Consider the following 57,671-nt stretch of genomic DNA (forward strand, 5'->3'; position numbering starts at 1 on the left):
CAACAGCAACTGCCTGTGCAATGTTCGGGATAGATTGCACCATTTATATGGGATTAGAGGATACAAAACGTCAAGCACTAAACGTCTTCCGTATGGAGCTTCTTGGTGCCAAGGTAGTAGCTGTTGATAAAGGTCAAGGACGACTAAAAGATGCAGTGGATGAAGCATTTGCTGATTTAGTTGAAAACTATGAAACGACTTTCTATTTACTAGGTTCCGCTGTTGGGCCTCATCCATTCCCTTCAATGGTCAAACATTTTCAATCGGTCATTAGCCGTGAAAGTCGCGAACAAATTTTAGAAAAAGAAGGCAAGCTACCAGCAGCAGTACTCGCTTGTGTTGGCGGTGGTAGTAATGCGATTGGTGCGTTTGCAGAATATATTGCAGATGAAAATGTTCGCCTCATCGGTATTGAACCTGATAAAGCTGCCACATTAAATAAAGGCACACCGGGTGAATTACACGGCTTCAAATGTTTAGTACTGCAAGATGCAGAGGGCAATCCACTACCTACCTATTCGATTGCCGCTGGACTAGATTATCCTGGAGCTGGCCCAGAGCATAGCTATTTAAAAACAATTGGTCGTGGAGAATATGTAACCGTGACGAATGAAGAGGTGCTCGAAGCATTCCAAGTGCTGTCAAAAGTTGAAGGGATCATTCCTGCACTTGAAAGCTCCCACGCAGTTGCCCATGCCCTTAAGCTTGCACCAACATTATCTTCGGAAGAAAGCATTATTATCAATATTTCTGGCCGCGGAGACAAAGACGTGGAACAAGTATTCCAAATGTTAAGTAGATAAAAAATGAAAGAGCGACTTCCTTTTGTGGAAATCGCTCTTTTAACTATACGAATGAAGCTAATTTCGGATAAATTTCTGCTACATTATCTCGAAGCTTAGCTTTCAAAAACTTCCCAACTGATGTTTTTGGAATTTCATCTAAAAATACTACATCATCCGGTACCCACCATTTTGCAAATTGACTTCCTAAAAATGCAAGAAGCTCCTCTCCACTTACTGACATTCCTTCCTTCAACACTACGCAAGCTAGCGGGCGTTCTTGCCATTTGACATGTGGAATTGCAATAACTGCCGCTTCCAAAACCGCATCATGTGTCATTAACGCATTTTCTAAATCAACGGAGGATATCCACTCCCCACCCGATTTAATTAAATCCTTTGTACGATCCATTATTTTGATAAAGCCATCCTCTGTACGTACCGCAATGTCTCCTGTATATAACCAACCATCTCGATACGCATCAGTTGTACGTTCATCACGATAATATTCGTGTGAAATCCACGGACCCCGCAAGCGTAACTCTCCCATGGTCTCACCATCCCATGGCACTTCTCCATTGTCATTTATAATACTCGATTCAATACCGGCCATTGTCATTCCTTGCATTGCTCGCGATTCAATACGCTTTTCAATTGGCCATTCTTCCATCCAAGATATATAATTTGATAGCGCTACTATCGGCGTTGTTTCAGTCATTCCGTACACGACGATATACGGAATACCATACTGCTCTTCAAATGTACGAATAAGTCGAGTAGGTGAAGCAGAGCCACCACAACAAATAGCTCGTAGCGAACTTATATCTCGCTCACGCTTCTCCTGTTCCTGTAACGCTCCCATCCATATTGTCGGCACTCCAGCAGTTAATGTAACTTTCTCCTGCTCCACTAAATCCAAAATGATTGCCGATGTGAATTGCGGGCCAGGTAAAACTTGTGTAGCACCTACATTGACACTAGCAAATGGTAAACCCCATGCATTTGCATGAAACATCGGTACAATTGGCATCACAACATCACGCTCAGAAATGCCCATTGAATCAGACATACTCAGCATCATACTATGTAGTACTAAACCTCGATGTGAATAAACAACCCCTTTAGGATTTCCCGTTGTAGCACTCGTATAGCACATGCCAGCAGGTTCTTCTTCCCCTATATCCTCTGGGAATTCAAAGTTTTCATCTGCTGCTGCTAATAAATCCTCATAGGATAAGGCATTCGGTAATGTCGTTTCTGGCAAAGTATCCTCATCCGTCATAATAATATAATGTTTCACTGTCTTAAGCTCCGACGCAATGTTTTCAATAACTGGTAGCATATCCACATCAATCATTAAAATCTCTTCTTCTGCATGATTAATAATATAAGTTAAATGCTCTTCTGATAAACGAATATTCACCATGTGCAAAACAGCGCCAGAACACGGTACTGCAAAATAAGCTTCTAAGTGGCGATGCTGATTCCAGGCAAAGGAGCCGATCTTCGTCCCTCTTGTCATCCCTAGTTTTGTAAGCCCATCTGCTAAGCGACGTGTCCTTTTCGCCCATTCCCCATAGGTTAAACGATGAATCTTTTGTGGGCTTGTCCGAGAAATGATCGTCTTTCTCGCAAAATAGGTTTCTGCCCGTTTAAAAAAGCTTGTTAATACTAACGGCGTTTGCATCATAAAAATCATCCATCCCCTCTTCTTGTGAACTCCCTTTTTTACCTTTGTGAAATATTAATAGTATTTTAATAGAATACTATTAATATTCTGAATACGATTATATTTTAAAATCGCAAATTAAGCTATATATTCCAGTATTTTTCTTTTTATTGTTAACTTTTTCTAAAATAACTTATTCGCATAACTGGGGGTGATTTCCGTTCCGACTGAGCGCTTTGCCGCTGACGCTTCGCTTTCGCACAGATAAAACATTTGTAAGGCGTTATCATAGGATGTGATGCTCTTAGCCTTCGTTCCCCTATCGCTGATCCCCGAGGAGTTGCCCTATCTCCACTCCAATCAACCTTTTACATAGATACGTTTAACAAATGTCATCCTAATCTTGATTACCCTACAAAATAAAAAAAGACGAAGAACACTAAATTCTTCGTCCGATTGTTGGGAATATTTATTTATGAACAAGCTTTTGTTTGTAGCTTGATTTTTAATTTTTCTAGCATATCAACTGTCATTTTTGCTAAATCATACTGTGCTTTAAAGCCCCATTCTTTTTGCGCTGCTTCTATATTTAAAGAATTTGGCCAGCTATCTGCTATCGCTTGACGTACTGGATCTACATGATAATCCATACGGAAATGTGGTACATGCTTTTTAATTTCCGCTGCAATTTCAGATGGCTCAAAGCTCATTGCAGTGATATTAAAGGCGTTGCGATGTATTAGTTTGTTACTATCGGCTTCCATTACATCTACAATAGCCTGCAATGCATCTGGCATGTACATCATGTCCATGTACGTACCTTCTTGGATATAGGAAGTATATTTACCTTGTTTGATCGCCTCATAAAAGATTTCTACTGCATAATCTGTCGTACCACCCCCCGGAGGAGTTACGTAGGAAATTAACCCTGGGAAGCGCACACCACGAGTATCTACACCAAAACGGTCGAAATAATAATCGCATAATAGCTCACCCGCAACTTTATTTACCCCATACATTGTTGTTGGTCGCTGTAATGTATCCTGTGGCGTATTATCCTTCGGTGTCGATGGGCCGAACGCGCCTATTGAGCTTGGTGTGAAAAATTGTAAGTTTAACTCACGCGAAACCTCTAACGCATTCATTAAGCCACCCATATTTAAATTCCACGCCAGTAACGGATTTCTTTCCGCTGTTGCTGATAATAACGCCGCTAAATGCATCATTGTATCTGCACCAAAATCCTTCGCCAGATCATGCATTCTTTGTCCATCTGTCACATCCAACACTGCAAATGGACCCTTAGAATGCTCAAGCTTCCGAATATCCGTCGCTAATACATTGTCCTCTCCATAAATACTACGAAGTTTTTCTACAAGCTCAGAACCTATTTGACCTAGTGCTCCTGTAACCATTATCTTTTTCATTTCTCCAAACCTCCACCTGTGAACAATTGTACTTTCAGAAAGTACAATAATATATAAACAAACATTGATTTACTAACACTTCCGATGAATATCATTATAATTTGTTCACATTAAAAATACAACCATAATATTTTCAATTTTTAAAAACAGAATAAAAAATCCTTTATCATCAGTATATGGGGCCTCCGAAATATTGTGCTTATAAAATAAACAAAATACATATGTACATCCCAAGAATACACCTATTTATTTATTTCTCTTGTTCGATAACATGAAACGCTCACCTACTTGTCAAAAAAAGAACCTTCTTTGTAAACAAAGAAAGGTCCCGGACTTTAGGAAACATAAAATTAAATGGAGAAACGGTTTACGGCTATTTGTAAAACTTTTGATACTTTATGTAGTTCTTTAATATAATCATGGAATTGCTGCTGAGCAGTTAATTGATCGGCTGTTAGAACAGCTACATGTTTAGTTGATGCCGCATTCGTATCAGAAAATGCTGTTAGCATCACCGCATCTTCACTAACCTTTTTCGTATGGTTGGCAATTTCTTGAACGGTTGCTGATACTTCCATTATATATGGCTTCATTGTATGTACTTTTTCTAAAATTTGATCAAAGCTTGTTGCCGTATCCCCTGTAACTTGCACACCCTTTTCTGTTGCCACTAACACCCCCTCCATCATCTGCACAGCATAGCTAGAATCTAAATGAATGTTTTGTACAATGGACGTGATCGTTTGCGTTGCATGAACAGTTTGCTCCGCAAGCTTGCGAACTTCATTGGCCACAACCGCAAAACCTTTACCATGCTCCCCTGCTCTTGCAGCCTCAATAGATGCATTTAAGGCTAGGAGGTTTGTTTGAGCGGTGATTTTTTCAATCTCTTCCACCATTTGATCGATTGTAGCTGCTCTTTCTACAAGATTAAAAATAGCTGTATTCGATTTTTCAACTGCACGCTTTATAGCCTGTATTTGTGTTAAATTTGCCTGTACAATTTCCGTACCACTTTCTGCATTACGTGCCGTTTTATGAGCAAAATTTTCTACTACCTGTACTTTTTCCAATATTACTTGCACACCATTTAGCACTTCCTCTAGAGATGCTGTATTGGAAGCTAATTTTTCCGTAGAAGCAGCCGTTGAATGAGAAATAGACTTTACATCCTTTGCAATTTTGTGCGTCGTATTAGACGACTGTTCGGACGATTCGTGCAGTTTCCCGGTCATTTCTTCAACCTCATGTGCACTATTTGATACTGTATGAAGGAGTCTTTTCACCTCTGTTACCATTTGATTGTAAGACAATACTACCTCGCCAAGCTCATCCTGCGCCACATAGCTAGCATTCGCTGTGAAATCCCCTTGCTCTGCACGCTTTAATAATGATTTCAATTGACGAGTTGGTATATTCACAGCTTTTGTGGCGATGAGCCCTATACAGATGACTAATAAAACAACAAATAAACATACTCCGCCTAATAACCAATAACCAAATTGCACATCTTTCTGGTAGGCTTGTTGCTGTTCCTTAGCCCTCTGAACTAAATAGCTTTGCGTTTCTTCTAATAATGAATGACTTTGTTTACTTACAGGCAAATAAGACTGAACATAAAATTGTCGTTGTTCATTTTGACCCAATTGCTTATAGTTATCGATCAATGCTACCTGCTGTGCTAATAATGCCTTAAATTTATTCAACTGATGGGTCATTTTTTTATCGATTTCTAGACTATCTAAATGATGTAAAGGCTGCTCAGCATTTTTTAAAATGACCGTCATTTCTTGATAAGCTCCAGCTGAATCCACTAAATAATCTACTTGTCGTTGTGATTCTTCAAGTTCATTTAACCATCCAATCGGTACAAGTCCTTCTGAATAGCTTTCACTTGCATGCCATGACATTTTTCGTAAATAATCAATACTAAAAATACCTAACAAAATATTCGATAGTACACAAACAAACATCAATATAAGTAATTTGTCCTTCACCATTATGTATCGAAAAAAATGCATCTCCCTCGGCTCCTTCTCCAACTCTTACCAATAATAATAGTATGAAGATATAAAGCTAGTGTTATGTTTTTGTAAAGATTGCACGAAAAGTAGATCTTATCCTCAGCATTCGCGAGCAACCTCCCAATACTTTACTCCCACAAACGAATCTATCAAATGTCATATTAAAAATCCTACAAACACACACGTAGAGACTTAGATGGTAAATGAACAAAATAGTAAAATCGATTTAAACCCTACAATAATCACAATAATCATTTAACTCGCAACCTTCCGCATTTTCTATCGTTGTCTATTAATAGTATGGTTTATCTTCATTCAACAAAGTGTTAATGTAGCGGCAGCTACGAATGTTTTCATTGATCAAAAGAGAGGTGTTTGCGTGTTACAAATCAATAAATTAGATAAAGGTTTAGTCATTAGCTTGACATTGCTCGGTATCATTAGTTGTCTCTTTGTTCATTCCAGTAGTACGGTATTTGAGCAGTATACAAGCTCGTTTATTAAAAAGCAGTTTATTTATTACCTAATCGGATTTTTAGTTATGTATGGAGTAGCTACGCTTGATATTGAGCAACTAAAAAAGATTGGCTGGCCATTTTATTGGGCGATGGTCTTGTTAACATTTGGCTTGTTTATTGCACCCGAGAGTATAGCTAGAACTGTAAATGAAGCGAAGCGTTGGTACCAAGTTCCAGTGTTAGGATCATTCCAGCCTTCAGAGTTTTTAAAGTTCGCGCTTCTAATCGTTGTTAGTAAGGTCATTGTTGCCCATCGAGAAAAATATGAGCGCCCTACCTTTTTAACCGATATGCGACTCCTCTTCATAATTGCTGCTCTCATTCTTCCGCCTATGCTTGCTGTTTATAAGCAGCCTGATACGGGCATGGTAATGATTTATATGTCGATGATTGTACCAATGCTTTTCTTTTCAGGTATGCAAAAAAAATTACTGATCATCTTTACAGCTATCCCAGTATCAATTCTTAGCGTTGTGGTTATTCTTTATGTAAAATTCAATGATTTTTTTACAGATAAAATTTTAAATAAATTATCAGGACATCAAATTTCTCGAATTTATGGCTGGTTGCAACCTCATGAATATCCAGACTCATCTTTTCAAACAAGGCAGGGATTTTCGGCAATTGGTACAGGACAGTTTACTGGAAAAGGTTACATGAAAAATGATGTATATGTCGTGGAAAAGCATACAGATTTCATTTTTGCAAACATTGCTGAAGAGATCGGATTCATCGGAGGTGCATTTGTCATTACGCTTTTATTTTTTGTCATTTACCGTATTGTTCTCATTACAGTAGAAGCAAAGGATCCATTTATGACGCTGATGGGAGCAGGGATTTCTAGTTTATTAGCCTTCCAAATTACACAGAATATCGGTATGACAATTGGCCTTTTACCTGTAACTGGTATGACATTGCCATTTTTAAGCTATGGCGGAAGTTCACTCATATCAAATTTCATGTTAATAGGCATTGTGATGATTATTTACAAATCATATAGTGGCTACATGTTTAAAACAACAAAAGAGTAAGGTGAATTGTGTATGAACGATACTTTAAAAAAGAGAATTTTATCTTCATTCAGTAGAAGACTCATACCTTTGAAGGTGATTAGATGAACACTGATATGATTCCTTTTTAGCGAACGTCTAACACCTACTGAATGAAGATAATGCCTCCGCGGATGTCACGGATTTTGAAAGGAATGAATTGCGCAGGCACAATTCAAAATCCAGACGCATTGTTTATCTGTAGCGAAAGCAAAGCGACAGCTACAATTACGCCAAGGCGAAATTGATTATTACTTGCTCTAACAGGAGGAGTTTTATTCATACTCATATTACGCTTAGCCTTTCTTATGCTATAAAACACTAAAAAAGCTGTCTCAAAAGTTTTACTACAACTTTTGAGACAGCTTAACTTTTATATTTTATACACTAATTAAAGCTCCACTTTACGGATATTATCAATGACAACTTTTAATATTGTATCGAGATCCTCTTGTACAATATTTAGTGGCGGAGATAATGTTAATACGTTATTAAAGCCTGCAACAGTTGCTCCATTTTTACCTATAATAACCCCCTGCTCCTTACATGCAGCAATAACAGCATTTACTTTATCTACTGGTAAAGGCTCCTTCGATGTTTTATCTGTCACTAACTCGATGCCTATTAATAAACCTTTGCCTCGAACATCCCCAACATTCGGGTGAGTGCCCAATGCTTTCTGAAGTGCTTGAAGGGTAGTTGCTCCAACCTCAGTAGATCTTTCAAACAATGCTTCTTGTTGGAGAATCTCAATATTTTTTAATGCGACCGCACATGCGACTGGTGATCCTCCAAATGTATTGACGTGACGGAAATAACCGTATGCATCAGACCCAGTGAATGCCTCATAAATTTCCCGTTTAACCGCTGTAGCTGATAATGGTAAATAGGCACTTGTAATCCCTTTTGCCATCGTAATAATATCTGGTTTCACACCGTAGTTCATAAATCCAAATGGCTTACCTGTTCGACCGAAGCCACAAATAACTTCGTCTACAATCATTAAAGCCCCATGTTTTTTACATACTTCTTCAATGCCCTTTAAATAGTTCTCCGGCGGCATAATAACGCCCCCACCTGTAATAATTGGCTCTAAAATCATTGCGGCTATTGTTTCACTTAGCTCCCATGTCATCGTCTTATCGACAGCCTTTACGCTTGCTAAATCTGTCGGAGCTAGTGTTTCACTTTCATGTTCTCGATATTGATCAGGTGGTGCTACATGCACAAAGCCAGGTGCTAATGGTTCATATTTATATTTTCGTTCCGCTTGCCCTGTCGCAGCCAATGCTCCAAAAGAATTGCCATGATAGGCACGGTAGCGAGAAACTATTTTATAGCGAGAGCTTTCTCCTTTTTGTTGATGATACTGACGTGCAATTTTAAACGCAGTTTCATTCGCCTCTGAACCACTATTAGAGAAGAAAATAACATAATCTCCACCAAGCATTTCATTAATCTTTTCAGCAAGTTCAACCGCTGGTAAATGCCCCTGTGATAAAGGCGCATAGGCGTTTTTCATCATCTGCTCGTGTGCGACATCTGCTAATTCCTTACGTCCATAGCCTACATTTACACACCACAATCCTGCCATAGCATCGATATATTCAACGCCATCTGTATCAACAATCCTTGCACCGTTTGATTTTTCTACTACATAGGTTGCTTGTGGATTGTAAGGTTTCATTGAATGCCATACATATTGTTCATCTTTCTTTAAAATATCATTTTTAAGATTTACTTGAACCATATCTATACACCCCTTTAGTTAGTTTCACTTATTCACATCGTTATTGCTTGGGAACGCGAATGAACTTGTCGTATCCTCTGTTTCATCTGGCCAGCGTTCAGAAATTGTTTTTGCTTTCGTAAAGAAACGTGCTTGGTCAGGTCCAAACATGTGCCCTTCGCCAAACTTAGAACGCTTCCATCCGCCAAAGTTGTGATAGCCAACCGGAATCGGAATCGGGACATTAACGCCTACCATACCTACTTCAATTTCTTCTTGGAATTTACGTGCTGCCGATCCGCTACTCGTAAACATCGTGACACCATTCCCAAGTTCGTGATCATTAACCAAATCAATCGCTTCTTGTAAGGTTTCAATGCCTACAACGATCCGTGCAGGACCAAAAACCTCCTCTTTAAAAATAGTCATCTGTGGCGTTACATTATTCAACAATGTCGGACCAAGGTAAAAGCCGTTAGACGTTTCGCATATTTTCGGATTTCGACCGTCCGTTACAAGATTAGCTCCCTCCTCGATAGCATCATCGATATATCGAAGAATGGTATCTTTTGATTGCTGTGTAATAACTGGGCCAAAGTCTACCTCAACATCTGTATATGGGCCAACCTTTAATTGCAAGATTTTCTCCTTTAATATCTCTGTAAAGCGTTGTTCAGTATCTTTCCCAACGACGATTGCTCCTGAAATGGCCATACAACGCTGTGACGCCGCTCCATATGCTGCACCTAAAAAGGCATTTGCTGTTTGCTCTAGATTTGCATCTGGCATAACAATCATAAAGTTCTTCCCGCCACCAAATGCAGCAACACGCTTATTGTGCTTTGTTCCTGTTTGATAAATGTACTCTGCAACAGGCGTCGATCCAACAAATGAAATTGCCTGAATCTCTTTATTTTCTAGCAGTTCATTAACCGCCTCTTTATCACCATTAATGACTGTCCAAATCCCATCTGGCAGTCCTGCTTCTTTCCATAACTTACTTATATATAATGCCGAAATTGGCACACGCTCAGACGGCTTTAAAATAACGGCATTCCCTACCGCAACTGCCATACTTGTAATCGCCAGTGGCACCATAACAGGGAAATTAAATGGAGCAATTGTTGCAACAACTCCAAGTGGGGCTTTTGCAGAAAAGGCATTAATATTGCCACCTACATTAACCGAGTACTCCCCCTTCAGCAATTGCGGGGCACTTATTGCCATATCTACAGATTCAATGCCACGAACAATTTCGCCTTTAGCATCTTCCTTCGTTTTCCCACTTTCCTCACAAATGAGTTCAATGAGCTCATCCTGTCTTTCTACTAATAACTGACGGAAACGATGCAATACTTCGACCCGTTTACCAATCGATGTCTTTTTCCATGATGGGAAGGCTGCCTTCGCTAGCTGGATAGCCTGTTTTACCTCATCACTAGTCGCTAATGGAACTTGTGCAATAACTTCTCCTGTTGTTGGATTAAAAACTTCCGAGTAACGACCACTAGTACCTGCTGTTTCAACACCATTGATAAAATGTGATAGCGTTTTCACTTTTTGCTGAACTGTCATAATTTCCCCACTCCTCAATTATGTTATTCAAAATCTAATTCTTCCTTTTGGAAAATAGAACTCGCTTCATCTACTGGGTCTGACGCCTTTTTCTTTTGTGTAACTAAATAGAAAATCATCACGACTGTCACTACTACACATGTAAATAAAATTTGTGAACGCATCGATTCAATAAAGAACATAGCGATTAGTAATGCTGTTGTAGCCAGTATTGTGAAATACGTTAAATACGGGAACAACCACATTTTCACTTTTAATAGCTCCGGGTTTTCTTTCTCAAATTTCCGGCGCATTTTTAATTGTGAAAAAGCAATGATTAAGTAAAGAATCAGCGTAATTGCACTACATGAACTAAGTAAAAACATAAATACTTTGTCTGGAGAAACATAGTTCATAATAACGGCGATATAAGAGAAGAATGTCGCTGTTAAAATGGCATTAACAGGTGCACCTTTTTTATTTAATTTCAAAAATGCTTTTGGGGCCTCCCCCTTTTCCGCTAAAGAAAATACCATTCTCGATGTCGCATAAAGCGCGGAGTTTAAGCACGATAAAACCGCCGTTAAGACAACAAAATTCAGATTTGCGCAGCTGCCGGAATGCCGATGTAATCCAACACTGCTACATAGGGACTTGTTAAAATATCAGAGGAATGCCAAGGTAATAATGTGACAACTACTGTGATCGATCCAACGTAGAAGATCAAAATACGCCAAGTAATTGAATTTGTAGCTTTTGTCACTGCTGCTAACGGTTCGTCAGATTCCCCTGCCGCAATCGCAACAATCTCTGTGCCCATAAAGGAGAAAATAACAATGACTACTCCCATCAAGACAGAGCCGAAACCATTCGGTAAAAAGCCTCCCTCGCCGATTAAATTGGAAGTACCCACCGCATCAAAATTAGGCGCGATCCCAAAGATAATAAATGCACCAAGTGCCAGAAACGCTATAATACTTGCAACCTTAATAAGAGAGAACCAATATTCAAATTCACCAAAAGCTTTTACGGAAAGGACATTTGTTAAAGTAAGTGCAACTGTTAATAAAAGACTTAGTAGCCATAATGGAATCCCATCATACCAATATTGAATAATCGCAGCAGCTGCCGTTGCCTCTAAAGCAATCGCAACAACCCAGAAAAACCAATATAACCAACCAATCATAAAGCCAGCCCACGGACCAATTGCTTCATGTGCATAATGCGCAAAAGACCCACTTGTTGGATTGACGGCTGCCATTTCTCCAAGCATTCGCATGACAAGAATAACGATAATACCTGCAAAGATATAAGATAAAATTGCGCCAGGTCCTGCTAAGTTAATTACGGAGCCACTCCCCATAAAAAGACCGGCTCCGATAACCCCGGCAATAGCGATCATCGTCATATGCCTTTTCTTTAACCCTCTCTGTAATTGCGTCTGTTGCTCCATACACATCCACCTCTTTTATTAGATTGGATTAACGTTTACAAAAATTTTACATGTTATACAGAAACGAAGGTATAGACAAACTGTAAAATTCTATACATTTGTTTTAAACATAATGTAAAATAGACTAAACATTCTTAAGACATGATATTCACGTTTATTTAAGCAAAAATCACACGTAATAAAGAAAATCGAATAACGATCTATGTTAAAAGGAAGGAGGATAAAATGAGTCAATTTAAGCTTCAAGTAAAGGATGTATTAGAAAACACATACTTTCAAAGTGCCGAGGTCGTAGCTGGTGAAGATGGATTATTACGAATTGTTAAGTGGGCCCATGTCATTGAAAATATACAAGTAGATAATTTTTTAGCTGGTGATGAATTAGTTTTAACAACAGGGATTACCCTTCAACAACGCATAGAGGATTTTATCTTTTTTGTAGAATCCTTAATCAATAAAAATTGCGCCGCATTGTGCATTGAATACGGCAGCTACATCCGGAATATCCCCGAAGTAATTGTAGCTCTTGCTAACCGTCACAACTTCCCTATTATCGTTTTTCACGATACTGTTCCTTTTGTCCGCATTACACAGGATTTACATAGTCAAATTATGAATCAGCAATATTTAATGATCTCTACTTTAGAATCTTACTCTCAAACATTAAATAAAAATGCTCTACTCGGGCAAAACGCAGAAGACATTTTACAAAATATGTATAGTGAATTAAAGACACAAATTATCTTTTCTATTAAAGGTCGCGAGCCTATCTTGTTCCCGAATATGCCGCATAATAAGCGCCAACAACTTTTAACGGTGAAAAAATCAGCACCTGTATTTAAAAATGAACCAATTTTTATTTTTGACCAGCTTTACGCAGATTTAACGCTTTATAGAGAGGATGGTCTATTCTCAGAGTTCGAATTACTTATTTTAGACCGTACAGCGACTGCGCTAGCACAGCTGTTAATGAGAGAATTTTATATTGAAGAGAAAAGGGACATTGAGGATGCCTCCATTTTAGCGGATTGGATCGATCAAAAACTATCAAAAGAGGAAATTTATAAATTTATCGTCACGCATCATTCTAACTATAAACTTTCTAGCAGTGCCGTTTTTATTTTAGCCACTCCTAATGCCGTCTCTAAAGTGCAAGAAGATATTGTCTATAGTAAGCTCTACTATCGAAACCTTTTCGAGCAAAATGGATTTATTCCATTTTTATTCGAAAGAAAAAGCTATGTCATTTTTATTTTACTCCATACGAAGGATAGTAAATCGAGTCGCGAATTATTAAATACATTAGTTTCTTCCCTTCAAAAAACCGATTTTTATAAGAAGCAAATGGTCCAAGGTTATCAAGTCGCAATTGGCAAAGTTGTGGCAGATGTAGAAGAAATCCCAAAGAGCTATCAAACGGCACTCGAAACATTGTATATTTGCAGTAAAGTACAAACAACATCTTATTTTTACGATGATTTACATTTATATCACCTCATCTATAAATTACAGATGCAAGTAAACCTACAGGAAGTAATTCAAGATTATTTGCAGCCCGTTATTGAATACGACAAAAAGTATAATAGTAAGCTATTAGAAACGCTGCAGGTATACTTGCAAACGAATGGCTCCAAACAACAAACAGCCAACCAACTGTTCATCGTACGCCAAACACTCTACCATCGTTTAAAAAAGCTTGAAAGTCTCCTAGGGGAAAATTTTATGAAGGGCCATAATCGCATTACACTTGAATTTATGTTGCTTGCTAATTCTTTAATTGAGGAAAAAAACTAATTTTATAGTTGTTGATTGGGTTACCGGCGATGTTCGCAGGTTTATCAGCGTTGTTCATCGGTTTATCAGCGATATTCATCAGTTTAGCGGCGATATTCATCGGTTTATCAGCGATATTCATCAGTTTAGCGGCGATATTCATCGGTTTAGCGGCGATATTCATCAGTTTAGCGGCGATATTCATCAGTTTAGCGGCGATATTCATCGGTTAGCACGCTCAAGATTGCTTTGCTTCTTGAGCGTGCTACCAGATTTTATTTTTCAGTAACTACTCCGTTGTATAATCCAGGTCTGCGGTCGTCATAAACAGGAATTCGGCCGCGTACTTCATCGACAATCGAAAAGTCCACGTCGATGACAGCTACTTCTTCGTCCTCTGCGCCAACCCAAAGTACTTCGCCCCACGGTTGAATAATCATTGATTGACCATTGAAGTTTTCTACCTTTCTAGAAATTCGATTAACAGCGATGACGAAGCATTGATTTTCAATGGCACGTGCTTGCAGCAACGTTTTCCAATGATCGATACGTGGTGTCGGCCATTGTGCCGGTACAAATAATACTTTTGCACCCTCTAAGGCGTGAGCGCGTAGCCATTCCGGGAAGCGGATATCATAGCAAATTACGCCTGCAGCCTCAATATCTCCTAGGGCAAAGCGATTCATTTCATCCCCAGCTTCTAAATATAAATGCTCGTCCATTAAGCGGAAAAGATGTGCCTTGCTATATTCACCTACTAACTCGCCATTCTTATCAAACGTATACATTGTGTTGTAAAATTTATCGCCCTTCTTCGTTGAAACAGAGCCACCAACAATATGTACGCTAAGCTCTTTTGCCAAAGCTGATAAAAATGCTTTCGAACGCTCTCCATCCACATCTGCAAGCTCAGATAATCTTTCAAGTGCATAGCCTGAATTCCACATTTCCGGTAGCACAATAATTTCTGCACCTTGTTTTGCCGCTTCACGAATTTTGTCCTCTGCACGAGCAAAATTTTCTTCTACTTTGCCAAAGCCTACGTTTAATTGGATACAACCTATTTTCATTGTTATGCCTCCTCAAGACAGTACTTTTTATATTTTATACTACAACGATTTTAGATGAATATTTCACCACTTAATACTTGAATCGCCGAACCCGCAATTGCAACATCTTTTATTTTGGGTGTAACGTACAATACGCCACCGCGTTTTGAAAGCTGTTTGCTCACGATGCTTTCTTTTGATAATTTTTCACACCAGTACGGTCCTAACGCACCATGAGTGGAACCATTTACATGGTCTTCATCAATGCCTTGTGCTGGAGAAAAAAATCTTGAGACAATATCAATCCCTTCATTCTTAGAACGACTCGTTATACAAACACCACGCACAGGGAACTGTTTCATCGCATCAAAATCAGCTTTAAAATCTGCAATATCCTCTTCGTGACGCAGCTCCACTATATAATCCAATTCTGTTTTCCCCACATATGTCGGTTTCACACCTAGCCATTCTTCAAGCTCCAAAGGACATTCAATCTCTTCTAATCGATACTTTTGAATTGTTATTTCAACTAGTTCATTCAACCAATTTGCTTGCAAAGGGCCGCTTACAGTCTGGAATGTAATCGAAGAATTGACGGGTACAATCCCTTGTTTCCAGAGCAAAAAAGCGCTAGCGATTGTTCCATGTCCACAAATCGGTATTTCCTTCGCTGGCGTAAACCATCTAAGAAAAATTTCACTATCATTCTTTTGAACAAAAGCTGTTATTGGTACGGGAATCTCCTGAGCAATTTTCTGCATGGTTGAATCAGGTATTGCTGAATCTAGTAAACAGACTGCCGCGGGATTTCCCTTGTAAAGCTCTGTAGTAAAAGCATTGACGATGAAATACGAGACTTTGTTCAATTTCCCTCACCTCATATACTATTAGGCTCTAGACAATTACTAAAAAAAGTAATATTATGTGCATCATATCTTTAATAATTATTATATTCTGAAAAAGGTGGTCGTGCATGGAATTCTCAAAAAAACTACAGCAACTCCCAACTCAATTTTTTGCAGCACTTGTGCAAAAAGTAAACGCTGCTCTTGCTGAAGGGCGTGATGTTATCAATCTTGGTCAAGGAAATCCAGATCAACCCACTCCTTCACACATTATTCAAGCATTACAGGAGGCGGCAGAAAATCCTCAAAATCATAAATACTCTCCATTTCGTGGCATAGCAGAATTACGAGTGGCCGCAGCAGACTTCTACAAACGTCAATACAATGTGGATATTGACCCTGAAACAGAGGTTGCTATTCTCGGTGGTACGAAAATTGGCCTTGTTGAGCTACCGTTAGCCGTTTTAAATCCCGGTGATACAATGCTATTACCTGATCCCGGATATCCAGATTACTTATCTGGTGTCGTATTGGGTGATGTTAATTTTGAAGTCATGCCACTTTTTGCAGAAAACAATTTCCTGCCTGATTATAATGCTTTATCCGATGAAGTTAAAGAAAAGGCAAAGCTTCTTTACTTGAATTACCCAAACAACCCAACTGGAGGTACTGCAACACTAGAATTTTTCGAGGAAACAGTACGCTTTGCAAAAAAGCATAACATCATCGTATCACATGATTTTGCCTACGGGGCGATTGGATTTGACGGCAATCAACCTATCAGCTTCCTGCAGGCTGATGGTGCTAAAGATGTCGGTATCGAAATGTATACATTATCCAAAACGTATAATATGGCAGGCTGGCGCATAGGTTTTGCAGTTGGTAATCCTGATATTGTTGCAGCCATTAACCTTATTCAAGATCATCTATTTTGTAGTCAATTCCCTGCAGTGCAACAAGCCGCGGCAGTTGCACTTACTGCTTCCCAGAGTTGTGCTGATCAGCTAAGAACGACTTATGAGCGCCGGCGAAACGTCCTGATCGAAGAAGCTAAGCGAATTGGTTGGCAAGTCACAGCACCAAAAGGCTCTTTCTTTGCATGGCTCCCTGTTCCACTTGGTTTTACGAGTGAACAATTTACCGATATATTGCTAGACAAAGCTGATATTGCAGTAGCTGCAGGCAATGGCTTCGGTCAATACGGCGAAGGCTATGTACGGGTTGGTTTACTTGTTAGCGAAGACCGCTTACGCGAAGCAATCAGCAGAATTGAAAAATTAAACTTATTTTAGCTCATGAGCATTGCAATCCCCTACTTTCGAAAAACTGTTTCAAACTTGCTATGGGACAGTTTTAGCAATTCTTTCGCGGCTAAATATTATAATAAAATAAAAAATTTTAAAAATTCAATTGACTTACAATATCCTATAATTTATATTAGTTCTATCGGATTTACAAAAAAATATTATAAATCTCTTATCAAGAGTAGCTGAGGGACTGGCCCTATGAAGCTCGGCAACCTCCTTTTTTAAGGAAGGTGCTAAATCCTGCAAACGATCATCGTTTGAAAGATAAGAGAGGACAATTTTTCATGAGCCTCTCTTAGTTTATAAGAAGGTTTTTTTTATTTTTACAAACCGATAATACAACTTTGGAGGTATGTTTCATGAAAAAGAAAAACAAAATTTTATTAGGTTTAGCGAGTCTCACACTGGTAGCTGCATTAGTAGGCTGTGGTTCTAAAGAAGATAGTAAAGAAAGTAAGGCTATTAATGAGAATAAGATTGTAGTAGGTGTAACTTCTGGACCACACGAACAAATTACAGAGGTTGCCGCAAAAGTTGCTAAAAAAAATGGCTTAGAGGTAGAACTAAAAACTTTCTCTGATTATGTGTTACCAAATACATCGTTAGCCGAAGGTGATCTTGATGTAAATAATTATCAACACAAGCCATTCCTCGATGCATTTAACAAAGATCACAATACAGATTTAGTGCCAGTAGCAAAAACAATTTTAAATCCTATGGGCATATACTCTGAGAAATATAAATCATTAGATGCAGTTCCTGATGGTGCAACATTCGGATTACCAAACGACCCAACAAACGGAGCCCGTGCCCTATTCGTCCTTCAAGAGGCAGGCTATATTAAATTAAAAGACGGTGCAGACTTAACAGCATCTATTCGCGATGTGGAAGAAAACAAAAAGAATTTGAAATTCATTGAATTAGAGGCTGCACAAATTCCAAAGCAGCTTAGTGAAGTAGATCTAGCAGCAATTAATACGAACTTCGCTCTTGATGCAGGCATTAATCCTAAAAAAGACTCCATTCTTTTAGAATCTACTGACTCTCCATATGTTAATTACATTGTGGTACGTGCAGAAAACAAGAATGATCCAACAATAAAGAAATTTGTTGAAGCTTATCAATCGGATGAAGTACGCAAATTTATTGAAGAAGAATTCAAAGGTTCTGTTATTCCAGGCTGGTAGTAACTATTAAGGACCTTTCATAAAATCAAGAATCTGCGAGACTAGCAGATTCTTGATTTATAGAAGGGCTTAGAAAGGAGATATCACAGATGATTCAATTAGAAAATATAACAAAAGAATTTAAAACTAAAAAAGGTATCGTCAAAGCAGTAGATGGTATTAACTTGCATGTCAAAAAAGGTGAAATCCATGGAGTTATTGGCTACAGTGGTGCCGGAAAAAGTACCCTTATACGCTGTGTCAATTTATTAGAGCGTCCAACAACAGGAAGAGTATTGATTGATCATGTAGATATTACTTCCCTTACTCTTAACGACCTTCGTAAAACCCGTCAAAAAATCGGCATGATCTTTCAACATTTTAACCTTTTAAAAACAGCAACCGTATACAACAATATCTCGGTACCATTAAAGCTTCTTGGCTATAGTGACTCTGAAGTGAAACAACGCGTTGCAAAATATGCAGAAATTGTTGGCCTAACAGAGAAATTAGATAGTTACCCTAGTCAGCTTTCAGGGGGGCAAAAGCAACGTGTCGCTATCGCACGGGCCCTTGCCCAAGAACCTGAGATTTTACTCAGTGATGAAGCAACAAGTGCTCTCGACCCCGAAACAACTGACGCTATTCTTGATCTTCTCTTGAAAATTAATCGTGAGCTGGGCATCACTATTTTACTCATTACACATGAAATGAATGTTATTCAAAAAATTTGCGATGATGTATCCGTTCTTGAATCAGGGACGGTTGTGGAAAATGGATCTGCTATAGAACTCTTTTCAAAGCCTCAGCATTTAACGACCCGAAAGTTTTTAAATACCATATCTCAACGCAACTTATCTCCTTCTCTTATCAAGCAATTAAATGTCTCGGGAAGTGTGATTCGTTTAACATTCCTTGGTGAAAGTACAGGGAAACCATTACTTGCAGAAGTGAGCAAAGTCTATGATGTACAACCAAATATATTAACAGCCAATATCATTGAATTAAAAAACGGCATTGTTGGTAATATTGTCGTGCATCTACATGGTGAGGCGCATATCGTAGAAAAGGCACTGAAGTATTTTAAAGAAAACGGGGTAGACGTTGAGGAGTTAGGAGGCGAATTACATGAATAGTATACAAAGCTTCTTTGCAGATTGGTCAGATGTTATTTGGAAATCTATTATCGAAACCTTTCAAATGGTCGGGATTTCATTATTCTTCTCTATTTTAATTGGGATTCCTTTAGGACTATTAATCGTTTTGACTCGTCCGGGGCAATCGTTTGAAAATAAATTTCTCTATCAATTTTTCAATTTATTTATTAATATTATTCGCTCTGTACCGTTCATTATTTTACTATTCTTCATTTTACCGTTCACAAAGCTAATCGTCGGCACAACTATTGGTGTAAAAGGTGTTATCGTGCCGCTTGTTGTATATACAGCGCCTTATATTGCGCGACTTATGGAAACTGCACTTTTAGAAGTTGATCCAGGTGTTGTGGAAGCTTATACAGCAATGGGCATTAAACGCCGTCATATCATTTGGAATGTCCTACTACGTGAGGCTCGCCCATCCATTATTTTAGGTTTAACGATTGCCACAATCGGTCTTATTGGAGCAACAGCCATGGCAGGAATGGTTGGCGCTGGTGGTTTAGGTGATCTCGCATACCGTTATGGACACTTACGCTATGAGGTCGATGTGATGTATGCGACAGTGTTTATCCTAATCATCCTTGTTCAAAGTATTCAATCGATAGGTAACCGCTTTGCCGTGAAACTAAAAAAAGATTAATAGGAGGATTTCGATGACAAAAACAACAGATGGCGATCTACTGTTAAAAAATATTAAAGCCCAAGCCCCCTTCCCTATTTGCTTTGCAGATTTAGAAAAAGCCGTTGCAGACAAGATGGAAGCTGGTCCGTTTGGCTACATCCGTTCAGGTGCTGGCGGTGAGCAAACATTGCGAAATAACCGTGCAGCCTTTGAAAAATACTCTATTATTCCACGCTTTTTACATGATGTTTCAAGTATTAACACATCGGTTGAACTATTCGGAAAAGTACATCCAACTCCGTTCTTATTTGCTCCTGTTGGCATGAACAAAATGGCGCATGAAGAAGGAGAGCTTGCCGTTGCACGTGCAGCTGAGCAATTAAAAATTCCTTATATCCAAAGTACAGTTTCAAGTTACGCACTTGAAGATGTAGCTCAAACGGCTCCCACGGCTACTAAATGGTTTCAATTATATTGGTCAACAAATGAGGAAATTGCCTATAGTATGGCCGCTCGAGCCGAGGCTGCTGGTTTTGAAGCTATTGTTTTAACTGTAGATACAGTCATGCTTGGCTGGCGTGAAGAAGATGTGCGCAATCAATTTTCACCATTAAAGCTTGGGTATGCACGAGGAAACTATATGAATGACCCTGTTTTTACGGCTTCCTTACCAGATGATTCATTTGAGTCATATATACAGGGTGTTTTGCAAAATATCTTCCATCCAACATTAAATTGGGAGAATGTACGTGAATTAAAGCGCCGTTCTAATCTCCCTATTTTATTAAAAGGAATCTTACACCCTGAAGACGCCAAGCTAGCTATAGAAAACGGCATCGACGGTATCATCGTATCGAACCATGGCGGTCGCCAATTGGATGGCGTAATTGGTTCACTTGACGCACTCCCAAGCATTGTAAAAGCCGTAAAGAGACAAATTCCTGTTATTTTAGATAGCGGTGTGTATCGTGGTATGGACGCTCTTAAGGCACTCGCCTTAGGAGCAGATGCTGTTGCCATAGGTCGTCCCTTCGTCTACGGACTTGCATTAGAAGGACAGCAAGGCGTCGAAAAAGTAATGACAAATTTATATGATGAATTAAAAGTCTCGATCGCTTTAGCGGGGGCAATATCTATAAAGGAACTACGTAATATCACAATGGTGAAAAAGGATGTAACCGATCGTCAATGAATGAATACAGATGAACGCTACAAACAGCGAAAGTCACTCACTTAAAATAAAGCTACCCCGGCATTTCGGGGTAGCTTTTCGTCACTTTGGTTCTTCTATCCGTCACTTTGCCTTTTCTATCCGTCACTTCGGCTCTTTTATCCGTCGCTTTGGCTCTTCTTTCCGTCGCTTTGCCTTTCTATCCGTCACTTTGGTTCTTCTATCCGTCGCTTTGCTTTCTTTCCGTCACTTCGGCTCTTTTATCCGTCGCTTCAGCTCTTCTTTCCGTCGCTTTGCCTTTCTATCCGTCACTTTGCTTTCTTTCCGTCACTTCGGCTCTTTTATCCGTCGCTTTGGCTCTTCTATCCGTCGCTTTGGCTCTTCTATCCGTCGCTTTGGCTCTTCTATCCGTCGCTTCGCCTCTTCTTTCCGCCACTTTGGCTCTTCTATCCACTTTGCCTTTTCATCTGTCGCTTCGCCTGTTCTTTCCGCCACTTTGGCTCTTTTATCCACGCTTTTGACGGTTCTATCCACGCTTTTAACTCTTCTATCCGCTTCGGCTCTTCTATCAGTCGCTCTGTCTTCTATCTATCACTTTGACCCATCTATCACTTTGCCTTATTTATCACTTTGCCTTATTTATCCATATAAAACTAAAAGGGGCTACCTCCTATTGAGGCAGCCCCATTTTTTATTGAATAACGCCTAGTTCACGGCCTACTTTTTCATAGATTGCTAGAGCGTCGTCCAGCATTTCTTTTGTATGTGCCGCTGTAGGCATGTTACGAACACGTCCTGTGCCTTTTGGAACCGTTGGGAAAACGATTGATTTAGCATAGACGCCCTCTTCAAATAGGCGACGAGAAAATTCCTGCGTAAGCTTTTCATCACCAATAATACATGGTGTGATTGGCGTTTCAGATGCACCAATATTAAAGCCTAGTTTAGCAAGACCTGCTTTTAAATAATCGCCATTTTCCCAAAGCTTATCGTGAAGCTCCGTTGAGTCAATTAGCATTTGCACTGCCGCTGTAATCGCAGCAACATCACCTGGTGGTAATGCCGTTGAGAATAAAAACGGACGAGAACGTACTTTCAGCCAGTCAATTAAATTTTTCTTACCTGCTACATATCCACCAACAACACCAATTGCTTTAGAAAGTGTACCAATTTGGAAATCAATTTCTTTTTCTAAACCGAAATGCTTTACAGTACCTTTTCCTTTACCCATTACACCTGAACCGTGTGCATCATCGACATATGTTATTAAATCAAACTCTTTTGCAATCTCAACGATTTCTGGTAATTTTGCAATATCACCATCCATTGAGAATACACCATCAGTAATGACCATGATTTTATTGTATAAGCCTGATTCTTTTGCTTCCTTTGCCTTCGCACGTAAATCGTCCATATCAGAGTGATGATAGGCAATGATTTTCGCACGTGATAAACGACAGCCATCAATAATCGATGCATGGTTTAATTGGTCTGAAAGAATCGCATCATTTTTATCCATAACAGCTGAAATAGCTGCCATATTACAGTTAAAACCTGATTGGTAAGAGATCGCCGCCTCTGTTCCTTTAAACTCAGCGAGCTTTTCCTCTAATTTTACATGTAAATCAAGTGTGCCATTAATCGTACGGACTGCTCCAGCCCCCACACCGTATATCTCAATTGTTTCTTTTGCAATACGCTTTAAATCTTCATTCGTTGCTAAGCCAAGATAGTTGTTTGAGGATAGATTAATTAGATTTTTGCCACGTACCTGAATAGTTGGGCCGTTTGCTCCCTCTACTGGATCAATTTCGTTGTATAAGCCTTGATTGCGTAAGGCTTGTAGGTTTTCATCTAAAAATGCATTCAATACTTTTGACAAGCGTATCATCCTTTCCTAGGAACACTATTCTAGTTCCTAGTGTAGCACAAGCATGCTAGTAGAAAAATTACTTTGTTAATCTTTCGAATAGTGGGGCAGTTTTTTCTCGCCAAAGAGATGATGATACACAATTATCGATTAATCGACGGACCATATACTCTGCTTCCGCATAACGCTTCGAATAACCCATTGCATCCTGCATTGCTTCTTTATACTTTGCCCGAATATCTTCAATTTTAGCTTCTGCTTCCTGTGAAATTGCGCAATGTACCCCTATATCGAAAATTTCATCTCCTTGTCTTCCGACCTGAGGTTCAAAGACATGTGGATCTGTACTATCAAAGATGCAAAAATTCAATTCCGGAATAATAACCATGTCAACAGAGTTTGAATCCAAGCCACACCAAATAATTTGCGCATCGAGCCCTCTCGCATTGGCTTCATCTGCTAAACCTTTCATTAACGAAGATTTCCCCGTACCGGGCTTCCCTTTGATCATCAATCTTCGAGCTACATTTTTTGTTATGCTATCTACTGTATTTTCAGCCCCCCTCGGTGTTAATGTTCCGAGTAAGCGATGCGTGCGCATACCAGTTTTATTTAAGACCATTGATTGGAAAATATCTGTCTTTAAATTTTCAACCTGATCATTTAATGCCTGCCAGTTCATGCAGCTTTGTGTGACAGCTTCCCAATCATCATGAATCTTTATAGCGCTATTAAGCTTTGAAATACACTTCTCGCGCCATGACTCTCGTTCCGTCATTGCATCCGCAAGCTGTTCACCAACCTTTTCAAGTTGGACTTCTTCTAAACAATCATAAAATGACATCACCCGATGCTTTGTGCCAAGGAGAATCGGTTCAATCCCCCACCCCGATGACCATACAAATAGTCGATTACATCCTTGAACATACACTGCTTCAACAATATCCTCCAGCAACGCATGCTTAAACCATTCCACCGCAAAGCCTTGCTTCACATAATAATACCCCAGCTCTTTAAGAAGCTCTGATCCTTTAAACGTCGGTGCACCCTGCAAAATATAAACTAATTCAGCTTCATCCATCATTTCTTTATATAAATGTTTAATTCCTTGCCCAGTCAGTGCGTGTCCATAATAGTAGGTCACATTTCCGTTCAATAACGCTCCCCCTTTTCTTATGCCTTGCATTATATGAAAGAACCTAAAAAAAAATGAAGAGCTACTTTTATTTTTTTACAAATAAAAGTAGCTTCCTATTTAATAGAATGAGTTACGCCTCAATAATATCTGTTCATTAGACTAAAAGAGAAGGCTATGAACATGCCCTTACTTCATTAAACCTTTAATAAGTCGAGCAGAAACATAACAAACTTCATCATTATCTAAAAAAATAATTCTTTCCTTTGAATCGATATTTTTAATTTTGCTTCTATTTACAATAAACGATTTGTGACAACGATAAAAATCTTCATGTAAATCTTCATAATCCTTCAATCGACCGTAAAATTCAAGATGTTCATTTTCTAAATGTAAAATAATTTTATGTGAGCCTGGGGAAGCTTCGAAAAAATAAACATTTTGAAAGTCAATATTGTGAGTACGCCCTGTTGTTTTAATTTGAAATTTTTGAATGTTATCTTGTTCCCCTATTTTTAAATAACGTCGATGCGCTTCTTTCAAAGTAGATAATAATTTATCTTTTAACAAGTCTGGGTGATCTTTAATGATAAAATCTAACGCAGCCAGTTTATAAATAAATGTAAGATAACTCATTTCTGCATGTGTTGTAATATATACTAGACTAGCAATAGGGTCTTTTTCTCGAATCTTAGTCCCTAATGCAATACCTGTAATTTCGTGATTTAAATCTATATCTAAAAAATAGCAATCAGCTTTATCATTTTCTAAAAATGCTAGAACATCATCAGGATTTGTAGTGGCCAGCACAATTTTCATCCCATTGTCTTCAATCATAGCGTAGTTTTCGATTGTTTTTTTTGCTCTTTCTAATTGAGCTATATCATCTTCGCAAATAATAATATCCATCTTATCTACTCCTTTCGAAACTCAACTTCTTGAATAAAATAAGGGGAACTAATTTTCGTGTTCAAATTGACGTTATGTAAATCATTTGTTATTTGACGTAAATTAGCTAAGCCTAAACCTCGATTTTCTCCCTTTGTTGAAAAGCCTTCTTGATAAATTTCATGTACCTTTATAGCTATTTTCTTATCAAATGTGTTACTCACAACTAATAAGACAACCTCACCCATGTGGATAAACGCCATTCGTACTTCGCCATTTTCAACTCCTCGTGCAGCTTCAATCGCATTATCTAGTAGAATGCCGACCATGCGATTTAAAAGAATTGGATCTACATCAATATCAGTAATCTCCTCAACAATTTCAATATAAAACGGTACATGATGTGATTGGGCTTGTAAAATTTTCGTGGTCACTAACCCTTTTAAACTGTTTATTTTTAAGTTATTTAGCATCATCATCGCTTGTTGATTTAGTTGTTCATGATGATTCGCTTCTAAAATATGATCATAGAAGTATGTATGTAGACCTTCATAGTTTTTATCATCAATAAATGTACGCAGTGAAGATAAAATATTAATGTAGTCATGTTTAAATTTGCGCATATCTTGGTTAATTTGTTCAATTGATGTAACATAGGATTCGAAGTTTTTCATTTCTTGTTCACGTTGCTTCATTTTATATTGTTTAAATGCTAAATATAAAACGACAAATACACTAATTGAAAGTAATACAAAATAAATTAGGAACATCGCTAAATTATTTTGAACACTTTCATAGAAATTGTCATGGTCAATTGCCATGATATTGATGTACATAAAGATGACTGTTGTAATACCAAGGAATACCGAAATATACGAAACAAAGCTATTAATTACCCAGCGACTTATCAAATATTTCACAATTCTTTTGTAACAAAAAGCAAATATTAGACCAAATACTATATAAAAAAAGAAATAACTAATTATTGATAGTTGCTCATTCCCTATCCCATTAAACAACCGAAAAGTCAGTATGTTAGAAATATTGTCCCCTATTACTAAAAGTATCAGTGCCATACACACATGAAGAATGTTCATAACAACTTTTGTTTCTCGATACATCATGATAGCTAATAGCGATAAACAATATAACATTGACCACGCACCAATAAACGGGAACAACAAAAAAGTTGGCAAAAATATAATAATTATAATAGTAATCAACTGTTTTTTTGACCAATATAAGTCTAAAATATATGTACAGAAAAATAGCATCATAGAAAACTGAATAATGCTCATTAGTAGCATTTTTCCTGTTAGTACATCCATTTATCATACTCCTAACATTTTACTATAAGACCATTATATTTCATTTTAAAAAATTCTGTACTTTTAATTTCTTCTGGAAATTCTATTTCATCCTTCCATTCTACAAGAATCTCCATATAAAAATGCATCCACAAGTTCATCCCATCGCGTGCTACCACGTACAAAAATCGCCCATAACCAGCAATTGTGGCTACGGGCTGTTCACTATTTTGTTTAAGTTTTGCTATAAACTAGAGCAATTATTCTTTTTGCCCTTTGATAACAAAAGATCTTGACATTTTGTTCTTATAATCGCAGGACTATCTATTAAATTGAATTAGTTGTTTAAATGTTAAGCTATCTGATTTTAAAACGCCTTTTGGATAGATTTTCGCTGCCACTGCTGCAAATAAAGCAATAAAAGATATCATTACTAATAGCGAAACAGCAATTTCGATTGGTGAAATCGTATTATATACAATACGAATCAATACACTCGTTGGTGCCGTAAATGGAATGTAAGAAGTTATATTCGTCATCGTTCCTTCTGGAGAATCCACTACAAAGAGCATCTCTACTACTAAACTTGCCATTAATATAATCATAATTGGCATCGATGCACTTGCTAAATCATCCGGGCGGCTTATCATGGATCCAACAATTGCATACAAAGTTGCATAGATAAAGTATCCAATGGTACAGAAAATAAGAATATACCCTGCTGTTCCCCATGTAATAGTTTCCATTACAGCTTGTACAAACGAGCCTTCAGGAACTTCAAAAATACCTACGTTTGCCCATAATAAAAGGGCACCCATAAAAATAAATAATTGTGTTAAACTAGCTAAACCAATGCCTAAAATTTTCCCGTACATCATAGGGACTGGTGCCACTTTTGTAATCATGACTTCCATGACACGTGAAGATTTTTCAGATGCAATCGCTGTTGCAACGTTGTTACCGTATATTGAAATAGAAAAGAACATAATAGTTATTAAACCGTAAATAATAAACAACGCATTTGGTTCTGTTTCATATAACGATTGAACACTGCTTTGGAGTGGTGTATTCAATTCTTGAACGACACCCGTGTCAATCGATTGTTTAGCAACAATTGACGCTACTTTCTTTTGTTTAATATAAGATTCTAACGTAAGTAGCACTTCATTGTTTACTTTCGGCATGTAGATATTCAATTGCATTACATTCGTTTGATCTTCTAATACAAAGAATCCAGTTAATTCCTTAGTTTTTATATCTTCTTTTAGGTCTTCTATATTCGCATTTTCTACTATTGTCCAGCTTCCGGCTAACCCTGTTAACTCTTTTTCAGATAGTTCTAAAGATGTTTGATTGACAATTTTATAAGTCTCATCCGGACTGTTCGAAGTAAAGACTTTCATGATAAATGGTGAGGCAAAGAGAAGTAAACTCAATCCTACTAAACCAATCGTCATATATAAATATGCCTTTGTTTTTACAGCCTCTTTGAAAACGTTATTAAATACAATGCTAAAATTGCGCATTTACGCCCCCCCTGTTCGTTCAATAAAGATTTCATGTAAACTTGGTTCTTTCAATGAAACTCCTTGTAAATCAAACTTTTCATCAATTTCCCGAATCGTTTGATGGATTTTATCATTTCGTGGAATACGCAATTTATAACGATTATTTTCTTGTGTGAATTTATATTGTTTCAAAGCTAAGTAATCTTTAATGTTAGCTGTTGTATCTAATTCTAAATAACGATAATCATAAGATTTTTTTACAGCTGATAATTGATCTGACACAATTAAATCCCCATCTTTCAAAATACAAATTTGGTTACAAAATGATTCAACTTGATCCATTTGATGACTACAGAAAATAATTGTTTTCTTTTGAGCGATTAATTCTTTTACAACACTTTTTAACATATCAGCATTGACTGGATCTAACCCGCTGAAAGGTTCATCTAATATGATAAACTCCGGATCATGTATAATTGCTGTAATTAATTGTACTTTTTGCTGATTTCCTTTAGATAATTGTTCAGTGCGCTTCTTTGCTGCATAAGAGATTTCAAGCTTTTCTAACCATTTTAGGGCCTCTCTTTTAGCTTCTTTTTTATCCATTCCTTCTAACATACCAAAATAAATAATTTGATCTAAAACGTTCATTTTCGCATAAAGACCACGCTCTTCTGGTAAATAACCAATTTTTAAGTTCTTCTTGGAGAAAGGTTTTCCTTTCCATAAAATTTGTCCACTATCTTTCGGAATTAACTCTAACATCATTCGAATGGTAGTTGTTTTTCCGGCACCATTTCGACCAAGCATGCCTAATATTTGCCCTTCTTCTAATCGAATTGAAATATTGTTTACTGCTTTTTTATCACCAAAGCTTTTATTTAAATTTTCGATTTTAAATGTCATAAAGCATCTCTCCTAATTAACCATTTTTATGATAGCAATAACAACGATGCCAATAATTAATCCACCTAAAAGACCTAAAACTTTTTTCATATTAATTTTCCTCCTTCGCATGTTCAATTTGTAATTATTTTCTGTTCAAATGCTTTAACAATGGATTCTATATAATTTGGTACTTTAAAATAAGTATTAATTCGATAAAGTGACTGATCTATTTCTTCAGCCGATAGCTCTTGTGTACGTTGGATAAATTCAAATGAGTGACCTACCGCTAACTCTTTTAGTATCTTTTTATCCACCTCCCTTAAAGAGACATCTGGTAAATCAGGTATATTACATCCAAATGATTCCAACAATATTAAAAATTCGTCCAGACTTGTATTTTTAGTAACACTGGTCCACCTTTCTTCATCTTTTAGGTGATGGTAGACCTCACCCATCCTTGAATCCACAAGTAACATGATGTCTATTTCTGGACATTTTAATTTCTTCAAACTATCAATTGTCATTGTAAAATGTTGATTAGTTGCTTCCACTACCACAATATCAAGGCATTGTTCTTTAATTTTTTTCATCAAGGTTTGATCAAATATAGGAGTTTGAATTTGATAAGTATCTACTTGCCAAGTTGAACGCCTATCACGAATAGCTATTTGTAATGCTTCAATAAATAAAGTTGACGTTGAAACAATTAACACTTTCAAAACATCCCCCCCTTTCTGTCTGAGAATTACCTTAACTACACTATACTTTTGTTTTTCTTTTTATTGTTTAAGTACTCTTCAAAACTAATTAATTGCACATTATTGTTCTTTTTTAATAAAAAAATACGTTCATGCAATCATGAACGTATACTTTCTTATTTACAGGAGGTCCCATATGCGTATTTACAATGTAAAGGAAAAGCATTCAGACTATCAAGATTGAACGGATATAAAGGGCTTATTCGACTTAGCCGAGCAATTTACCGAGCTACCCGAACGAACTCTTTGCTTACCTGAACAGTTTGCGAAGTAACCTAATCGTTTCTTCCACATCGCCAAGCGGATAACCATAACCAAGCAATCTTTTTCAACTGTCACTACTTAAAAGCCCAATAAAAAACTACCCAACATATCATGCTTGGGTAGTGGTAATTGGTGCGAGCTTTGCCTTTGTAACGGCAACTAAATCATCTAGTTGTACGTGGATTTGCATGCCGATTTTCCCGGCACTCACAATAATATTTCCTTGCTCTTGAGCGGACGCATCGATGACAGTTGGGTAAAGTTTCTTCATGCCGACTGGAGAGCATCCGCCTCGCACATAGCCTGTATAGCCAAGTAATTCCTTGACTGGAAGCATGTCGATTTTCTTTTCTCCTACAACCTTTGCAGCAGCTTTTAAATCGAGCTCATCTGCTACAGGAATAACAAATACAAAAAGTTTTTGTGCACTTGCCTTTGCTACTAATGTCTTGAAAACACGAGAAACTGGGTGGCCAATTTTTTCAGCAACCGAAATTCCGTCAACTTGGCCGTCTCCAGTCTCATATTCAATTACTTCGAATTGTATTTTTTGTTGCTCCAATAATCTTATTGCATTTGTTTTCGCATGCTTTGCTTTAGCCATGTTAAAAAAACTCCCATCTCCAGCATTAGGCTATCATAGAGAACTTAGGGTCATTTCCTGGTTGATAGCCGTCTTTCGCCATTTGTATATGAGTCGCATATTTTTCAGAAGCGTATTTAAATGTTCGCGCCTTATAGGCCTCTGCATAACTCTTACCGAAAATTGTATCTGCAAATGGGTCTAATTTCAATTCTTTCAAAAAACGTTCAGGTACTTTAACTTCAATAGTTTCACGTACAAAAGAAGGCTCCCTTTCATCTAACTCTTGATCATTTAGTTGCCCCTGCATGTGAAGTAATTGAGCATTTGCACTTGCCGCAACACGTAAATCCTGTGGTGATGGCTGTGCGGGTGCTAACGCTGCAGTCCTCACCTGCTCTAACGTTTGGAACAGTTCATTGGCATTCACATCATCTACGAAAGGCGCTTCTTCATCTAAATCCTCTATCTGTGAATATTCAGGAGCTTCAGCTTTTTGCGTTTGCTCATGAGCGAGCACATTCTTTTTCGTTTGTTGTAAATCCTGCATGATTGTTTGCTGTCGAGGCGTGACTTCTTTAGATTCCTCTTTTTGCTGCTCGTAGAGATCTTGATCTGTACGCCCTAAAAGTAGATTTTCGAGCTCAAGCAATAACGGATTTTTCTTTGGCTGGAAATACAATGAGTTTTTTCGATATGCATCATCTGCTTGTTTTCGCTGTAAAATCTTTTTACGATTATATTGTGATGACATTCTTTCTTGTTCTATTAAACTTGATAGTTTCATATGATTCACCTCGGCTTTCTAAGTTAATATGAAAGTTACGTAATAAATATGATAGTTTCTGTATCCTAATTATCGGAATTTTCTTAATCAAATTCAAGAGTAAATGAATACTAAGCTTCTAAAGAAATAAATAAATTTCGATAAATCAGGCATATAGACCTTCATAAGCTTGTGATATTCTATTCATTTAATAGTTTATGGTGTTAATTCGCCACTAAAAAACAGCCCTTTAGTAAGGACTGTTTTATCTATTTTTAATCAATATACTTTTATAGGCTAGGTAGCCAAGCCATGCTCCCAGGGTATTTAAAATCAGATCATCGATATCTGCCGATCCAACTCTAAAAATAAACTGGATGGTTTCTACCGCTAGACTAGAGAAAAAGCCTATACAAATAACTTTCCAAGCTTTACGACACTTTTTTGATAATAGCGGTAGTAAAAAGCCCATTGGAGTAAATATTAATAAGTTGCCGAGCAAATTAATAATAATGATGTCAAAATTAAAATACTGAGAGTAATTTATATAACGAAGAATTGTATCAAAGGGAACAAAATTCGTCGTTAATCGCCAGTTGCTGTAATCAAACAGCCCTAAATCACCAAGAGAGTATTCGCCATGGAACAAAATCACGACTACATTCACTAGACGATCAATCACCAGTTTATAAAAAGCTATGACGGAATAGATGCAAAAAAATATCCAACCTGTTACCTTTATCGGTAAATAATATGTATCTATCAGTGAACGATAAGGTAACGGTAGCTTGGCACTACCCTGTATATTATTTTTTGCCATGCCTATACCACCTACTTCCCTTGATCCTCTCATCATTTTAATATGCACCTCTTCACCAAGCAAGGGGTAAAAATAAGTTAGGTCAAACGTTTTTATTTTTTCCCCTTATACTATACGTCTGTCCAGGTTCAATTAGAAAGAAAAGCTCACAATAAAAAAGCTGCCTCCATTAACTGAGACAGCATTTTTTCGTGCTTTATACTGGATTTACTCCATGTTTACGTTCCGAGAATAATAGATATTTTGACATATAGAGCTCTAAACGTGATTCGAGTGCTTTTCTTAAATCATTTGGCTCAATGACATCGTCAATGATAAGCTCGGAAGCTAGGCGATAGACATCGATTTCCTCTTGATATTCCTTGCGCTTTTCTGCAATAAAGCTTGCTTGCTCCTCTTTTGGGAGTTCAGCAATTTTATTGGCATAAACTGCATTGACCGCGGCTTCAGGACCCATTACAGCAATTTGCGCATTGGATAGTGCAATGCAACAGTCTGGCTCAAAAGCAGGACCTGCCATTGCATACAGCCCTGCACCATATGCCTTACGGACAATGACCGTTAATTTAGGGACAGTTGCCTCGCTCATTGCAAAAATCATTTTCGCTCCATGGCGTATAATCCCTGCTTTTTCAACTTGCGTACCAATCATAAAACCCGGTACATCTGCGAGGAAAAGAAGCGGAATATTAAACGCATCACAAAGTGAAATGAACTTTGCTGCTTTATCAGCTGAATCGTGGAATAAAACGCCCCCCTTGACGCGAGGTTGATTGGCGATTATTCCGACAGATTGCCCATTAATGCGTCCTAGTCCTGTAATTAATTCTGGAGCGAATAATTTTTTCACTTCACAAAACGAATCTTCATCAATAATCCGTTCTATTAGCTTATACATATCAAAAGGAACGTTTTGATTTTTCGGTATTAGTTCATCAATCGATTTATCAAATATAGCTGGTGGTTTTGGAGCCTCTACCTTACTGCGCTCCGCATAATTGTTCGGGAAATAGCTTAAATATTTACGAGCATAGGCAATTGCTTCTTGCTCTGTTTTAGCAAGCACATCTCCGCAACCGGAAACAGAACAGTGCATTTTCGCTCCACCCATCGTTTCCAAATCTACCTTCTCACCTATAACCATTTCTGCCATACGTGGAGATCCTAAATACATCGATGCATTACCCTCTACCATGACTACAATATCGCAGAATGCAGGGATGTATGCACCTCCTGCTGCGGAAGGTCCAAACAGTAAGCATATTTGGGGAATTTTACCTGAAAGCTTCACCTGATTATAGAAAATGCGTCCTGCACCTCTTCGACCAGGGAACATTTCCAATTGGTCAGTAATACGTGCACCTGCCGAATCGACTAGATACAACAATGGGCAATTTAGCTTTTCTGCTGTTTCCTGAATACGAATCATTTTTTCTACTGTACGTTTACCCCAAGAGCCAGCTTTAATCGTCGAATCGTTCGCTAATACACAAACAGTGCGGCCATGGATTTTACCGATTCCAGTTACAACGCCATCTGCTGGTAAGTCACCTGCTAAGCAGTTTGCATACAAGCCATCCTCCGATTGTAATCCATCATCTAGTAATAATTCGAGTCGTTCACGTACAAATAGCTTTCCTTGCTGTGCATTTTTATCGTGATATTTTGGCAGGCCCCCTGCTAAAATTTGTTCCTTCATTGTTTTCGTCGTATTTTCTGTCGGTACATTGCTCATCGTTAATTCCTCCTTTTGCCCAAATCGGTTACGCCTTAGCATAATTACTTTACCCTTCGTATTTCTTCTCTCTTACATTCCATAATTATAATAAATTCACTTAGATTTCAGATCATAAACAAAGTGTGAGGTTGATTTCCGTTCCGACCGAGCGCTTTGCCGCTGACGCTTCGCTTTCGCGCAGAGCAGAGCTTCCTGGGGGCGTCCGATGAGCCGCTTCACTCGCGTTGCTCGCTCCAGGGTCTCGGGCCAACACGATGTTGGTCACGAAGGCGTTATCACAGGATGTGATGGTTTTAGCCTTCGTTCCCCTATCGCTGATCCCCAAGGAGTCGCCCAGTCTCTACTCCAATTAACTTTTAATCATGGCATAGATTATCTTCACCTTTTGATTTAGCCATGACTTTGCCTTTTGGTTAAATGCCTCCTTTTATTTCCCTACATATTGCGGTGTTCGCTTTTCCTGGAAAGCTAGTAAGCCCTCTAATCGATCTTCTGTAGGAATCAGAGCATTATATGCAAGTGATTCGATTTTTAAGCCCGTAGCTAAATCTACTTCAACACCTTGATTCATGGCAATTTTCGCCTGTACTAAAGAAAGTGGCGCATTTTTGGCCATTTCAAGTGCAAGCTGCTGTGCCTTTTCAAGTATTTCATGTCCCTCATAAATATACTCAACAATACCGTAGTTTCTTGCTTCCTCAGCGTTTAATCGACGTGCTGTATAAATTAATTCCTTCGCTTTTCCAATGCCAATGAGTCGAGGAAGTCGTTGCGTACCTCCTGCCCCTGGGATGATGCCGAGAGATGTTTCCGTAAGACCTAGTTTGGTATGGGCAGCAGCCAGACGTAAATCACAGGCTAAAGCTAGTTCGAGTCCGCCACCAAAAGCAACACCATTTAGTACGGCGATAACAGGTTGAGCGAGTGCCTCTACTTTTGCCACTGTTGCCCCGATTAATTGCACGATCTGCTTTACTTGTCGGTCTGGCATCCCTTTACGCTCTTTTAAATCTGCGCCTGCGCAAAAAGCTTTTTCCCCTGCTCCCGTTAGTAAGACGACTCTCACTGCCGGATCGCCATTTATGTTGTCGAGTGTCGTGCTAAGTTCTTGGAGTAATTGTATAGACATTGCATTCGCCGCTTCAGGTCTTGAAAGTGTAATAAGCCCAATGCAATGATCTACTACCTCAAAACGAACGAGTTGCGTCATAATTGACTCGCACTCCTTTCATTACGGACAATCGCCATTTGTTTAGAAGCAACGTCCTTCCCTAGTTTCTGTTCAATAAAGAGTGCCGCCTCTAGCACTTTATTCCGTTCCACACCCGTTTTAATACCCATTTCATCTAACAAATACAATAAATCCTCCGTGGCTACATTACCTGATGCTCCTTTGGCATACGGACAGCCTCCGAGTCCACCAAGCGCACTATCAAACTTCGTAATGCCCATTTCTAAAGATTGAACAATATTCGCTAGTGCTGTACCACGTGTATCATGAAAATGCATCGCGAAATTTCCTGCGGGATATCTTTTTAGCAATTCTTCTAAAAGATTTTCCACCTGTGTCGGTACACCAACACCAATCGTGTCACCAAGCGAAATTTCATCGACGCCCATTTCGAATAATTTCTCCGTTACTCGCAAAACCTTTTCTGGTTGTATGTAGCCTTCATACGGGCACCCAATCACCGTTGAGACGTAGCCTCGTACATTTTTATGTGCTGCCTTTGCCCCTACCACAACTTCCTGTAAAATCGGAAATGTTTCATTAATCGATTTATTAATATTACTTTGATTATGGCTTTCACTGGCAGACATAAACACGCTTACCTCATCTACTTCAGCCTGCAATGCACGTTCTAAGCCACGCATGTTCGGTACTAGTGCCGCATACGTGATATCTTTTTGGCGTTTAATGGCTTGAAGCACCTCCACTGCATCAGCCAGCTGTGGAATCCACTTCGGATGTACAAAAGAAGTGACCTCGATATAATTCAATCCTGTTTGACTAAGTAAATTCACTAGCTGTACTTTATCGGCAGTTGCAATATGCGTTTTCTCATTTTGCAAACCGTCACGGGGACCCACTTCCTTTAACGTTACATGCTTTGGTAGCTGCATAAAGAAACCTCCTTATTATTCGATTTCTAAAATATCATCATCAACGTTAATGAAATCCCCTTCGCTCGCAATGATTTTTGTAACCACGCCATCTTCTTCTGCTGCAATAGGAATCTCCATTTTCATCGACTCTAAAATTGCTACATCTTGTCCTGCTGTCACTTTCTCGCCCTCTGCTACAACGATTTTCCATACTGTCCCTGCCATACTCGCTTTCACTGTTGCCATTGTCAATCCCTCCAAGTGTCATTAATGTTTTAGATAACGCATTCGCACTCGTTATTAAAGTGCGAATGCCTTTAATGTATTTATTTTGTCTCTGCTAATTGAGGTAGATAATATTCATCTACAAATTTAGTAGTTGTATAGCCTTTTAAAAATTGTTCATGTGTGACTGTTTTCAGTAGCATTGGAATATTTGTTTGAATTCCTTCTACTTTATACGCTTGAAGTGCCTCAATAAGTCTTTCACAGGCAATTGTTCGTGTTTCTCCCCACACTACCAACTTGCTAATCATCGGATCGTAAAAAGGTGTTACCGTAGTGCCAGCCTCTACGCCACATTCATGGCGAATGCCTTCGCCTGTAGGCAATTCAAAAGCAGTAATTGTCCCTGGAGAAGGGAAAAAGGTCGACGGATTTTCTGCGTAAATGCGTACTTCAATCGCATGTCCTTTTCTTTGTATGCTATCGCGCGTAAATGCCAGCGGTTGTTTTGCCGCGATCTTTAATTGCGCTTCTACAAGATCCAGATTTGTAATTTCCTCAGTCACGGGATGCTCCACCTGTAAACGCGTATTCATCTCTAAGAAATAAAAGTTTTGCTCTGCATCTACTAAATACTCAATCGTGCCGGCATTCACATAGCCAATATGTTGCACTGCCTTGACCGACGCATCTAGCATACGTTTTCTTGTTTCTTCAGAAATGAAAGGAGATGGTGCTTCCTCAACTACTTTTTGATTTCTACGTTGAATCGAGCACTCACGTTCAAATAGTGGGACGACATTGCCATCATGGTCCGCCATAATTTGCACCTCGACGTGATGAGGATTCGCAATAAAACGTTCCATATACATCGTGCCATCACCAAAGAATGACTGTGCACGTTTTTGATTGCCCTCAAAGGCTTTTGCCAATTCCTCTGCATTTTCAACGAGCTGCATGCCGATACCCCCACCACCAGCAGAGGCTTTTAACATAATCGGATAGCCTAGTCGGGATGCAATTTCTATAGCGTCTGCTACATCTTTCAAAGGTGCTTCTACACCTTCAACAATTGGTACACCTGCTGCCTTCATTGTTTTCCGAGCTTCTAATTTACTACCCATCGAAGCAATAACGTCCGCGCTTGGTCCAATAAAAACGAAGCCCGCCTCCGTACAACGTTTAGCAAACTCAGCGTTTTCTGATAATAAGCCATAGCCGGGATGAACAGCGTCAGCACCGCTTTCCTTCGCCACTTCAAGAATACGATCAATATTTAAATAGCTTTGTGCAACAGGTGGTTTTCCGATACAGAACGCCTCATCCGCGTCCTTCACATGTAAGCTTTCAGCATCTGCCTCGGAATACACCGCAACTGTTTGAACATTTAGTCGTTTGCATGTCCTTATAACACGTCTAGCGATCTCTCCACGATTTGCAATTAAAACCTTCTTGAACATAACACTGCCCCCTCCTTACTTCACTGTTGCACCGAAACTCTCTCTTAATCTATACTTTTGAACTTTTCCTGATGCAGTCATCGGATAGTCATCGATAAAGAAAATATGTCGTGGTATTTTATGTCTAGAAATTTTATCCCGACAATAATCTCGAATCTCTTCTTCTGTAGCCTGCTCTCCTTCTCGCAAAATAATCCAAGCTGCCGCTTCTTCTCCATAAACGGGATCAGGAACGCCCGCAACCTGTACATCTGCAATTTTTGGATGTGTATAAAGGAATTCTTCAATTTCTCTAGGCGATAAATTTTCACCGCCCCGAATAATCATATCTTTTAAACGACCTGTTACACGTACATAGCCCGCCTCATCCATCGTTGCCAAATCCCCTGTATGCAGCCAGTTATCTTTATCTATTGCAAGAAGCGTTTCTTCTGGGTTTTTATAGTAACCTTTCATGACATGGTAGCCTCTCGTACATAACTCCCCTTGTTCATTCGGCGCAGCTTCTTCGTTTGTACCAGGAATGACAATTTTAACTTCTAGATTTGGCAATGCGCGGCCCACGGTTTCTACCTTTAACAATAGTGGGTCATCAGCTCTTGTTTGTGTAATAACAGGTGAGGCTTCTGTTTGCCCGTAGCAGATCGTAACATCCTTCATCCCCATTTTGTCGATAACCGCTTTCATAACTTCGATAGGACAGTTAGAGCCAGCCATTACTCCAGTACGCAACGTTGATAGATCGAAAGACGAAAAATTCGGTAAATTAAGTTCACTAATGAACATCGTTGGTACGCCATGTAGCGCCGTACATTTCTCTTTTTCAACAGTTTGTAGCACCTCAGTAGGTGAGAATTCCTGAACTGGTACCATCGTTCCACCACTCGTTGTAATGGCTAATGTCCCAATTACACAGCCAAAGCAATGGAAGAATGGGACAGGAATGCACAAGCGATCTTCATAAGTTAAACGCATACATTCTGCAATATTAATCGCATTATTGACTAAGTTATAATGCGTTAACATAACACCTTTCGGAAAACCTGTTGTTCCCGATGTATATTGAATATTAATAACATCATCATAATGAAGTGCCTGCTGTCTTTGATCTAATTGCTCCTCAGTTATTTGCTCTGCAGCAGATAACACATCAGACCAATTTAGCACGCCAGGGTATTTTGTCTCGCCAATTAAAATAACATTTTTCAATAAGGGTAGTCGCTTTGATTGCAAATTACCCGGTTCACAATGATTAAGCTCTGGACATAACTCTTGCAGTGTATTCATAAAAGAATGGTCTCGATAATTTTCAATTAAAATAATCGTTTTTGCATCGGATTGCTTCAATAAATATTCCAACTCGCTTGAACGATAATTAGTGTTTACAGTGACGATTGGAGCACCCATTTTACCTGTAGCAAATTGTAGCTGCACCCATTCCGGGACATTGGTCGTCCATACTGCAATATGCTCACTCTTCTCTATTCCAAGAGCCATCAACCCTCTAGCTACCAAACGACTTTGCCGATTGAGCTCCTCGTAGGTCATTCGTAAATCCCTGTCTGCATACACTAATGCTTCCCGCTGTGGATACTTCTCAGATTGTTCATCTAGCAATTGACCAATAGTTTGATACACAAGTTCTGCCATGAAAATCCTCCTTATTTATCTACTTAAGATGATTAACAGCCAATTAGACGAGAAATAACGAGACGTTGAATTTCAGACGTTCCCTCACCGATTTCCATTAACTTAATGTCACGCAGATGACGTTCTACGTCGTATTCTTTCATATACCCTGAACCACCATGAATTTGAATGGCTTGATTACAAGTGCGGAAGCCCATTTCAGAAGCAAATAATTTTGCCATTGCCGCTTCCTTCCCGAATGGTTTCTTTTGATCTTTAAGCCATGCCGCCTTATGTACTAACGTACGCGCAAGCTCTATCTCCATTGCCATATCGGCTAATTTAAATTGAATTGCCTGAAGTTTTGATATGGGTGCACCAAATTGTTCACGTTCTTTTGCGTATTTTAATGCTTTCTCATAAGCCGCCTGTGCAATTCCTACAGATAATGCAGCAATGGAAATACGCCCTCCATCTAACGTATTTAAAAATTGGCTAAATCCGCGTTTTTCATCCCCTAATAGATTAGCCCTTGGTACACGAACGTTTTGCAAAATAATCTCACACGTATTGGAGCCACGTACGCCCATTTTGTCGTAATTGCAGTTGATCGTTACGCCAGGAGTGTTAGTTGGTACAATGATAGATGAGATAATTTTTTTCCCATCTTCACGTTTACCTGTAACTGCTGTCACAATAATTTGACGTGCATACCCAGCATTTGTGATCCAGCATTTTTCACCATTAATGATGTAATCATCACCATCAATTACGGCTGTTGTCCGTGTCCCTCCAGCATCTGAACCTGCATTAGGCTCTGTTAGGCCAAACGAACCTAATGTTTCCCCTTTCGCTAACGGAACTAGCCATTCCTGCTTTTGCTCCTCTGTACCAAAATTGTAAATAGGCGAAGCACCTAGGCTAACTGCTGCTGCATAGCTTAATCCTGTACCGCCACATGCACGACCGATTTCTTCAACAGCAAGTGCGTAGGAAACCGTATCTCCACCTGACCCACCGTACTCTTCAGGAAACGGGATTCCTAATAAGCCAAGCTCTGCCATCTTTTTAAAGCTCTCTATTCTCATCGTCGATGTCTCGTCAACCTCACGAGCATACGGTTTAATTTCATTTTCAGCAAAATCACGCACCATGTCTCGAATCATCACTTGCTCTTTCGTTAGTTCAAAGTTCATCCCCAGTCCCCCTAATGTTTAATTTGCCATAGCGGATTTCGTTTCAGATGATAGTTGTAAAAAATCAATTATGCCTCGGCATAATTGCGTCCGGAATCGGCTTTGGGCCAACACAATGTTTTTTGCGCGAAAGCGTAGTGCTAACGCATCCTCTCTTTCAACGGGGGTTGAGACCGGTTGAAAGAAGTTAATACCGACTAGTCGGTTTGTTTTAAGTATTAATAAAACCAGTCTCTACTGCTGGCTCCCCCTTGACCATAAATTGTACGGCTTCATCCATTGCTTGTTCAGTGACAATCGCACGCAATACCATATCCGTAAAGACTTCTGTAATTTCCTCCATTGTTAAAGGACCCGATTGCTTAAACCATTTATATGTCCAGTTAATCATCCCCACAATAGCCATCGTTACAATAGTACAAGGTAGTTCTGTACGGAAATCCTTTGTTTGCTGGCCTTCCTCTATGACTTTTTGTAAAATATCCCGATATTGATCTCGTTTTTCATGAATAATTTCACTATATTCTTCAGGTAATGAACGGCTTTCCTCATAAAAAACAGTAATATGTGCTTGATACATATCAAATACTTTGGTCAGTGTTTGCAGCATCGCACATAAACGTGTAATTGGTGTATTGTATTTGTCATATGCCTCTTGTGACTGTTTAATCACATATGAAATAAATACATCGTGAATTTCATACAACAATTCATCTTTCGATTTAAAATTATGATAAAATCCACCCTTTGATGCACCAATATATTCAACAATGCGATCAACAGTTACATTGTGATAGCCATCTTGCTGAAATAGCACTACAGAAGCGTCAACAATACGTTGTTTTAATGTTTTCTTTACCATAGGCATCTATCATCCTTCTTATTACTCTTTACTCCATCACCTCTTATAATTAGAAAAGGTTTTAGGTCATGGCCATAATGTGTGGTTGATTTCCGTTCCGGCTGGGCGCTTTGTTGCTGCCGCTTCGCTTTCGCACAGAAAACATCCGCTTCGCTGCAGGGTCTCGGGCCAACAGATGTTTTTTGCGCGAAAGCGTAGTGCTAACGTAGCGGCAGCAGCACCGATGTTGGTCACGAAGGCGTTATCACAGGATGTGATGCTTTTAGCCTTCGTTCCCCTATCGCTGATCCCCAAGGAGTCGCCCAGCCTCCACTCCAATCAACTTATTTACATGGTATACGTTTTAAGAAAATGTCATCCCAAACTTCCGATGTTGGAACAATTTATTAGAAATCACTTGTATGGCACATCACTATAACGTAAGTTTTAACATTATGACGACCCTTTATTTTCCTAATTATTAAAAAACTATGACACCATTAATATAGCACCCAGAAAAATTAGTGTCTAGCAACAAAATAGATTTTATTTAAAATTACGAGAATTTATTTTACATAAAGCAGAATTTCAGAAAACATCCCGAATGAACAAACATACAATTATTGTATGTTTCACGCCTTATTTTTATGACTAAAATTGCAAAAAAATTCCCTAGCGCTGTACAAAAACACTAGAGAATCTCAAAACATAGTTATGAAGCTTTTGGTATCTTACGTAGCCACGAGATGATAATCGCAATGATTAATGCAAAGCCTAAATACCCCATTGTTGAATATACCTTTCCAACTAATGTCGTGAACCCTACTAAACTCGCCACAAAGCCTATTAAACCAATCACCACGATTCCTATTTTAAAATATTGATGGTCAGGCGCTATAAAGCGTACTGTAAATGCATAAAGCATTCCTACAGCTGTATTGTACATCATGCCTAATAAAGCAATAGACATTAAGATACCCACTACAGGATGAATCTGTTTTGCTAGCTCTAATGTTGGCATCGCCGTCCCACCAACCACATCCATTTTAACGAACAAGGCAATATTAATAAGTATGATTAAAATACCGAGCATTAAACCACCAAGAAAACCTCCTAAACCGGCAATCTTACGCTCTTTTACTGTTCCCCCCATAACGATTAACATCGCAGTACCAGCAGCTATGTTATAAGATACGTAGAGAAGTGCACCTAGTATCCAATTAGATGCCGCAGATGTTTGCTCTTTCGCTAACACATTCTGTTCTGCAATTGTTAAGTCCATTGTAAATATGGAGTAAATTAAAATAATAAACACAATTCCCATTAAATATGGTGTCACTAATGCTATTATATTAATAATATTTTTAACGTTTAATAGCAATGTTAAAATCGTCATGATGACCATAAAAACACTGCCAATCATCGGGTTTATCCCAAACATTTGCTCAAATGTTGACCCCGATCCAGCAAACATTACAACTGCTACACCAAATAAGAAGAATGTAATGACAATATCTAATATAGCCCCAACATAACGTCCACCAATTTGATAGATAACCTCTTTATGAGATGTTGTCTGTGAATTTGCACCTAATTGCGCTAAACTCATCCCTAAAAAGGCAAATGCAATTGTGGCCACAATTCCTCCCGCTATACCGTAAAGGCCAAAGCTCGTAAAGTATTGCATAATCTCCTGTCCTGAAGCAAAACCAGCACCAACGATTAATCCTACAAATGCGCCACCTATCTGCCAACTTTTTTTCATAGAACACCTGCTTATCTAATCAATTATATTCATAGGCTTCCTAACGAAATATACTTCTTATTTATATGTTTTCTGTGCAACCGTGAACATATCGATCGTCTCTCTATTTACGTCATAGCCAATACCTGCTTTTTGAGGAACCTCAATATAGCCGTCCTTCACTACAACTTCTGGGTCAATGATATCCTTTTCCCAATAACGACTTGAGCCTGCAGTATCTCCAGGTAAAATAAAATTCGATAATGTAGTTAACGCCACATTATGTGCTCGACCAATACCAGACTCCAGCATGCCTCCACACCAAACTGGAATGTTATTTGCCTCACAATAATCATGTATTTTCTTCGCTTCTGTTAGGCCACCAACTCTACCAATCTTAATGTTAATAATTTTAGTACTGCCTAACTCAACAGCTTTACGTGCATCCTCCAATGAATGGATACTTTCATCCAAGCAGATTGGCGTATCGATTAATTTTTGCAACGCTGCGTGGTCAATGATGTCATCTGACGCTAATGGCTGCTCAATCATAGTTAGATTAAAAGCATCTAGTTGCTTAAGTGTTTCAGCATCTGACAGGCTATAAGCTGAGTTCGCATCCGCCATAAATGCCACATTAGGGAACGCTTCTCGTAATGTACGCATTACTTCTACATCCCAACCTGGCTTGATTTTGATTTTCATGCGTTTATAGCCTTCTTTAACAAAACCATCTACTAACGCTACTAAGTCCTCGATTGATTTTTGAATACCGATACTGATCCCTACTTCAATATTGTCCTTTTTGCCGCCAAGTGCAGCTGCCAGTGATTGATTCGTCTGTTGGGCATAAATATCCCAGATTGCACCTTCAATAGTCGATTTCGCCATATTATTTTTGCGAATTGGTTTAAATAATTCATTGACCTCATCCGGATGCTGAAGCTCTTTATTTAAAATAAGAGGAATTAAAAAATCTTCCAGCATATGCCAGTTCGTTTGTAATGTTTCCTCATTGTACCAAGGAGAATGGAACGCCACAGATTCCCCCCACCCGATTGTTCCTGCTTCATCCTTTGCCTCTAAAACTAAAAAATCTTTATCCTCAAATGTGCCAAAGCTAGTTGTAAATGGTTCTTTTAATTTCATTTTTAAATGTCTAATGGTAATTTCCGTGATTTTCATATTGGTTTGCTCCTTCCAGATCTAAAATTTCTAATTTTACGAGGACATATTCGTTGTAATGTTCTTGCTGCTGCAATTGAATAGCCGCATAACCTTGTGCAAATAACCGTTGTAAAATATGTCGCGTTTTAAAGCGCCAGTCCAATGCTAATGCTGGGTCTTGCAGCTTTAATGCTTGAAAATCCTTTGGTACAGGTAGCGTATATAAATCTTTATCGTATTTTAAATTTTCAGTTATTTCTAAACATAGGAATCCCTGTTCATTTTGTACACAGCTTGCAACTGGTATGGCGCCCTCTGTATCTATTGAAACATTTTTACTTACGTAATCAGAGGTTATATACCAGCACACCTCAAAACGGTCTGAAGGTAGTCCTTTATTTAATCCATCCTGCATTTCACCGTAGCAGTTTTCTATATACGTATAACAAATACCATTTAATTTTGACAGATTAAGAAAACCATTTCTTGTTTCCAGCGGATCAAACGTCCACACCATTAAATTGTAGCCCCGCTCAATAGCAATAGCTTGCTGGGCATATTTTAATTGTTCACCTATTCCTTTGGAGCGGTAATTTTCGTCTATCCCCAACATATGGGAACATAAATAGCTTTTGCCCTCTCGAAATCCTGAAAAGCCATAGCTAAAGCCAACCAATTGATCACCATCATAGGCACCAACAACGATACCGCCATTTTTTACAGCCGTTAAAGTTTGATGAATGGGAATTGAAGGCATTCCCCAAACGTTATATTCCAATTGCTGAACTTGCTCCAGCTGTTTAATTGTCTTTATTTCCCTTATGTCAATCAATACTCTCACTTCTTTCTATTCTTTATCCTCTATTGATGGCTAGGGCCTATAAAGCCCGTAAAATAGCTCTCGTGATAATGTTCACTCCCGTAATAAGCCGCTCTCGATTAAACGTCATTTTCGGATGGTGTAATCCTGGTGTTACACCACAACCTAAGCCAAGCATTGTTGCTTTAAGGTTCGGACGCTCATACGTATAAAAATGAAAATCTTCTCCTCCAGGAGTGACGACTGGTGAAGCGCATGCTTTTTCACCAACCGTATCGACAATAGCTGAATTCATATGTTGTAATGCCTCATCATTCACTAACGCAGCAACAATATGAGCATCTATATTTAAAGAAATTTTGGCACCATACATCGCTTCCACCGATGCCTTTACACGTTCAACACCAATCGTGATTGCTTCCATTACTTCATTTGTTTGTGCTCGTGCATCAATACTAAATGTTGCTTTTCCCGGAATAATGTTTGTAGAAGCTCCTCCTGCATTAAATTGTGTCATTTTGACTGACGCAGAGACGTTGGGGTCTGTCCATATTTTTTGTAACCCTTCGACAATTGCGGCCCCTACCTCAATGACGTTAATACCGAGTTCAGGCCTTGCGCCATGTGCCTCTTCCCCAATAATGGTCCCAGTAAAAAGCTTTGCCGCACCATGGTACAATGCTGGGGCATACGTTCCGTCTTGTAATTCTTTTAACGGGCGAACATGGACACCGAATAAGTATTCTAGATTATCAATAAGTCCCTTCTCAACAAGTGCACGAGCACCCTGTGCCTTTTCTTCAGCAGGCTGAAAAAGAATACGTACTGCGCCGGGGAGTAAATGCTCCATGTCCTTTAACACCAGTGCCGTTCCAATAGCCATCGTCATGTGACCATCATGACCGCAAGAATGATTAGCTTGAAATTTGCCATCAACTTCCTGCCATAGTGCATCAATATCCGTACGAAATCCGACTCTCGGTATCCCTTCCCCAATATCTACATACAGTCCCGTCATATCCTCAAACAACTGAGGCTCCATCTGTGCCTCCTTCAATATATTGGCGATGTATTGCGTTGTCTTCTTTTCTTGCCAGCTAATTTCCGGATGCTCATGTAGATGTGTAAAAATATCAGCCAATCTAGGCTGTAAGTTTTGTAAAACTTGATTCATTGTATTCAACTCCATCGATTTGCTAAAAAGCTATTTTGGAAATCATCATATTTTATTCGTTGATTTTCATAATAGTCGTGATCTTGTGCAGTCATACCTGCAATTAGTGTATTTAAAAATGAGATCAATGATGGCATTGCGTCAATCGTAGACATTTCTTGTTGTTCATTCACAAAAGTTATCGTTGCATATTGCGTGATAGGTGCAATTTTAGAATCTGTAATACCAATAATCTCACATTTTTTTTCTTGAATTTCAGCCGCAAATTGTATCGGTTCTTTAAAATAACGGTGAAATGATAATATAATGACCACACTATCTTCATCGATTTCTTGTAAAGCTCTAATGATTTCACTAGTTTCAAAATCTAAAAGAACTACGTTAGGACGTAGCATATTTAATGTAAAATGCAGCCATTGTGCCGCTAATTGGGAGGACCCATTGCCAACAATATAGACTTTCTTCTTCGTATGCAGTAGGAACGAAGCACGATCAAAATCTTCCTCGTTAATATTTTTAGCAACATTTAAAATACTCGATGCATCCTTTTCCATCGTTTTTTCATAAAAACGTGGCGTTTCAAATAGTGCCTGCTTGGATTGCAAATAATTTTGCAAGCTACTTGCCTTTCCGTCATTGAATAAATGCATCGTGATCTCCCGCTGCAACTCAGCATAACCCGATAATCCTATCGCGTAGCAAAAGCGGATTACCGTCGTTTCACTTACCCCCGCTTTGTCCCCGACATATGCAGCAGAATGAACACCGACAGTCTGCAAATTTTTGAGGATGAAGATCGCTACCTTTTGCTGACTCTTTGAAAGTTCCTGATATTTATGTTGAATGACTTGTTGAATTGTTTGATTGTCCATCAAAGAAGTACATCCTTCTCATTTTATTTTTTGAAGTTTAAACTTCATTTTCATGTTACATACAGTAGCATACTTATTTTCTTAATTCAATATATTTTCTGAAATTTCTGTTTATAACGAACAAAAAAGCGGGAATGTTAATTTATTTAACACTCCCGCTTTTTTTATTTATAACTATTCATCAAACTTCATCCCTTTTAACAAATCTGCAAAAGCATTGTTCAAAGGTTCTGCTTCTTTTTCTTGCTGTTTCATGTATTTTTGTACACTGCGCTTATCTACTTTGCCGCCGCCCTCTTTTTTACGTCGGGCTTCAAATGCAGATAACTTTTCACGATAACCACATTTACATACGAAAATTTGGCCGTCGCCTTCACCGCGTAGTTCTAGCTTTTTCTTACATTGTGGACATCTTGCGTTTGTGACACGTGATACGTTTTTACGGTGACCACATTCACGATCTTGGCAAACAAGCATCTTGCCTTTTTTACCGTTGACTTCAAGCATTGGCTTGCCACAATCAGGGCAGGATTTTGTTGAGATATTGTCATGCTTATATTTTTTATCACTCGCTTTAATTTCTGTAACTATTTCTTTCGTGTGCTTTTTCATTTCGTTGATGAACACATCTTTTTTCAGCTTACCTTTTGAAATTAACTCAAGCTTTTGCTCCCATTCGGCTGTTGTCGCTGGAGAGCGTAATTCTTCTGGCACTAAATCAAGCAACTGACGACCTTTAGATGTAATGTAAATTTCTTTGCCGCCACGTTTTTCGATTAGGAATGAATTAAATAGCTTTTCGATAATATCTGCACGTGTTGCAACTGTCCCTAATCCTCCAGTTGATTTCAACGTATCTGCAAGCTTCTTGTCGTTCGTCTCCATATACTTCGTAGGATTTTCCATCGCTGATAGTAATGTTGCCTCGGTAAAACGTGCAGGTGGCTTTGTTTGACCAGATGTTTGGGCAATTAGCTTTGTTTTTAATACTTGTCCTTGTTCTAAACGAGGAAGCAGTTGTTCTTTGACATCATCCGTTGATTCCTCATCATCAAAACGATTTTGATATACTTCTTTCCAACCAGCATTGATAACGGTTTTCCCTTTAGCAATAAATTTCTCATGCCCGATTTGTGCTTGGACGGTTAATTGCTCATATTCTTGCGCTGGGAATAACACAGCTAAAAATCGTTTTACTACTAAATCATATATTTTACGCTCTTTATCATTGAATGCAGATACGTTCACATAGCCCTCAGTTGGGATGATCGCGTGGTGATCAGACACTTTACTGTCATCCACAAATGATTTATTCGCTTTAATCGGCTTTGTTAAAATTTTATTCGTTAATGTACGATATTCGCCGATGCCACATGCTTTTAGACGCTCAGGTAATGTGCCTATAATATCAGATGATAAATAACGTGAATCTGTTCGCGGATATGTTAGCACTTTATGAGATTCATATAGCTTTTGCATAATATTTAATGTTTCTTTTGCCGAATAGCCAAATAGTTTATTGGCATCTCGCTGTAATTCTGTTAAATCATAAAGACCTGGGGCAAATGATTTTTTCGGCTTGCGATCAATTGAAGCAATTTTTGCATCTTGATTGCCTAGTGCTTTGACAATAACGTCCACTTTTTCTTTGTTGAAACTACGTGAATTACCATTTGCATCTTGCCATGTAAGCTTTAACGAATCTGTTTGTGCTTCAATACCGTAGTACGTTTGTGGTTTAAAGTTTTTAATTTCATCTTCGCGTGCAGCTATCATCGCAACAGTTGGCGTTTGAACACGGCCACAGTTTAGCTGTGCATTAAATCTTGTCGTTAATGCACGTGTCGCGTTTAATCCGATATACCAATCCGCTTCAGAACGAGCAACCGCAGCAGCATATAGGTTATCGTAGTTTTTACCTGGTTTTAAATTAGCAAATCCTTCTTTAATGGCTTTATCTGTAACAGATGAAATCCATAAACGTTTAATCGGCTTATTTACTTTCGCACGTTCAATAATCCAACGTGCTACAAGCTCACCCTCACGACCAGCATCTGTTGCAATAATAATTTCGTTTACATCGTTACGAGTAAGCTGTGATTTTACTGCATTGTATTGTTTGCTCGTCTGTTTAATCGTTGTTAATTTTAGACGCTCTGGTAGCATCGGTAGGTCTTCTAAATTCCATTTTTTATATTTTTCATCGTAGCTCTCTGGATCGGCTAGCGTTACTAAATGCCCTAATGCCCACGTTACGATATATTTATCGCCCTCTAAAAAGCCATTTCCTTTTTTATGACACTTCAATACATTCGCAATATCGCGTGCTACTGAAGGTTTTTCTGCTAATACAAGGCTCTTTGCCATCCGTTTAACACCCTTTCTTACAATCCATATCCTAAATATAGCATATAGCGATCGGTTACACCTATACGACCTATTACAAGTTGCTATCATCATCTGGTACAAATGGTAACTTACAAATATTGATTGTCATTTTACTCAACAGAATAGAGTAAGGCCATACAAGTAAATAAACCTTCGTAAACATTAAAGTCTACAAAGGCTAGTGTCTTACTCTTGATCTTTTGCTCTACATGTGGAAGTATCTTTTTATTCATTATTTAGCATTTTTAATGTACGAGATAAAAAAACGGCAAAATGTTGGCGACTTACTGGCTGGTTAGGCATAAAATTACCATTTGAACCTGTTGTAATGTTATGCGAAGCTAAAATTTGAATATATGGATTAAATTCATTTGTAGCTTGGACATCCTTAAAGGCTACGGGTTCTCCAACTAAATGTAAATCAAAAGCATTCACCAGTATTTTTGCAAGCTGTGCTCTTGTAAGATACTGATTGGGGTTCATATTGTTTCCGCTACCATCAATAATTCCAGCTTCATAAAATGGTTTAATGATTTCATAGTAGCTATCTTGATCACTTAAGTCCTTAAAGCTTTTCATTTCTCGAATAGGTGCAAGCTCAAATCCTTCAATACGACTAATCATAGAAAAAACATGTTTTCTCAAAATGGAGTCATTCGGTTTAAATATTGCATCGCCATACCCTTTAATAATCCCTTTATTCGCTAATTCTTCTATTTGCAGACGGTAAGGATGGTTCGTTGTCACATCTGTAAAAAGAATAGACTCATAACGGATTGTATAATCGATATCTTTGTTCATCGATGCATTCGTTGTAATATCTAGCTGATAGTTTCCTTCAGGCAATTGCTGAGACCAAGCTTTATTTCCATTAGCAGTATATTTATAGGGAGTAGGTTCATAGTATGATGTTTGTTCATCCCATTTGCGTAGCTCAATACTTATTGGATTGTTCGACGTCGTAAAAATAACAAATGGATTTTTACTTGTATGCTTCACTTGATACTCATCAAAATCAAAGTAATCTTTAGCTACTGAAACAATGCCTGATACCGTTTGATTATATTGTAAAATCGTAGGTCTAAATAACGCTTCAACGACTGTATTTGGAAGGTTCTCTGTTTTCACAGTAAATTGATAGTCTTTGTTCACGCTTAGATATGGATCTGTACTAATTTCTATATAATACGTTCCCGCTGGCAAATATGCTGAGGAACTATTTACGTACCAACTTGCATTTAAATCTAAAATCTTTTTCTTCTTTTCATCCATTAAACGAGCATTGTATTTATCCCCAGGCGTTGTTATAAATTGTTCATTTAACTGCAATGTAACTTTCTTCGGTTCATTTAATGTAAATCGAAAGTAATCATGATCTGTAGAATTTTGATTGTTGCGTCCATAGATAACTGTATTCAGTGGAATGACATTGGCACTTTCATAATCGTTGTTTGGCTCTGTATCTAATTTTATATCGTTCACTATTTTGTAAGAAACCTCTGATACTTTATTATAAAGATGTGCATCGTATGTGCCTTTCTTCAAACGAATCCTATGAACCGTTTTAGATTTATCCCCATCATACTTCGATGTCTCCATTCTTGAAACTAACGCTCCCCAACCAATGTTAAGATCCAGAGTAGTATAACTCGCGGTTGGATCCGTAAAAGTAAATTCATAAGTGGCTTCTTTTGGCACTTCGATTTTATATTCCCCCCAAATCGTTACCTTACTATTTTCCTTCCATAATTCCGCTTTAGATAATACTTCGTCCTCATATGTCCCCTCAGCAAAAACTGAAACAGAAGACATCGCCATTAATATAAACACAAAAAATACTATTTTCTTCATCTATTTCTCCTTTTCTAAAAACTATTAAATCTTTGATAAAAATAATAATTATACATTATCGTTGCTAGTTACTCTACTGTATAAATAGAAAAAACACGATTTGTCTCATACTTCGGGTTATAAACTAATGAGAATTGGTTAAGACAGCGAAAATGATCGGGTAGCTTGAAAAAATGATCAGGTACACATGGGATCTGATCGGGTTTCCCCGAAAAGTGATCAGCTTCCCTCGAGATTTGATCGGGTTCCCCCGAAAAGTGATCAGGTACTCACGGGATCTGACCGGGTTTCCCCGAAAAGTGATCAGGTACTCTCAAGATCTGATCGGGTTTCCCCGAAAAGTGATCAGGTACTCTCAAGATCTGATCGGGTTTCCCTGAAAAGTGATCAGCTACACCATGGGGTCTGATTGAGTAAGACGATCAATGTAAAAAGCAAATCCACATTATTTGTGAATTTGCTCTTTTATGTGCTTCAAAAAAATGTATACATGAACGTCATACTCAATCTCTTAAAACATATGTTGAGTTAACAGAATGTTCACAAATTTTAAAGGAGATGAATGAATGGATGCTCGAACTTTCAGACCTCGGAATGTGATTTTTATGACGATTGTTGTTTTTGTATCGATGTTAATTGGTTACGGTATATATATTAATTTTATTGATGTTCCTTTTCCATAACGGCTTACTTCTTTAACTGACTTAACAAGTATTTGCGGTTGTCTAGTATCCGTTGATCCTTTGGCTTATATTTACGCGCTGCCTCATTATGCTGATATGCATTTTCATAGAGACGCAAGCGATTATATAGCAAGCTTAACTGAAAATGCGGAAGCCATGTGGAATAAGCATAGTTGTGAATGGCCATTGTCTGTTCAATAGGCTGCTGTAATGCTTGCGAATACCAGTAAATAGCTTCTTTATTTTTCAATTGCTCCATAAAAAAGTGACCAATTCGACAACATGCTTCTGGCCTTGGTCGATCATATAATAATGATTGTAAAATAGCTTGTGTGGCTTGTTTTGAATTTTGTAGCTGTTTGTAGCAATCGGCTAAATTGAAGCAAGCTTGAATTTGATCATCAGCAGAGCCTTTTGTGGAATCAAGGAAAATCTTATAGTGATTGATAGCTTCTAAAAATCGATGATGATTTTTGAGTTCATTAGCGTAATGAAATGTTTCTCTAGCTGAAAATGGGTGCCCTTCTTTCTTTAAACGTTCATAAATAGTAATATTGCGATGAATATCACTTTTTCTTGGCAAATGGGTAACTGCTATATCGCTATGATAGAGCTGGCCCGTTATATCTAAATACTCATGGACGGCACCCTGCCACTGAAAATTACGTGCACGTTTTACAAGCCGAAATCTTTTTTCACTTACTTCGACACAACCATCGGCATCGAGTGTTACATAATAATCCATAGAAACTGCATCGACATTAGGGTAATACAGCGACTGCTTAAGCTGAAGGAACTTTTGCTGATGTTCTGTTGTGATCACATCATCAGCGTCGAGCCATAAGATAAAATCTTTCGTAGCTTGCTGAAAGGAAAAGTTACGAGCTTTGGCAAAGTCATCACACCAGGCAAAATCGAAAATTCGAGAGGTATAATTTTGGACGATATCTTTTGTACGATCAGTTGAACCTGTATCAATAATATTGATTTCATCCACTAAATGTTGAACAGAGTCTAGGCATCTTTCAATAATACATTCCTCATTTTTGACAATCATACATAAACTAATCGTAAACATCGATCCCCTCCTTTTTTAGTAATAATATATGCACGCTCAAAAATTTATCGAGGCCTTTTACTATTTTATCGCCTTACTTTTTGAATTTATCGACCAACTTTTATAATTTATCACCTAACTTTTATAATTTATCACCCAACTTTTATAATTTATCACCCAACTTTTCCGTTTTATCGACAAACACCTCGAAAAGCGCAAAAAAAACGAACGCATCACGCGTTCGTTTTTTGTTTTATAAGTATTGCTTACGCCACTCTAGTTGTTCTTTTTCTGTGAGCTGTTGTTCTAGGTGTGAATCCCATTGGTTTAACAGCGTATTCCATATACGAACGAATAAAATATCTTGTTCTTTATCGTGCAGGACAAATTCTAGGCATGGGCTATCATTGATTTGTTTAGCGTCGGTTTGAACAATTTTGGCAATTATTTTTTGAGAGGCTCCTGCTACAGCTTCTTTGTCATCCTCTTGCTGTAATGCTTCTATTAACATTGCTTCTTCAAAATGCTCTTGCTTCTCAGCCTCTTCATCTACATAGCGATATAGCTCTGGTAGGTCGTCGTATTCTTCCATATTGTCTTCGTCGACAGCAAGAAATGTAAGATGGCATGGGCTATAGTAAAGATTAGCCATTTCTACATCTAGCTCCTCTTCAAAAATACCACGTTCCAGTTGCTGCTGTCCTTTAGATGTCAATCGATAGAAGCCTTCCTTTTGCTCAATGAGACTTACTCGAGACATTTTCGATACTAAATCCTCAATAAATAACGGATCGACTAGTAATAACTCACTTAAATCCTGTGCATTGGCAAAATCCGCTTCCTGTATGCTGATTAACAACATCGACATCAAAACATCCATTGTGGAACGACGAACTGGCTCATAGGTTACTTCTACTGTTCGAATTGGGATGCTCCATTCATCGGTTTTGACGATTTTAATATTGCGATTTTGCTGAAGTTCACGTATTAAGCGCTGTTGCAATTTTGACAATCTATATCACCTGTCCTTCATGATTACGTAAGCCGTTATAGGATTTCACTGTCTCTAACAGATTACTGTACATCTCTCGTGTATCTGGATGTTTCGCACGTTTGGCAAACATCTCAGCACTTCCGACAAGTAATAATAGCTCTCGCGCACGAGATAAGGCAACGTTTAAGCGGCGATAATCTCTTGCGAAGCCAACGTCTCCCCCTTTAGGCGTATTACGTACCATACTAACTAATATAACGTCCATCTCCATACCTTGGAACTTATCAACTGTCCCAGTTCTAAATTGAAGATGTGGTAGCTGTAATTCTTGTTGCAGAAGGCGATTAATTTTCTTGACCTGCTCCCCGTAGAAGCTAATAACGCCAACGCTTTTTTGTGCATCCTTAGGCATCCGTCCAGCTGCTTTCGCTTCAATAACAGATGTATTCAAATCGATTAAAATACGTCGAATTGTTTGCAATTCACCTTCATTGTAACGACTCGTTCCACCCTTTACTTGCTCCTCTAAATAAGGTTTCTCGGTTGGAATATCAACCCATAGCAAATGATCATCACGGTTAACAAATTGTCCTTCAAGACAATGGTCTCGCGCTGCATCTGAATCTGGTAAACCACATTGTAGACCATTTTCTTCTTTCGCGTAAAATGGTGTAATACTGTGCATAATTTTCTCATGCATTCGGTATTGCAATGCCAGCATTTGCTTATGCGTTTGCGGTAGATTATTAAATAAGCGTTCAAATAGTGATTCACGCAGCAAATTTTTCAACTCTTGCGCGCCGTCAAAGTTTGGATTTTCATCGAGCATCGCCTTTAACGTTTCCTCCAATGTATCGTCTCCAAGTAGAGGAGGTAATTGATGATGATCGCCCACTAAAATAACTTTTTTACCTTTAAGCATCGGTAATAATAGCTCTGGTGGTGTGGCCTTTGATACTTCATCAATAATGACAACATCAAATGTCGGGTAGTTCTCCATAAATTCCTTACTTGCTGAAGCGACGCATGTTGTACCGATAACATTCGCATGGCGCACATATAATTTACGAATTTCATCTAAATCATATTCTGTAGCGTTTTGTAGCTTGTCACGCCATTGCTCTTGTAATTTTTTTCGAAGAGGTAGCTGCTGTTCCTTACGTTGTAATTCCACGATGGCTGTTTTGGAGGATGCAATTGCTTCCTCTACTTCCTTGTGAGTACGCTCTGGTGTTGATTGTAAGAGCTTTGTGCAGGCTAAGAGCTGCTTCTCCTTCTTCAAACCAGCTATATTAATTTCTTTTATATTTTCTTCTAATTGCGCTAGCTGTTGTTCAACCTCTTGTAAGCTAGTCTGCGCTGTTTGAAGGGCTGCTTTCTTTGGTAGGAGCTGTGTATTAGCATACTCTACCGCCTCTAGCTGTTGATGTGCTGTTTGAAGAGAAGATTTCGATTGTGAAACAAGCATTTTTAAATGCTCTACAGAATCTTCTGGCTCAGCATCAATATGGAATGTCTCTGCTAGCTGCTGTAGTCGTTCTGTATGCTGTAAAAATGGCTGCAATTGTCGCTGTATGCTTTGAACGTCAAAGCTTGTAATTGCGCATTCTTGATGTATTAAGCCACCAATACCTTTACGTAAGGACTCAAATTCCCGATCTTTGTGCTCTTGTTGTTGTTTAAGAGCTACGCCTTTTTGCCAGACAAAATCACGACGCATATATAATCCGAGCAAGAAACTCTCAATTTGCTCGGCAGGTGGTGTTTGATCATCCTGAAACGCTGTATTGAGCTGCGCAAAAACTCCTGTTAGATTTTGCAATGAAAACGATTGAACTTGCTGCACTCTACTTTTAGCAAGGGCACGTTCTTTTTCTTCATCAGATACCAACGACTCCAGCTTTGCAATCGCTTTTTGTAGACGTGAATTGATGGTTGCCCACGCCTCTAAATCTTTGGCATCCTCTAAATGTTGCAAACGACTAATTTTCTGTGACAGCACATAGGACGGGCGAATTTGATAATGTTGTAAAAATCGTTCGATTCGCTCATAGGACGTTAAAGTACCGATATATTTTTCGGCTTCCTTCATTAATTGAAGACGCTTATTTTCCTCTTCATATTTCGATTGGATATCTTTGAACTGCAGTGTTAGATGCTGCTTTTGCTCTTGCAGCTCCTTATATTGAGCAGCTGCTTCCAATTGCTCAATTTTCTGTGTCGTTTCCTCGATCGTAAGCTTTAGTTGCTCTATAGATGGGCTTTCAGCAAGGGTTTGCTCAAGCTTCTTTACAGCCGGTTCAATTTGCGCTAGCTGTTTTTCGTAATGCTCTTTTTGTGCTTCGCTTTCCTGCTGTTCCGCTTTTGCAGCCTTTAATTCTTTCTTTAACGCCTGTATTTCCTGCTGTAAAATTGGCTCGTCAATTGCAGCCTGTTCTTTCGCAGCTATTTCTTTCTTTAGCTCCTCAAGCCATGTCTCAAGCTTTTCTAGCTCTTCTTCAGCTTTGACAATACTTGATTTTAGTTCCTGTTCACGTGCAGTAAAAGCTGTGATTTCCTCTTCAATCGCTGAGAGTGTTTGCTCACGCCAATGAAGCGCAACATTTTCCTCTATAAATTTTTTACCCTCTTCTTCAATACTTTCCGTTCTACCGTAGCGTAAAATTCGAATTTCTTGATTAGAAAGAAGTCGTCCTAAAGCATTATCTACGGCTAGATTTGATTGAGAAGCTACGAGAGTTTTTAAACCCGCCTTGACATTTTGCTGGCAAATTTCAGAAATAACGGTTGTCTTCCCTGTGCCAGGAGGTCCTTGAATGACATACAAATCTTCAACAGACAGTGCTCCTAAAACAGCTCGTCGCTGATATTCGTTTAAATTATTGTGAAAAACAATATCCTCTCGAAGCTTTGCTGTTCGGACAGTTGGACGTTTTTCGAATAGGATCGTCTCTAAGCTAGGGTTAACTGCCTCGCCTTTTTCTAGCTTTGTAAAACCATTGCGTAATCGTCTTATTTGACTCAATGTCGCAAAATTACTAAAGCTCGCTTGCTTTGAACGAAGATTAAGATGATCTTTACGTGCTAAATCCTGCACAAAAGGCTTTAAGTCAATTTCTACTGTCTGCTTCCCTGCACTAGCCTTTAATACTTGTCCAATTTCACCGCGTACCCCTTGAATGCTTACACTTAATCCTTCAAGCTTCTTCCATTCCTTTGATTTTATATAAGGGCAGACAATGGTTAGCCTAGTAAAATCCTCATTAAAATAGCTTTGTTTAAATTCTGTATGAATATCATCAATTGTCGCATCGCGTTCTTGAATTTTTAAATAGCCTTCCCAGCTCGAAATACGCTTTTTCACATATTCTGTGCGCTCCTCGGCTATTGGTAGCTCTCTTATTTTTTTATGAAGATCAAGCGGAATCCCTGCTCCATTATTAGGTCTTGTGACAAGTTGTAATGCTGCCGGTAAGCGTCGGTTTGTATTGATGGGGCCACGCATATGTACAAAACGAATATTTGTAGCTAATAATCCTTCAACCTTTAGCACACAATCCATAATGGCTGTTTTCTCTGCAAGGACGTCCGTTAACTTTTCATTTTGCTCCGCATTAAAATAAATCGATAAAAATGTTTCA

Annotated in this window: 45 protein-coding genes, 1 pseudogene and 1 riboswitch (2 of these 47 only partly in view); of the genes and pseudogenes, 9 read left to right on the plus strand and 37 right to left on the minus strand. The window is 38.5% G+C overall.

Annotation, left to right across the window (positions count from 1 at the left end):
* Positions 1-803: the 3' portion of a tryptophan synthase subunit beta gene (gene trpB, locus MOK21_RS17290; RefSeq protein ID WP_249075228.1), read on the plus strand. 361 nt of this gene lie to the left of the window's left edge; 803 of the gene's 1,164 nt are visible here — the last part of the coding sequence; its start codon lies beyond the left edge, outside the window; it ends in the stop codon at positions 801-803.
* A gap of 43 nt (positions 804-846) precedes the next feature.
* On the opposite strand, the gene MOK21_RS17295 is transcribed toward trpB, so the two are convergent.
* The 3 genes from MOK21_RS17295 to MOK21_RS17305 form a co-directional block, all read right to left on the minus strand.
* The gene (locus MOK21_RS17295; RefSeq protein ID WP_249075289.1) at positions 847-2,472 is read right to left on the minus strand and encodes a long-chain fatty acid--CoA ligase; all 1,626 of its coding nucleotides are present in this window, start codon (positions 2,470-2,472) and stop codon (positions 847-849) included.
* A gap of 452 nt (positions 2,473-2,924) precedes the next feature.
* Complete coding sequence (locus MOK21_RS17300; protein WP_249075229.1) at positions 2,925-3,878, minus strand: L-threonine 3-dehydrogenase; 954 nt, start codon at positions 3,876-3,878, stop codon at positions 2,925-2,927.
* A 350-nt stretch (positions 3,879-4,228) separates the two neighbouring features.
* Positions 4,229-5,899, minus strand: coding sequence for a HAMP domain-containing methyl-accepting chemotaxis protein (locus MOK21_RS17305; RefSeq protein WP_249075230.1), 1,671 nt, complete (start codon positions 5,897-5,899; stop codon positions 4,229-4,231).
* Positions 5,900-6,281: 382 nt separating this feature from the next.
* Between MOK21_RS17305 and MOK21_RS17310 the strand changes: the two genes are divergently transcribed.
* Entirely contained in the window at positions 6,282-7,451 is a 1,170-nt protein-coding gene (locus MOK21_RS17310) for an FtsW/RodA/SpoVE family cell cycle protein (RefSeq protein ID WP_249075231.1), read from the plus strand.
* Between the two features lie 409 nt (positions 7,452-7,860).
* Here the strand turns inward: MOK21_RS17310 and MOK21_RS17315 are convergent, their stop codons facing one another.
* The 3 genes and pseudogenes from MOK21_RS17315 to MOK21_RS17325 all read right to left on the minus strand — a co-directional run bounded on the left by MOK21_RS17315 (position 7,861) and on the right by MOK21_RS17325 (position 12,205).
* Positions 7,861-9,219, minus strand: a complete 1,359-nt coding sequence (locus tag MOK21_RS17315; RefSeq protein ID WP_249075232.1) for an aspartate aminotransferase family protein — start codon at positions 9,217-9,219, stop codon at positions 7,861-7,863.
* 24 nt (positions 9,220-9,243) lie between these two features.
* Positions 9,244-10,773, minus strand: a complete 1,530-nt coding sequence (locus tag MOK21_RS17320) for a CoA-acylating methylmalonate-semialdehyde dehydrogenase (RefSeq protein WP_249075233.1) — start codon at positions 10,771-10,773, stop codon at positions 9,244-9,246.
* A gap of 23 nt (positions 10,774-10,796) precedes the next feature.
* A pseudogene (locus tag MOK21_RS17325) lies at positions 10,797-12,205 on the minus strand (amino acid permease).
* 225 nt (positions 12,206-12,430) lie between these two features.
* Between MOK21_RS17325 and MOK21_RS17330 the strand changes: the two are divergent.
* On the plus strand, positions 12,431-13,999 hold the full coding sequence (locus MOK21_RS17330; RefSeq protein WP_249075234.1) for a PucR family transcriptional regulator: 1,569 nt from the start codon (positions 12,431-12,433) through the stop codon (positions 13,997-13,999).
* Here MOK21_RS17330 and MOK21_RS17335 read toward each other — a convergent pair.
* From MOK21_RS17335 to MOK21_RS17345, 3 genes are read right to left on the minus strand one after another with little or no spacing between them, the layout of a single operon-like run.
* The gene (locus MOK21_RS17335) at positions 13,971-14,204 is read right to left on the minus strand and encodes a hypothetical protein (protein ID WP_249075235.1); all 234 of its coding nucleotides are present in this window, start codon (positions 14,202-14,204) and stop codon (positions 13,971-13,973) included. The two genes, MOK21_RS17330 and MOK21_RS17335, sit on opposite strands and share 29 nt — an antisense overlap.
* A 49-nt stretch (positions 14,205-14,253) precedes the next feature.
* Entirely contained in the window at positions 14,254-15,048 is a 795-nt protein-coding gene (locus MOK21_RS17340) for a carbon-nitrogen family hydrolase (RefSeq protein ID WP_249075236.1), read from the minus strand.
* A gap of 50 nt (positions 15,049-15,098) precedes the next feature.
* A complete protein-coding gene (locus tag MOK21_RS17345) occupies positions 15,099-15,893 on the minus strand; it encodes a PhzF family phenazine biosynthesis protein (protein ID WP_249075237.1) in 795 nt (264 codons plus the stop codon).
* 107 nt (positions 15,894-16,000) lie between these two features.
* Between MOK21_RS17345 and MOK21_RS17350 the strand changes: the two genes are divergently transcribed.
* The 6 genes from MOK21_RS17350 (at position 16,001) to MOK21_RS17375 (ending at position 22,007) form a co-directional block, all read left to right on the plus strand.
* Positions 16,001-17,164, plus strand: coding sequence for a pyridoxal phosphate-dependent aminotransferase (locus MOK21_RS17350; RefSeq protein ID WP_249075238.1), 1,164 nt, complete (start codon positions 16,001-16,003; stop codon positions 17,162-17,164).
* A 181-nt stretch (positions 17,165-17,345) separates the two neighbouring features.
* A riboswitch (SAM riboswitch) is annotated at positions 17,346-17,450 on the plus strand.
* 88 nt (positions 17,451-17,538) lie between these two features.
* Positions 17,539-18,366 (plus strand): MetQ/NlpA family ABC transporter substrate-binding protein, encoded by an 828-nt coding sequence (locus tag MOK21_RS17355; RefSeq protein WP_249075239.1) that lies wholly within the window; start codon positions 17,539-17,541, stop codon positions 18,364-18,366.
* 89 nt (positions 18,367-18,455) lie between these two features.
* Positions 18,456-19,481, plus strand: a complete 1,026-nt coding sequence (locus tag MOK21_RS17360) for a methionine ABC transporter ATP-binding protein (RefSeq protein ID WP_249075240.1) — start codon at positions 18,456-18,458, stop codon at positions 19,479-19,481.
* Positions 19,474-20,145, plus strand: coding sequence for a methionine ABC transporter permease (locus MOK21_RS17365; RefSeq protein ID WP_249075241.1), 672 nt, complete (start codon positions 19,474-19,476; stop codon positions 20,143-20,145). Before MOK21_RS17360 ends, MOK21_RS17365 begins: the two co-directional genes overlap by 8 nt.
* Before the next feature lie 13 nt (positions 20,146-20,158).
* Complete coding sequence (locus MOK21_RS17370; RefSeq protein WP_249075242.1) at positions 20,159-21,319, plus strand: alpha-hydroxy acid oxidase; 1,161 nt, start codon at positions 20,159-20,161, stop codon at positions 21,317-21,319.
* Positions 21,320-21,329: 10 nt separating this feature from the next.
* On the plus strand, positions 21,330-22,007 hold the full coding sequence (locus tag MOK21_RS17375) for a hypothetical protein (protein ID WP_249075243.1): 678 nt from the start codon (positions 21,330-21,332) through the stop codon (positions 22,005-22,007).
* Here the strand turns inward: MOK21_RS17375 and MOK21_RS17380 are convergent.
* The 28 genes from MOK21_RS17380 to MOK21_RS17515 form a co-directional block, all read right to left on the minus strand.
* A complete protein-coding gene (locus tag MOK21_RS17380; protein ID WP_249075244.1) occupies positions 21,990-23,189 on the minus strand; it encodes a glycine C-acetyltransferase in 1,200 nt (399 codons plus the stop codon). The two genes, MOK21_RS17375 and MOK21_RS17380, sit on opposite strands and share 18 nt — an antisense overlap.
* A gap of 58 nt (positions 23,190-23,247) precedes the next feature.
* The gene (locus MOK21_RS17385) at positions 23,248-24,324 is read right to left on the minus strand and encodes a nucleotide kinase (protein ID WP_249075245.1); all 1,077 of its coding nucleotides are present in this window, start codon (positions 24,322-24,324) and stop codon (positions 23,248-23,250) included.
* Between the two features lie 168 nt (positions 24,325-24,492).
* Positions 24,493-25,212, minus strand: a complete 720-nt coding sequence (locus MOK21_RS17390) for a LytR/AlgR family response regulator transcription factor (protein WP_249075246.1) — start codon at positions 25,210-25,212, stop codon at positions 24,493-24,495.
* A gap of 5 nt (positions 25,213-25,217) precedes the next feature.
* Positions 25,218-26,519, minus strand: coding sequence for a sensor histidine kinase (locus MOK21_RS17395; RefSeq protein WP_249075247.1), 1,302 nt, complete (start codon positions 26,517-26,519; stop codon positions 25,218-25,220).
* Positions 26,520-26,818: 299 nt separating this feature from the next.
* Positions 26,819-28,024: an ABC transporter permease gene (locus tag MOK21_RS17400; protein ID WP_249075248.1), complete on the minus strand. Its 1,206-nt coding sequence runs from the start codon at positions 28,022-28,024 to the stop codon at positions 26,819-26,821.
* Positions 28,025-28,912: an ABC transporter ATP-binding protein gene (locus MOK21_RS17405; protein WP_249075249.1), complete on the minus strand. Its 888-nt coding sequence runs from the start codon at positions 28,910-28,912 to the stop codon at positions 28,025-28,027.
* A gap of 113 nt (positions 28,913-29,025) precedes the next feature.
* A complete protein-coding gene (locus MOK21_RS17410) occupies positions 29,026-29,607 on the minus strand; it encodes a glycosidase (RefSeq protein ID WP_249075290.1) in 582 nt (193 codons plus the stop codon).
* Between the two features lie 418 nt (positions 29,608-30,025).
* Positions 30,026-30,520: a Cys-tRNA(Pro) deacylase gene (gene ybaK / locus MOK21_RS17415; protein ID WP_249075250.1), complete on the minus strand. Its 495-nt coding sequence runs from the start codon at positions 30,518-30,520 to the stop codon at positions 30,026-30,028.
* 25 nt (positions 30,521-30,545) lie between these two features.
* Positions 30,546-31,286: a hypothetical protein gene (locus MOK21_RS17420; RefSeq protein WP_249075251.1), complete on the minus strand. Its 741-nt coding sequence runs from the start codon at positions 31,284-31,286 to the stop codon at positions 30,546-30,548.
* A gap of 244 nt (positions 31,287-31,530) precedes the next feature.
* Positions 31,531-32,085 carry a VanZ family protein gene (locus MOK21_RS17425; protein WP_249075252.1) on the minus strand — a complete coding sequence of 185 codons (555 nt, stop codon included), beginning with the start codon at positions 32,083-32,085 and terminating at the stop codon, positions 31,531-31,533.
* A 196-nt stretch (positions 32,086-32,281) separates the two neighbouring features.
* Positions 32,282-33,820 (minus strand): acyl-CoA carboxylase subunit beta, encoded by a 1,539-nt coding sequence (locus tag MOK21_RS17430; protein WP_249075253.1) that lies wholly within the window; start codon positions 33,818-33,820, stop codon positions 32,282-32,284.
* Positions 33,821-34,250: 430 nt separating this feature from the next.
* Positions 34,251-35,033: an enoyl-CoA hydratase gene (locus tag MOK21_RS17435; protein ID WP_249075254.1), complete on the minus strand. Its 783-nt coding sequence runs from the start codon at positions 35,031-35,033 to the stop codon at positions 34,251-34,253.
* Positions 35,030-35,947: a hydroxymethylglutaryl-CoA lyase gene (locus MOK21_RS17440; RefSeq protein WP_249075255.1), complete on the minus strand. Its 918-nt coding sequence runs from the start codon at positions 35,945-35,947 to the stop codon at positions 35,030-35,032. The genes MOK21_RS17435 and MOK21_RS17440 overlap by 4 nt, the downstream gene beginning before the upstream one ends.
* A gap of 15 nt (positions 35,948-35,962) precedes the next feature.
* Positions 35,963-36,175 carry an acetyl-CoA carboxylase biotin carboxyl carrier protein subunit gene (locus MOK21_RS17445; RefSeq protein WP_249075256.1) on the minus strand — a complete coding sequence of 71 codons (213 nt, stop codon included), beginning with the start codon at positions 36,173-36,175 and terminating at the stop codon, positions 35,963-35,965.
* An 80-nt stretch (positions 36,176-36,255) separates the two neighbouring features.
* Positions 36,256-37,614 carry an acetyl-CoA carboxylase biotin carboxylase subunit gene (locus MOK21_RS17450; protein WP_249075257.1) on the minus strand — a complete coding sequence of 453 codons (1,359 nt, stop codon included), beginning with the start codon at positions 37,612-37,614 and terminating at the stop codon, positions 36,256-36,258.
* A 15-nt stretch (positions 37,615-37,629) separates the two neighbouring features.
* Positions 37,630-39,264 (minus strand): AMP-binding protein, encoded by a 1,635-nt coding sequence (locus MOK21_RS17455; RefSeq protein WP_249075258.1) that lies wholly within the window; start codon positions 39,262-39,264, stop codon positions 37,630-37,632.
* A gap of 32 nt (positions 39,265-39,296) precedes the next feature.
* On the minus strand, positions 39,297-40,439 hold the full coding sequence (locus MOK21_RS17460; RefSeq protein ID WP_249075259.1) for an acyl-CoA dehydrogenase: 1,143 nt from the start codon (positions 40,437-40,439) through the stop codon (positions 39,297-39,299).
* A gap of 211 nt (positions 40,440-40,650) precedes the next feature.
* Positions 40,651-41,301, minus strand: coding sequence for a TetR/AcrR family transcriptional regulator (locus MOK21_RS17465; RefSeq protein ID WP_249075291.1), 651 nt, complete (start codon positions 41,299-41,301; stop codon positions 40,651-40,653).
* Between the two features lie 691 nt (positions 41,302-41,992).
* A complete protein-coding gene (locus MOK21_RS17470) occupies positions 41,993-43,045 on the minus strand; it encodes a YkvI family membrane protein (RefSeq protein WP_249075260.1) in 1,053 nt (350 codons plus the stop codon).
* Positions 43,046-43,102: 57 nt separating this feature from the next.
* On the minus strand, positions 43,103-44,209 hold the full coding sequence (gene menC / locus MOK21_RS17475; RefSeq protein ID WP_249075261.1) for an o-succinylbenzoate synthase: 1,107 nt from the start codon (positions 44,207-44,209) through the stop codon (positions 43,103-43,105).
* A complete protein-coding gene (locus MOK21_RS17480; protein WP_308221941.1) occupies positions 44,184-45,032 on the minus strand; it encodes a GNAT family N-acetyltransferase in 849 nt (282 codons plus the stop codon). Before MOK21_RS17480 ends, menC begins: the two co-directional genes overlap by 26 nt.
* Positions 45,033-45,069: 37 nt before the next feature.
* Positions 45,070-46,185: a M20 peptidase aminoacylase family protein gene (locus MOK21_RS17485; RefSeq protein WP_249075263.1), complete on the minus strand. Its 1,116-nt coding sequence runs from the start codon at positions 46,183-46,185 to the stop codon at positions 45,070-45,072.
* Positions 46,186-46,190: 5 nt separating this feature from the next.
* Entirely contained in the window at positions 46,191-47,057 is an 867-nt protein-coding gene (locus tag MOK21_RS17490; protein WP_249075292.1) for a MurR/RpiR family transcriptional regulator, read from the minus strand.
* A gap of 174 nt (positions 47,058-47,231) precedes the next feature.
* Positions 47,232-49,424 carry a DNA topoisomerase III gene (locus MOK21_RS17495; protein WP_249075264.1) on the minus strand — a complete coding sequence of 731 codons (2,193 nt, stop codon included), beginning with the start codon at positions 49,422-49,424 and terminating at the stop codon, positions 47,232-47,234.
* 246 nt (positions 49,425-49,670) lie between these two features.
* Entirely contained in the window at positions 49,671-51,296 is a 1,626-nt protein-coding gene (locus tag MOK21_RS17500) for an S-layer homology domain-containing protein (protein WP_249075265.1), read from the minus strand.
* A 687-nt stretch (positions 51,297-51,983) separates the two neighbouring features.
* On the minus strand, positions 51,984-53,057 hold the full coding sequence (locus MOK21_RS17505; protein ID WP_249075266.1) for a glycosyltransferase: 1,074 nt from the start codon (positions 53,055-53,057) through the stop codon (positions 51,984-51,986).
* Between the two features lie 232 nt (positions 53,058-53,289).
* Positions 53,290-54,048, minus strand: coding sequence for a hypothetical protein (locus tag MOK21_RS17510; protein ID WP_249075267.1), 759 nt, complete (start codon positions 54,046-54,048; stop codon positions 53,290-53,292).
* Between the two features lies 1 nt (position 54,049).
* Positions 54,050-57,671 carry the 3' portion of a DEAD/DEAH box helicase gene (locus tag MOK21_RS17515; protein WP_249075268.1) on the minus strand. The gene runs 161 nt beyond the window's last position, so the window shows 3,622 of its 3,783 coding nt (coding positions 162-3,783); its start codon lies beyond the right edge, outside the window; its stop codon occupies positions 54,050-54,052.

It is taken from the genome of Lysinibacillus sp. BPa_S21 (assembly GCF_023337795.1).
Taxonomy (GTDB): domain Bacteria; phylum Bacillota; class Bacilli; order Bacillales_A; family Planococcaceae; genus Lysinibacillus.

What these genes read in the sequence shown, in the direction of transcription:
- MOK21_RS17505 (WP_249075266.1), bottom strand. Translation starts at nt 53,057, where the DNA reads ATGTTTACGATTAGTTTATGTATGATTGTCAAAAATGAGGAATGTATT.
- MOK21_RS17355 (WP_249075239.1), top strand. Translation starts at nt 17,539, where the DNA reads ATGAAAAAGAAAAACAAAATTTTATTAGGTTTAGCGAGTCTCACACTG.
- MOK21_RS17300 (WP_249075229.1), bottom strand. Translation starts at nt 3,878, where the DNA reads ATGAAAAAGATAATGGTTACAGGAGCACTAGGTCAAATAGGTTCTGAG.
- MOK21_RS17340 (WP_249075236.1), bottom strand. Translation starts at nt 15,048, where the DNA reads ATGAAAATAGGTTGTATCCAATTAAACGTAGGCTTTGGCAAAGTAGAA.
- MOK21_RS17470 (WP_249075260.1), bottom strand. Translation starts at nt 43,045, where the DNA reads ATGAAAAAAAGTTGGCAGATAGGTGGCGCATTTGTAGGATTAATCGTT.
- MOK21_RS17465 (WP_249075291.1), bottom strand. Translation starts at nt 41,301, where the DNA reads ATGGTAAAGAAAACATTAAAACAACGTATTGTTGACGCTTCTGTAGTG.
- MOK21_RS17315 (WP_249075232.1), bottom strand. Translation starts at nt 9,219, where the DNA reads ATGGTTCAAGTAAATCTTAAAAATGATATTTTAAAGAAAGATGAACAA.
- MOK21_RS17490 (WP_249075292.1), bottom strand. Translation starts at nt 47,057, where the DNA reads ATGGACAATCAAACAATTCAACAAGTCATTCAACATAAATATCAGGAA.
- MOK21_RS17360 (WP_249075240.1), top strand. Translation starts at nt 18,456, where the DNA reads ATGATTCAATTAGAAAATATAACAAAAGAATTTAAAACTAAAAAAGGT.
- MOK21_RS17390 (WP_249075246.1), bottom strand. Translation starts at nt 25,212, where the DNA reads ATGGATATTATTATTTGCGAAGATGATATAGCTCAATTAGAAAGAGCA.
- MOK21_RS17395 (WP_249075247.1), bottom strand. Translation starts at nt 26,519, where the DNA reads ATGGATGTACTAACAGGAAAAATGCTACTAATGAGCATTATTCAGTTT.
- MOK21_RS17455 (WP_249075258.1), bottom strand. Translation starts at nt 39,264, where the DNA reads ATGGCAGAACTTGTGTATCAAACTATTGGTCAATTGCTAGATGAACAA.
- MOK21_RS17375 (WP_249075243.1), top strand. Translation starts at nt 21,330, where the DNA reads ATGAACGCTACAAACAGCGAAAGTCACTCACTTAAAATAAAGCTACCC.
- MOK21_RS17380 (WP_249075244.1), bottom strand. Translation starts at nt 23,189, where the DNA reads ATGATACGCTTGTCAAAAGTATTGAATGCATTTTTAGATGAAAACCTA.
- MOK21_RS17370 (WP_249075242.1), top strand. Translation starts at nt 20,159, where the DNA reads ATGACAAAAACAACAGATGGCGATCTACTGTTAAAAAATATTAAAGCC.
- MOK21_RS17460 (WP_249075259.1), bottom strand. Translation starts at nt 40,439, where the DNA reads ATGAACTTTGAACTAACGAAAGAGCAAGTGATGATTCGAGACATGGTG.
- ybaK (WP_249075250.1), bottom strand. Translation starts at nt 30,520, where the DNA reads ATGGCTAAAGCAAAGCATGCGAAAACAAATGCAATAAGATTATTGGAG.
- MOK21_RS17400 (WP_249075248.1), bottom strand. Translation starts at nt 28,024, where the DNA reads ATGCGCAATTTTAGCATTGTATTTAATAACGTTTTCAAAGAGGCTGTA.
- MOK21_RS17435 (WP_249075254.1), bottom strand. Translation starts at nt 35,033, where the DNA reads ATGACGCAACTCGTTCGTTTTGAGGTAGTAGATCATTGCATTGGGCTT.
- menC (WP_249075261.1), bottom strand. Translation starts at nt 44,209, where the DNA reads ATGAAAATCACGGAAATTACCATTAGACATTTAAAAATGAAATTAAAA.
- MOK21_RS17440 (WP_249075255.1), bottom strand. Translation starts at nt 35,947, where the DNA reads ATGCAGCTACCAAAGCATGTAACGTTAAAGGAAGTGGGTCCCCGTGAC.
- MOK21_RS17405 (WP_249075249.1), bottom strand. Translation starts at nt 28,912, where the DNA reads ATGACATTTAAAATCGAAAATTTAAATAAAAGCTTTGGTGATAAAAAA.
- MOK21_RS17365 (WP_249075241.1), top strand. Translation starts at nt 19,474, where the DNA reads ATGAATAGTATACAAAGCTTCTTTGCAGATTGGTCAGATGTTATTTGG.
- MOK21_RS17485 (WP_249075263.1), bottom strand. Translation starts at nt 46,185, where the DNA reads ATGAATCAAGTTTTACAAAACTTACAGCCTAGATTGGCTGATATTTTT.
- MOK21_RS17450 (WP_249075257.1), bottom strand. Translation starts at nt 37,614, where the DNA reads ATGTTCAAGAAGGTTTTAATTGCAAATCGTGGAGAGATCGCTAGACGT.
- MOK21_RS17445 (WP_249075256.1), bottom strand. Translation starts at nt 36,175, where the DNA reads ATGGCAACAGTGAAAGCGAGTATGGCAGGGACAGTATGGAAAATCGTT.
- MOK21_RS17305 (WP_249075230.1), bottom strand. Translation starts at nt 5,899, where the DNA reads ATGCATTTTTTTCGATACATAATGGTGAAGGACAAATTACTTATATTG.
- MOK21_RS17295 (WP_249075289.1), bottom strand. Translation starts at nt 2,472, where the DNA reads ATGATGCAAACGCCGTTAGTATTAACAAGCTTTTTTAAACGGGCAGAA.
- MOK21_RS17495 (WP_249075264.1), bottom strand. Translation starts at nt 49,424, where the DNA reads ATGGCAAAGAGCCTTGTATTAGCAGAAAAACCTTCAGTAGCACGCGAT.
- MOK21_RS17320 (WP_249075233.1), bottom strand. Translation starts at nt 10,773, where the DNA reads ATGACAGTTCAGCAAAAAGTGAAAACGCTATCACATTTTATCAATGGT.
- MOK21_RS17335 (WP_249075235.1), bottom strand. Translation starts at nt 14,204, where the DNA reads ATGAATATCGCCGCTAAACTGATGAATATCGCCGCTAAACTGATGAAT.
- MOK21_RS17430 (WP_249075253.1), bottom strand. Translation starts at nt 33,820, where the DNA reads ATGAGCAATGTACCGACAGAAAATACGACGAAAACAATGAAGGAACAA.
- MOK21_RS17500 (WP_249075265.1), bottom strand. Translation starts at nt 51,296, where the DNA reads ATGAAGAAAATAGTATTTTTTGTGTTTATATTAATGGCGATGTCTTCT.
- MOK21_RS17350 (WP_249075238.1), top strand. Translation starts at nt 16,001, where the DNA reads ATGGAATTCTCAAAAAAACTACAGCAACTCCCAACTCAATTTTTTGCA.
- MOK21_RS17330 (WP_249075234.1), top strand. Translation starts at nt 12,431, where the DNA reads ATGAGTCAATTTAAGCTTCAAGTAAAGGATGTATTAGAAAACACATAC.
- MOK21_RS17425 (WP_249075252.1), bottom strand. Translation starts at nt 32,085, where the DNA reads ATGGCAAAAAATAATATACAGGGTAGTGCCAAGCTACCGTTACCTTAT.
- MOK21_RS17420 (WP_249075251.1), bottom strand. Translation starts at nt 31,286, where the DNA reads ATGAAACTATCAAGTTTAATAGAACAAGAAAGAATGTCATCACAATAT.